Source organism: Nocardioides carbamazepini, assembly GCF_024614185.1.
Taxonomy (GTDB): Bacteria; Actinomycetota; Actinomycetes; order Propionibacteriales; family Nocardioidaceae; genus Nocardioides; species Nocardioides carbamazepini.
In genome coordinates, this window is sequence record NZ_JAHTLF010000016.1 from 1200411 (window position 1) to 1256730 (window position 56320).

Below are 56320 nucleotides of genomic sequence, written 5' to 3' on the forward strand. Positions count from 1 at the left end.
GCGGCGGGGAGCGCCTGCGACTCGTTGACCTGCGTCATGCGGCCCAACCTACCCAGCGGGCGTAGGTGTCACCCCTCGGCGCAGGCTCAGGCCAGCAGCCGGCCGCGGAGCGCGTCGTCGCGGCGGAGCCGGGCCAGGTCGCGCTCGCGGCGCTCGGCGACCACGGCCATGAGCACCAGCTCCGGTGGGGCGCCGGCCGGCGGGGGCGGCGCGACGTGGGGGAGCACGTCGGCGAGCAGCGCGCGGCCCACCCGGTCCCGGGACGCGGGATCGAGGGTGGCGAGCCGGCCGAGGAACTGGCGGACGGCCAGCGCTGTGCCGGTCGGCAGCGTGCCGAGGTCGGTACGCCGCGCCCACGAGGCGAGCTCGGGCGGCATGGGCGGCGGCTGGGGGAGCCGCAACGGCACCCGCTCACGGACCACATAGGTCCCGGCGGCGTAGTCGCCCAGCCGCTTGCCGCGGGTGCTCAACATGATCGAGAAGAAGGCGGGCGCGCCGGAGAACGCGTAGATCTCCACGAACCCGATCAGCGCCCGGACCAACGCGTGCTGGAAGCTGATCGGCCCGCCGTCGTCGCGGACGGCACGCAGGCCCAGGGCGAGCTTGCCCAGCGACCGGCCGCGGGTCAGCGTCTCCAGCGCCGTCGGCAGGACCAGGAAGGTCAGCACCATGGTCAGCACCGTCGCGGCGCCGAAGAGCGCGGCATCGGCGAACGGCGAGGCCGCCACGGTGAGCAGGATGAACAGCGCCACGAAGGTGAACAGCGTGACCAGCACGTCGATCAGGCCGCTCGCCATCCGCAGGCCCAGCGAGGCGGCCGGGAGGTCGAGCGCGACACCCTCGCCGGTGACGAGGTCGTCGGCGGTGACGGTGGCGAAGTCGGACGGGGGCATCGGCCGCAGCCTACGTCGTACCCTGTGCCCGTGCCGCGCATCGACCTCGACGCCTACGTGGCGGCCCACTCCCATGCCTGGGTCCGGCTGGACCAGCTGGTGCGCCAGCGGCGGCGTACGGGAGCCGAGGCCGACGAGCTGGTCGACCGCTACCAGCAGGTCGCGACGCACCTGTCCGTCGTACGGACCTCGGCGCCGGACGGCGAGCTCGTCGCCCACCTCTCGTCGCTGCTCGGCCGGGCCCGGATCGCGATGCTGGCGGCGCGGGTCCCGGGCTGGCGCGGACTGGCGGGCTTCTTCACCGAGCGGTTCCCGGCCGCGCTCTACGAGCTGCGCTGGTGGTGGCTCGGGTGCGTGGCCGGCAATGTCGTGGTGGTCGCGGTGATGATGATCTGGCTCGGTCAGCACCCGCAGGTGGAGCAGAGCCTGCTCTCCCCGCAGGAGGTCGACCAGCTGGTCAGCAACGACTTCGAGAGCTACTACAGCGAGAACGCGGCGGGTGCCTTCGCCACGCACGTGTGGATCAACAACGCGTGGGTGAGCGCGCTGTGCATCGCGCTCGGGATCCTCGGCCTGCCGGTGCTCTACCTGCTGTTCCAGAACGTCGCCAACCTCGCGATCGTCGGCTCGATCATGATGCGCCACGACCGCGGCGACCTGTTCTGGGGCCTGATCATCCCGCACGGCCTGCTCGAGCTCACCTGCGTCTTCGTCGCCGGCGGCGTGGGTCTGCGGCTGTTCTGGTCGTGGATCGAGCCCGGCCAGCTCTCCCGCGCCGGGTCGCTCGCGCGGGCCGGGCGGACGGCGGTCACGGTCGCCCTCGGCCTCGCGGTGTGTCTGTTCGTCAGCGGCATCATCGAGGCGTTCGTGACCCCGTCGCCGTTGCCCACCTGGGCGCGGATCGCGATCGGCATCCTCGCGGAGGTGGTGTTCCTGGCCTACGTCTTCGTGGTCGGGCGGGCCGCGGTCTCGCGTGGTGTGACCGGGGACGTGTCGGCCGCGCTGCTCGAGGACCGGGTCGCCACCCAGGCCTGACCCGACCGGCGCGCTCACTACGCTGGGACCATGGGCCGGGCGATCGTGGTGGGAGCGGGGATCGCCGGCCTGACCGCCGCCCGCGCGCTGGCCGACGCCGGCCGTGACGTCCTCCTCCTCGAGGCGACCGATCGCCCCGGTGGCAAGCTCCGGTCCGGTGAGGTCGCCGGGATCACGGTCGACGTCGGCGCCGAGGCGATGCTCCACCGACGCCCCGAGGGCACGGCTCTGGCGACCGACCTCGGCCTGCCGCTCACCCACCCCACCCCCGCGAGCTCGCGGGTCTGGACCCGTGATGCGCTGCGCCGCCTGCCGCGCACGGTGATGGGCGCGCCCGTCGACCTCGACGACCTCGCGGACTCCGGGATCCTCTCCGCCGAGGGCCTCGAACGGGCTCGCCACCAGGCGGTCGCGCACCTCGACGGCGACGTCTCCGTCGGCGACCTCGTCGGCGCCCGGTACGGCGACGAGGTGGTGGACCGGCTCGTCGAGCCCCTCCTCGGCGGGGTGTACGCCGGCCAGGCCCGGCGCATCTCCGCGCGCTCCGCGGCTCCCCAGCTGCTCGACCTGCTCGCCCGCCCGGAGGTCACCCTCCCGGCACCGGTGACCGGCGCCCCGCCGGTCTTCGCCGCCGTCGCGGGCGGCATGTGGCGGCTGCCCCTGGCACTCGAGGCGGACCTGCGCGACCGGGACTCCGCCGAGGTCCGGTACGACGCCCCGGTGACCGCGCTCCGTCGTACCCCCTCGGGGTTCGTGGTGACCACCCCGGCCGGTGCCGAGGCCGCGGAGCTCGTCGTCCTGGCGACCCCCGCCGCCCCGTCGGCGCGGCTGCTGGCCGATCCCGCGCCGGACGCGGCGGCCGAGCTGGAGGCGATCGCCTACGCGTCGGTCGCCCTCGTGACCTTCGCGTTCCGTCGTGCCGACCCCGGTGTCGCCGAGGCGCTGGACACCGGAGCGTCCGGCTTCCTCGTCCCGCCGGTCGACGGTCGCCGGGTGAAGGCCTCGACCTTCTCCTTCGCCAAGTGGGACTGGGTGCGGACCGCGGGGGAGGGTCTGCTGGTGCTGCGCACCTCGCTCGGCCGGTTCGGCGAGGAGGCGAGCCTGCAGGTCCCCGACGAGGCGCTGGTCCGGGCCTCGCTGGCCGACCTCGCCACCGCGACCGGGCTCACCGCGCCCCCCGTCGACGCGGTCGTCCAGCGCTGGGGCGGCGGGCTGCCGCAGTACTGGGTCGGCCACGCCGACCGCATCGCCCGCCTCCGTGCCGCCGTCGCGCGGGTGCCGGGGCTCGCGGTCTGCGGGGCGGCGTACGACGGCGTCGGCATCCCCGCCACCATCGGCTCGGCCCAGCGGGCGGTGGCCGGCCTCCTCGCCTGACCCGCCAGGTGTGCCCACTTGTCCCTGTCCCGCGGGACACCGGGCCCGGGATGGTCCGGCCATGACAGCACAGACCCACCTCCCCCCGACCGCCCTCGACCAGACCGCGCCGCACGAGGCGCCGGTCGTCTACCCGCCGACCCGTTGGGCGCTGGCCGGTCTCGGGGCCGGCCTCGCCGGCCTCGCGATGATGGTCTCGTCGTCGATGGTGGATGCCGTCTACGACGAGAAGATCCAGGGCGACGCCGTCGCCATCTCCGAGCGCCTGGGCGACCAGGTGCCGCAGATGCTCGCGTTCCACCTGAGCGCGATGATCGGCGCCGTCCTCATGGTGGTCTTCGCCGCCGGCCTGTTCCGCCGGCTGCGGGCGACCACCCCGGCCGACAGCGTGCTCCCGCTGGTGGCGTTCTCCGGCGTCCTCATCACCGCGATCATGCTGGTCGTCGGCTCCGGCCTCGACACCGAGTTCATCTTCGCCGCCGGCACGGACATGGTCGTCCCCGAGGACGCCGCGATGTTCAACCACTGGATCGGCACCGTGCCGTGGTGCTGGGGCCTGCTCGGCCTGTCCGGCGTCGCCCTCTTCGGCGCGGCTCGCCATGGCTCCGTCCCGAAGTGGCTCGGGCTCGTCGGGCTTCTCGGCGGTGGCCTCACCCTCCTGCTCGGCATCTCGCCGCTGCAGTACATGGCCGGCATGACCGGTCCGGTCGGCCTGGTCGTCATCGCGATCGGCTTCCTCGCCGGCGACAAGGCGTTCCGCGGCCGCTCGTGAGGGTCCTGCCCAATTCGGCCGGTCCGCACCATGGGGGTGCGGACCGGCTGCACAATGTGCCGGTGCAGGAGCAGGCCGCCACCCGCCCGCGCGGCCTGAGGGCCGTCGCGCTCCTCGTCGTCCCCGCCGGGTGCGTCGCGCTGGTTCCGGTCGCCCTCTGGCTCGACCTGGACGCGCCGACCTCCGGCCTGGGCTACGACGTCTCGCTGGGCCCGGGCTGGCCGTGGACGTTGATCGGCGCACTGCTCGGCGTGCTCGCCGCGATCATCCTGATGAAGGAGCCGCGGCAGCGGGTCGGCTGGGTGCTCGCCGGCTCCGGCCTCTTCTGGGCGCTCGACGGCTTCGCGCAGAGCTACATCCTGTCCGGCCTGCGCGAGACCGGCTCGTGGCCGGGGATGACCTTCGCGCTGTGGTTCCTCAACCGCTTCGGGTCCTACCTGACGGCGGTGACCGCGGTGCTGGTGATGATCTTCCCGACCGGCCGCTTCCTGCCCGGTCGCTGGGGGGCGGCGTCCTGGGTCGCCACGATCGCGATGACGATCAGTGGCCTGTGCTTCCTCGTGATCCCGGCCGAGGGCGATCGCGCGATCCCCGGTCTGCCGGGCGGCGTCAACGCGGACCCGACCTCGATCAGCGCCCTCTCCGGGCACAGCGACCAGGTCGCGACGCTCGGGCTCACGCTCGGCATCGCCGGCTTCTTCTTCGCGCTGCTCTCCGTGATCGTGCGCTACCGCCGCTCCGAGGGCCTCGACCGCGACCGGATGCGCTGGCTGCTGTGGAGCGTCATCGTCATCCTCGTCGTGAGCGTGGCGACCCTGGCCTTCTCGGTGCCCGAGGGCGACTTCGTCGGTGCCCTGGTGGCCTCGGTCGTGCCGCCGATGGCGATGACGATCGCGATCGTCCGCCCGACGCTGGTGTCGATCCAGGACCTGCTTCCTCGCACCGCGGTGCTGGCCGCCGTCTTCGCCGTGCTCGTCGCCGCGGACGCGCTGGTGCTGTGGCTGTTCACCCTGGTCCTCGACGACGAGCTCACCCAGGCCCAGGTCGTCGGCGTGGTGCTCATCGTCTCCGTCATCCTCTACGGACCGTTGCGTCAGCGGCTCTCGGCCGCCGTGCGCCGGCTGATGCTCGGCGAGCGCGGCAACCGGTACGACGCCGTGGCGGGCCTCGCCTCCACGTTGGAGAACACCGACGACACCGCCGAGCAGCTCGCCGCCGTCGCACGCGCGGTGGCCTCGGCCTTCGCGGTGTCCTTCGTCAGCGTCGAGGTCGACCGTGAGCACGGCGAGCGGCTGGTCACGACCTTCGGCGACCGCCCGGCCGACGTGCGGACCCTCCCGATCACCTGGCGCGACACCACGATCGGCCGGTTGGTGCTGCCCGCGCGCGGCCTGCGTAGCCGGCTCACCGTCCGCGACGAGGAGCTGCTCGGCGACCTGGTCCGCCAGGCCGCGACCGCCGCCCGCACCAGCCGGCTCGCCGAGGAGGTCCAGCACAGCCGCGAGCGACTGGTCACGGCCCGCGAGGAGGAGCGCCGCCGGATCCGACGCGACCTGCACGACGGCTTCGGCCCCGCGCTGAGCGGCATCGTCTTCCAGCTCGAGGCGGCGCGGATGACCGTCGAGCGCGATCCGGCCCGGGCCCGGGACCAGCTGGAGACGGTCAGCGCCCAGGTGCAGGAGGTCGTCGCCGACGTACGGCGGCTGGTTCACGACCTGCGCCCGCCGGCTCTCGACGACCGGGGCCTCGTGGGCGCGCTGCGCCAGCAGGCCGAGCACCTCGCGGTACCTCTCGACGTGGCCGCGCCGGCCGACCTGCGGCTGCCGGCGGCGGTGGAGGTGGCGGCGTACCGGATCGCGGGGGAGGCCCTGACCAACGTCGCCCGGCACGCGGACGCCGGGCGGGTCCGCCTGCTGCTGGAGACCACCGACGACGCGCTGGTGCTCGAGGTCGTCGACGACGGGTGCGGCATCCCCGCCGACCGGGCCGCCGGCGTCGGTCTCGCCAGTCTGCGCGAGCGTGCCGCCGAGCTCGGCGGCACGACCACGATCACCAGCCCACCGGACGGCGGCACCGTCGTCCGGGCCCGCCTGCCGCTGAGGAGTCCCGGATGAGCAGCACGACCGCACCGATCCGCGTCGTCGTGGTCGACGACCACCAGATCGTCCGCGACGGCCTGACCTCGCTGCTGGGCGCGCTCGACGGGATCGAGGTCGTCGGGTCCGCGGCCGACGGCCGGGAGGCGCTGCATGTCGTCGAGGAGACAGCGCCCGACCTGGTCGTGATGGACATCCAGATGCCGCAGCTCGACGGCATCGAGGCGACGCGCTTCCTCACCGGTCGCGACCCGGCGCTGCGGGTGGTGATGCTGACGATGAACGAGGACGACGACACGGTGCTCAGCGCGATCCGCGCCGGTGCCTGCGGATATCTGCTCAAGGGGGCGGGCGCCGAGGAGGTGCAGCACGCGATCCGCTCGGCCGCCGCGGGTGGGATGGTGTTCGGCGCCGGCCTGGCCGCCAAGGTCGCGGGCTTCTTCGCCGGCGCGACCCCCGTCGCCCGCAGCGCCGACGAGCCGTTCCCGGAGCTGACCGATCGCGAGCGCGACGTACTGCAGCGGATCGCCGCCGGGCGGACCAACGACGAGATCGCGGCGGCTCTCCACGTATCCAACAAGACCGTGCGCAACGCGGTCTCGGCGATCTACGCCAAGCTCCACGCCACGGGTCGCGCGGACGCCATCGTCAAGGCGCGGGAGGCGGGCTACGGCCGCGACTGAGGTCCCGGCACAATGGCAGGCATGTCGGACCAGGACCCCCAGACTCAGGACCCGCAGGCGCACGTCAAGTCCAACGCCGCGAAGATCAACGAGCTCAACGACACCGTCCGCTTCACCATGTGGTCGGTCTTCCGGCTCGAGCAGCCGCTCGGCGCCGACGACGTCGTCCGCAAGAACGAGACCGCCGAGCTCGAGGCGTTTCTCGCCGACCTGGCCGCGGAGGACGTCGTCGTCCGGGGCCTGTACGACGTCGCGGGACTGCGCGCCGACGCGGACCTGATGATCTGGTGGCATGCCGCCACCAGCGACCAGCTCCAGGACGCCTACCACCGGCTGCGGCGCACGGCCTTCGGCGCGCGGCTCGCTCCGGTCTGGTCGCAGATGGCGCTGCACCGTCCGGCGGAGTTCAACCGGAGCCACCTGCCGGCCTTCCTCGCCGACGAGCGCGCCCACGCCTATGCGGCCGTCTATCCCTTCGTCCGCTCCTACGAGTGGTACCTCCTCGACGACGCCGAGCGCCGCCGCCTGCTCGCCGAGCACGGCCAGATGGCGCGCGGCTATCCCGACGTCCGGGCCAACACGGTCCCGAGCTTCGCGCTCGGCGACTACGAGTGGATCCTCGCCTTCGAGGCCGACGACCTGACCCGGATCGTCGACCTGATGCGCCACCTGCGCGGCTCGGAGACCCGCCGCCACGTGCGCGAGGAGGTGCCGTTCTACACCGGTCGCCGGGTGGAGTTCGCGGAGCTGCTCGCCCGGCTGCCCTGATCCGCCACGCCGGCCGGGCGCCTGGCTTGCAAAGTCTATCGACTTACTCCACTATGGAGGCATGACCAGCCCCCTCCCTGTCCTGCGTGGTGCCCGCCGGCTCCCCGGGTTGCTCGAGGTCGTGCGCAACCACGCGGCCGACCCCGACCTGCGCCACCTGCTCGACCACGACCCGTACGAGCGCTCGTGGATCCGCCTGCTCACCACCGAGGACTACGAGCTCTGGCTCATCTCGTGGCCCGCCGGTGCCGCCACCGACTGGCACGACCACGGACCGTCGTCCGGCGCCTTCACCGTCCTCGACGGCCGGCTCACCGAGCACACCTTCGACGGCGGCCTCCGGCTGGTCGAGGTGGGGCCCGGTGAGGGCAGGGCGTTCGGGGCCGGCTACGCGCACGACGTCCGCAACGCGACCGACCGGCCCGCGCTCTCGCTGCACGCGTACTCGCCGCGCTTGCACGCCATGACCCGGTTCAAGTTCCACGGCGACCGCCTCGAGGTGCTCGGCGTCGAGCGCGCGGGGGAGGAGTGGTGAGCACCCTCGCCCCCGTCGTGCCGGTCGCGCCGGTCGCGCCCGCCCGGTACGACGGGGTGGACGCGCTGCTCGCCGACGCCCGGTCCCGGCTCGACCGGATCAGTCCCCGGGCCGCCTTCCAGGAGATGGTGGCCCTCGGTGCCCTGCTGGTCGACATCCGCCCGGCCGCGCAGCGCGCCCGCGAGGGCGAGCCGGCCCGCTGGCTCCCGGCCCTCGTCGTCGAGCGCAACGTGCTCGAGTGGCGCTTCGACCCGCGCAGCGACGCCCGGCTGCCGGAGGCGTCGTACGACCGCCGGGTGATCGTCCTGTGCCAGGAGGGCTACACCTCCTCCCTCGCCGCGGACGCGCTGCGCAGCATCGGGGTGTACCGGGCGACCGACGTCGTCGGCGGCTTCGCGGCCTGGCGGGCCGCCGGGATGCCCGTCTCGGGCGTCGCGGCCTGACCCGGCCGAGGGACCCTGAGTACGCTCGGAGACATGGCATACGAGGTCGAGAAGACGGACGAGGAGTGGCGCGCCGAGCTCACTCCCGAGGAGTACCAGGTGCTCCGCCGGGCCGGCACCGAGCGGGCCTTCACCGGTGAGTACACCGACACCGAGACCACCGGCGTCTACCGCTGCAAGGCCTGCCAGGCCAAGCTGTTCGAGTCCGACACGAAGTTCCACTCCGGCTGCGGCTGGCCGAGCTTCTACCAGCCGATCAGTGACACCATCGAGTACATCGAGGACACCTCGCACGGCATGAAGCGGGTCGAGGTGCGCTGCGCCAACTGCGGCTCGCACCTCGGCCACGTCTTCCCCGACGGGTACGGCACACCCACCGGCGACCGGTACTGCATCAACTCGGTCAGCCTCAGCCTGGAGCCTGCGGACCAGGCCTGACTCCGCATAGGGTCGTCGCATGGCGAAGACCGCTGCGGCGATGGTCCAGGCAGGCGACCGCGAGGTCCGGGTGTCCAGCCCGGACCGGGTGATCTACGAGGCGACCGAGCGGACACCCGAGGTCACCAAGCTGATGGTCGCCGAGTACGTCGTCGCGGTCGGTCCCGGCCTGATGCAGGCCCTCGGCGAGCGGCCCACGGCGCTGGAGCGGTGGCCGTCGGGGGTCCGTGAGGGATTCCGGCTGGCCACCGGACCGCGCGACAACGACGCCGAGGGCTTCTACCAGAAGCGGGTCCCGAAGGGTGCTCCCGACTACCTGGAGGCCGTCGAGATCACGTTCCCCTCGGGCCGCACGGCCGAGGAGATCTGCCCGACCGAGATCGCCGTCCCGGTCTGGTGCGCGCAGATGGGCACCCTCACGTTCCATCCTTGGCCGGTCCGCCGCACGGGCAGCGCCGACTCGCTGGACCACCCCGACGAGCTGCGCATCGACTTCGACCCGCAGCCCGGCACGACCTTCGGCGACGCCGTGCGCGTCGCCGGCGTGGCACGGGAGCTCCTCGAGGAGCTCGGCCTCGAGGGCTACCCCAAGACCTCCGGCAACCGCGGCGTCCACGTCTACGTCCGGATCGAGCCGCGCTGGGAGTTCACCGACGTGCGGCACGCCGCGATCGCCTTCGGCCGCGAGCTGGCCCGCCGCGACGACCAGGTCACCACCGCCTGGTGGAAGGAGGAGCGCGGGGAGCGGATCTTCATCGACTACAACCAGAACAACCGCGACCGCACCATCGCCTCGGCGTACTCCCTACGCCCCCAGCCGGGCGCTCCCGTGTCGACGCCGATGACGTGGGCCGAGCTCGCCGGCGTGAGCGACCCGCGGGAGTTCAACCTGTTCACCGTGCCCGACCGGATGGCCGACGGCGACCCGTGGGCCGGGATCGACGAGACGGCGTACTCCCTCCAGCCCCTGCTCGACCTGTGGGACCGGCAGGTCGCCGACGGCGAGGGCGAGCTCAACTACCCGCCGGACTACCCGAAGATGCCGGGTGAGCCGCCGCGGGTGCAGCCGAGCAAGAAGGTCGCCGAGCACTGGGACGCCGACGGCAACCGGGTCGAGGGGACCTAGCCCCGAGGCTAGTCCGCCTCGTGCTCCAGCAGGTGCAGCACGGGGACCCCGAGCTTGCGGCGGGCGCGCGAGGTCCAGTCGACGTGGAAGAACTCGGCGACCAGGTGCGGACGGGTGAGGATGATCGCCTCCCGGCCGTCGACCTCCTTGACCTTCGCGATGAGCGCGTCGATGGGTGGCTCCGTCACGATCGACACGCCGCCGAGGATCGCGCCGGCGGCGACGAGCGCCTCGCGGGTGATGGCCAGGTCGCGCTCGGCCTGGTCGCGGTACTCGTTGCGGAGCCGCTCGATCTCGTCGGGCGAGGGCGTGATCGGCGGGGCGATCAGGTCGGCGCCGCCGATGGCGCCGAGGGACGCCTCGACGGCGGCCGCGGCGTCGGCCATCGGAAGCAGCACGTGGTACTGCACCTCGATCGTCGGGTCGTCGTCGAGCTCCTGGTGCAGCCCCCGGACCTGGGCGGCGTCGGCGGCGGTCAGCGCCTGCTCGATCAGCAGGACGACGGCGTACGGTTCCTCGCTGGGCGCGGTGCTCATGGTCCCATCCTGCCCGGCCGATGGGCGCGCGTCAGCCCCCGAGCACGTCCGCGAGGTCGTAGCGCACCGGCTGCTCGAGCTGCTCGTAGCCGCACGACTCCGGGTCGCGATCGTCGCGCCACCGCTTGAAGTGGGCCGTGTGCCGGAAGCGGCGACCCTCCATGGCGTCGTACTTGACCTCGATGACGCGCTCGGGCCGCAGTGGGGTGAAGGACAGGTCCTTGCCCTGGCTCCACCGGCTCTGCGTGCCGGGCTGGCGGCCCGGGTTGGCGACGAGGAACTCCTGCCACCGGCCCCAGGGGTGCTCCTCGATCGGTACGACGAGCGGCTGCAGCTCGTGCCACAGCTCGGCCCGGCGCGCCGCGGTGAAGCTGGCGCTGACACCGATGTGCTGCAGCTCGCCGTCCTGGTAGAGCCCCAGCAGCAGGCTGCCGATCAGCGGGCTCTCCGGCGTGCTCGTCTTGTGCTCGCGGTAGCCGGCGAGCACCACGTCCGCCGTCCGCTCGTGCTTGATCTTCAGCATGGTCCGGGCGTTCGGGGCGTACGGCGCGCCCAGCGGCTTCGCCACGACGCCGTCCAGCCCGGCCCCCTCGAACTGGTGGAACCACTCCTCGGCGACCGCCGGGTCGGTGCTGGTCCGGGTCAGGTGGCAGCGGCCCTGGCGCTCGAGCGGGTCGGCCGAGAGATGCCCGAGCGCCTGCTCCAGCGCTGCCCGCCGCTCGGCGAACGGGCGATCGAGGTAGGACTCGTCGCCCAGCGCCAGCAGGTCGAAGGCGACGAAGTCGGCCGGTGTCTGCTCCGCGAGCAGGTTGATCCGCGACGCCGCCGGGTGGATCCGCTCCTGCAGCACCTCGAACTGCAGCCGTCCCTTCCCGTCCTGGCCCTCGAGCGCCACGAAGATCTCCCCGTCGAGCACGCAGCGCTCCGGCAGCTCCGCCTTCATCGCCTCGACCAGCTCGGGGAAGTAGCGCGTCAGCGGCTTGGTGTTGCGGCTCGCCAGCTCCACCTCGTCACCGTCCCGGAACACGATGCACCGGAAGCCGTCCCACTTGGGCTCGAAGCTGAGCCCCTGCTCGTCGTACTTGGCCGGGTCGGGCACGCCCGACACGGCCTTCGCGAGCATCGGCAGGACGGGCGGCATCACAGGCAGGTCCACGATGGTGAGACTAGTCAGGATCCCGACACTCATCGGTGATGCTGTGGGCGTCGTACCGGACAAAACGGTTGCGAGAACGGCCTATTCGCTACCGGAATGTCCGGTACGACGGTCTGGAGCCGGTGACAGGATTTGAACCCGCGACCCTCTTATTACAAGTAAGACGCTCTACCAACTGAGCTACACCGGCGTGCGCCCGTGGGCGCCCGGCAATCCTAGTCAGCCCGCGCTCAGCGCAGTCGGGTGACCTCGAACCGCTCGTCCGGTACGGCGATGGCGTCCTGCGCCGCGATCAGCCGCAGCTCCCGCTCGCCCGACTCCAAGGTGGCGGCCAGGACGTCGTAGACGGACGCGACGGTCCGTCCGAGTGCGACGGCGGCGGAGCCGGTGGTGTGCAGGTGGGCGGTGAAGAGGGCGGCGGTGATGTCGCCGGAGCCGTTGGCCTTCATGGGCAGGCGGGGGGTCTGCACGATCCAGGCGCCGTCGCCGGTGACGGCGACCATCTCGATGACGTCGGCCGGAGCGCCGGCGCGCTCGACGGAGGTGACCAGGACCGTCGACGGACCCATCGCCCGGACCTCGTCGGCGGCACTGAGCACATCCTCGATCGGCGACGGCCCGCCGAGGGCGTCGTGGCCGGTGATGAAGCCGAGCTCGAACTGGTTGGGCGTGAGGATGTCGGCGACCGGGACCACCTGGGAGCGGATGATCGGTGGGATCTCGGGGTTCACAAAGCAGCCCGACTTCGCGTTGCCCATCACCGGGTCGCAGGTGTAGGTCGCCGCGGGGTTGGCCGCCTTGACCCGAGCGACGGCGTCGACGATGACGGCGGCGACGGCGGGGGAGCCCTGGTACCCGGAGAGCACCGCGTCGCACGACGGCAGCACGCCGCGCTCCTCGATGCCGGTGATCACCTCGCGGACGTCGGCCGGGTCGAGCAGCGGACCGCGCCAGGCGCCGTACCCGGTGTGGTTGGAGAAGTGGACGGTGAACACCGGCCACACCTCGTGCCCGAGACGCTGCAGCGGGAAGACCGCCGCGGAGTTGCCGACATGGCCGTAGGCGACCGAGGACTGGATGGACAGGATCCGCACCGCGCCATCCTCCCGCGCCGCCGCCCGGATTGAGAAAGTGAAACCCTTTCGTGTCGAAACTAGAACGCGTTACAGTGGCCTGGCCGGGAGCCCGATGACCCCGGTCACACGAGCGAAGGATGGGACAACCGCATGGCCAAGCGCGCGCCGTACTCCAACGAGGCCGACTACGTGGTGGTCGGGTCGGGCAGCTCCGGGTCGATCGTCGCCGGGCGGCTCGCCCAGTCCGGCGCCAGCGTGATCCTGATCGAGGCCGGCAAGTCCGACGACAAGGGCATGCACGGCTACTTCACCAAGAAGCCCGGCATGATCGGGCCGATGCACTCCGAGCCCAAGCTCGAGAAGCTCTTCGACTGGGGCTACCGCTCGGTCCCGCAGCCGGGCCTCGACGGCCGCCGGATGCCCGCCCCGCGCGGCAAGGTGGTCGGCGGCTCGAGCTCGGTCAACGGCATGGTCTACGTGCGTGGCAACCGCGCCAACTACGACTCCTGGGCGGCCGAGGGCAACACCGGCTGGGACGCCGACAGCGTCAACGAGGCGTTCAAGCGCTACGAGGACTTCGAGGACGGCGAGAACGCCTTCCGCGGCGCCGGGGGCCCGATCAAGGTCACCCGCAACAAGACGCCGCAGGAGGGCACCCTCCAGTTCATCCAGGCCACGGCCGACACGCTCGGCGTGAAGGTGCTCGACGACTACAACGCCGCCGAGCAGGAGGGCATCGCCCGGATGCAGCAGAACACTGCTGACGGGCTGCGCTACTCGTCCTCGCGCGGGTACGTCCACCACCTCAACCCGCGCACGCTCAAGCTGCAGACCGAGGTCCACGTCGCCAAGGTCGTCGTCGAGAACGGCCGCGCCACCGGCGTCGAGGTCATCGACCAGGGCAAGGGTGGGGGCACTCGCCGGTTCATCCGGGCGGGCAAGGAGGTCATCCTCTCCGCCGGCTTCGCCAACACCCCGCAGCTGCTCATGCTCTCGGGCATCGGTCACGCCGACCACCTCGCCTCCGTCGGCGTCGACTGCGTCGCGGACCTCCCGGTGGGCGACAACCTGCACGACCACCTGTTCCACCCGATGTCGTTCCACGTGCCGAGCGTCCAGTACCGCGGCAATGCCTGGACCTTCTTCAAGGGGATGGCCAAGGACCTCACCCGGGGCGGCTCGTTCCTCGACAACTCGGTGTTCGAGTCCGTCGGGTTCGTGCGCACGTCGGCCGCCACCGAGATCCCCGACCTGCAGCTGCACATGCTGCCGTGGGCCTACCCGAGCCCCAACCAGGACGAGCCGATCCGCCACATCCCCGACGGCCGTCCCTCGCTGACGGTGTTCTCGACGCTGATCTACCCCAAGAGCCGCGGCACGCTGCGCCTCGCGTCGGCCGACCCGACGGCCGCCCCGCTCATCGACTACGGCTTCTTCACCGACCCCGCGGACGTCGAGGTGCTCGCCGAGGGCACCGAGATGATCCGCGAGATCATGGCGTCGGCCGCGTTCGGCGGCGGCGTCAAGGAGGAGATCCACCCCGGCCCGTCGATCCCCAACGGCAGCGAGCTGCGGGTCGCGCTCAAGAACCGCTCCACCTCGGTCTACCACGGTGTCGGTACCTGCCGGATGGGCGTCGACGAGCGAGCGGTCGTCGGCCCGGACCTCAAGGTCCGCGGCATCGAGGGCCTGCGCGTAGCGGACGCCTCGATCATGCCGAGCATCACCGGCGGCAACACCAACGCGCCGTGCTACATGATCGGCGAGAAGGCGGCCGAGATCATCCTGGGCGGCGTCAAGTGGTGAGTACGACGCGTCCCGCCTCGATCACCGACGAGCTCCTCGAGCGCCTCGTCGCGCGCGTGCCCGGCCGGTCCGGTGCGACCTGGAAGCTGACCGAGGTCTACACCGGCGAGGTCCTCGTCGAGCTGCCGCAGTCGACGCCCGAGGACATCGAGGACGCGTTCGCCCGGGCCCGCGCCGCCCAGGCGCTGTGGGCACAGTGGCCGGTCGCCAAGCGGCTCGAGGTCTTCGACCGCGCGCACACGCTGCTCATCGACAACGCCCACCGCACCGCCGACCTGATCCAGGTCGAGAGCGGCAAGAACCGGCGGATGGCGATCGAGGAGACCTGCGACCCGCCGATGGTGATGTCCTACTACCTCAAGCGCGCCAAGAGGCTGCTCGCCCCCAAGCGGCACGGCGGCCCGGTCCCGGTCGTGTCCGGCTCGACCGAGGTACGGGTGCCCAAGGGCGTCGTCGGCATCATCGCGCCGTGGAACTTCCCCTTCGCGACGGGACTCTCCGACGCGATCCCCGCGCTCATCGCCGGCAACGCCGTCGTCGTGAAGCCGGACAACAAGACCGCGCTGTCGCCGCTCTTCGGCATCTCGCTGCTCGAAGAGGCGGGGCTGCCGAAGGGGCTCTTCCAGGTCGTCTGTGGCGAGGGCCCCGACGTGGGCCCGACCTTGATCGACAACGCCGACTACGTCATGTTCACCGGCTCCACCGCGACCGGTCGCGTCATCGGCGAGCGCGCCGGTCGCAACCTGATCGGCTGCTGCCTGGAGCTCGGCGGCAAGAACCCGATGATCGTCCTCGACGACGTCAACGTCGAGGAGTGGGTCGAGGGCACCACCTTCGGCGTCTTCGGCAACACCGGCCAGATCTGCATGCACATCGAGCGGATCTACCTCCCCGAGAGCCGGTACGACGAGCTCAGGTCCGCCTTCGTGGAGCGGGCCGCCAACCTGGCCATCGGCGCGGCGTACGACTTCGGACCGGAGATCGGCTCCCTGGTCAGCCCCGAGCACCGCGACCGGGTGGCCTCGCACGTCGAGGACGCCGTCGCCAAGGGCGCGACCGTGCTCACCGGCGGCCGGGCGCGACCCGACATCGGGCCGGCGTTCTTCGAGCCGACCGTGCTCGAGGGGGTCACCAAGGACATGCTCGCCGGTCACACCGAGACCTTCGGCCCGGTCGTCGCGCTCTACCCGTACCGCACCGTCGACGAGGCGATCCATCTCGCCAACGACACCGACTACGGGCTCAACGCCTCGGTCTGGAGCGGCGATCTCGCCCGCGCGGAGGCGGTCGCGGAGCGGATCGAGTCCGGCAACGTCAACATCAACGACGCGCTCGCGACGGCGTACGCCTCGAAGGGGTCGCCGTCGGGCGGCGTCAAGAAGTCCGGCGTCGGCGCCCGCCACGGCGACCAGGGCCTGCTGAAGTACACCGACGCCAAGAACGTCGCCGTGCTCAAGAAGCAGGTCATGGGGCCGCGCCCCGGCCAGGGCTACGACGCATACGTCAAGCAGATGCTGTCGTCGCTGAAGCTGATGCGGAGGCTCCGCGTCCGCTGAGCGTGTCCGCGGACGCGGAGCCCCCGTGGTCAGGCCTCGATGGCCTCGCGGTCACCCGCGGGGGAGGCGCCGGCGATCTCGATCTTGCGCGGCTTCGCCTTCTCGGCCACGGGGATGACCAGTCGCAGCACGCCGTTCTCGTAGGCGGCCTCGATCCGCTCGAGGTCGAGATTGTCGCCCAGGACCAGCTGGCGCGAGAACTGACCGTGGGTCCGCTCGGACGCCAGTCGCTGCCAGTCGCCGTTGCCGGCGACGCGCTCGGCCTTGATCGTCAGGACGTTCCGCTCGACGTCGATGTCGATGCTGTCCCTGCTGATGCCGGGGAGGTCGAACTCGAGCACGAACTGCTCGCCCTGGCGCCAGGCGTCCATCGGCATCACGGCCGGGCGGTTCGTGGTGCCCAGACCGGAGCCCAGGAGCTGGCCGGCGAGCCGGTCGAAGTCACGGAACGGATCGGTGGTGCGCAGCAACATGACATGTCCTCCTTCGGGATGGGCCGGCACCGGGCGTGCCGGACAGTTCGTTGATCTGCAACGACAGTTATAGATAATGTGTTCCCGTGAATCAAGTGCCTGGACGAGGTCGCGGGGAGCGCACCCGCGGCGTCTACGCGATCTCCGTCGCGGCCGAGATGACCTCGCTCCAGATCCAGAACCTCCGTGTCTACGAGCGCCGCGGTCTGCTCGCGCCCGCGCGCAGCGACGGTGGGACGCGGCTCTACAGTCGCGCCGACATCGAGACACTGCACCGCATCCGAGACCTGCTCGCCGAGGGGCTCAACCTCGCCGGCATCGCCCGGGTCCTGGAGCTCGAGGCCGAGGTGGCACGTCTGCGGGCCCGGCTCGCGCGGTGAGTCGGTGGGAGGAAAGTCGGTGGGCGCCGCCGGAGCCGCCCGGTAGGGTGCGACCCATGTCGAGCCCTGAGGCATCCACTCAGGGGGCTTTCGGTCGCACCGTCAGCCCCCTGCCTCACTGAGTCCTGCCCGAGACCCGGGCGTTCGCCGGGGTGCTGTCGGTCGTGACGAGACGCCGTCCGTCCGTCCGCTCGTCCCTCGGAGTCCTCGATGCCTCTCGCCCTCTATCTGCTCGCCCTGACGACCTTCGCCATGGGCACCTCGGAGTTCATGCTGGCCGGCCTGGTGCCGGACATCGCCGACGGTCTCGGTGTCCCGGTCGGGACCGCCGGCCTGCTCACGTCCGCGTTCGCGGTCGGGATGATGGCCGGCGCGCCCGTCATGGCCGCCTTCGCCCGGCGCTGGCCGGAGCGGAGCACGCTCCTGGGCTGCGTCGCCGTCTTCGCCCTCGCCCATGCCCTTGCCGCCGTCACCCCGAGCTTCGCCCCGCTGTTCGTCGCCCGGGTCGTGGCGGCGCTGGCCAATGCCGGCTTCCTGGCGGTCGCGATCGGTACCGCGACCCGGCTCGTCGCGCCGGACCGGAAGGGGCGTGCGCTGGCGGTCCTGCTCGCGGGTACGACGCTCGCCACCGTCGCCGGAGTCCCGGCGGGAGCGCTCCTCGGCGCCGCGCTGGGCTGGCGCGCCACCTTCTGGGCGATCGCGCTGCTGTGCGTGCTCGCGGCACTCGGCATCGTCCGAGGGGTCCCCGCCCGGACCGACCCCACCGGCGAGGACGCGGAGGCAGGGCCGTCGCTGCGTGTCGAGCTCGCCCAGCTGCGCAGGCCGAGCCTCATGGTCGCGATGCTGCTCGGTGCGCTGGTCAACGGCGGCACCTTCGCCGCGTTCACCTTCCTCGCTCCCGTGGTGACGGGTGTCGCCGGGCTCGACGAGCTGTGGGTGCCGGTGGTGCTGGTGCTGTTCGGCGCCGGGTCCTTCGTCGGGGTCGCCCTCGCGGGGCGGCTGTCCGACCGGCGCCCCGGCCTGGTCACCGGCGCGGGCACACCCCTTCTGCTCCTCGGCTGGGTGGCGCTGGCGGTGCTCGCGGCTCATCCGGTCGCCCTGCTCGTCGCGGTGTTCGTCCAGGGGATGCTCGCCTTCGCGGTCGGCAGCACGTGGATCGCGCGGGTGCTCTACGCGGCGTCCGGTGCGCCGACGATGGCGGGCTCCTACGCGACGGCCGCACTCAACGCCGGAGCCACCGCCGGGCCCGTCCTGGGCGCGATGGCGATCTCCGGTGCCGGTGAGCGGGGACCGGTCTGGGTGGCGGCCGCGCTGAGCGGGATCGCTCTGGTCGTGACGGTGGCGGTCAGGCGACCTGGAGCGACCGCTTCGAGAGCCCCATCCAGAACCCGTCGATGACCTGGTCGCCGGGCTCGGTGGGGTCGGTGGCGGCGCCGAGGGTGACGAACAGCGGCGTGTAGTGCTCGACCGTCGGGTGCGCGAAGGGCATGCCCGGCGCCGAGGACCGGTACGACGCCAGCTCGTCGACGTCCCCGCGGGCCATCGCCTCGCCGGCCCAGGCGTCGAAGTCGCTCGACCAGCCGGGGGCGTCGGCGTCGAGCTGCCAGGAGGTCAGGAACGGCAGGCCGTGGGTGAGGAAGCCGGAGCCGATGACGAGGACGCCCTCGTCGCGCAGCGGCCGGAGCCGGCGACCGATCTCCATCAGCCGACCCGGGTCGTGGGTGGGCAGGGACATCTGCAGCACCGGGATGTCCGCGGCGGGGTACATGATCCTCAGCGGCACCCAGGCGCCGTGGTCGAGGCCGCGCGACGCGTGCTGGTGGACAGGCTCGGTGCGCGGCATCATCGCGGCCACCCGAGCGGCCAGCGCCGTGGCGTCGGGCGTCTCGTAGGTCATCCGGTAGTACTTCGGCGCGAAGCCGCCGAAGTCGTAGACCAGGGGCGCCCCGCTCGCGGTGAGCGACAGCGGAGCCGACTCCCAGTGCGCGCTGACGATCAGGATCGCCTTGGGGCGCGGCAGGTCCCGCGCCCAGGCGGCCAGCTGCCCGGACCACACCGGGTCGTCGAGGAGCGGGGGAGCGCCGTGGCCGATGTAGAGGGCCGGCATCCGGGTGCTGGTGTCCGTCATGGTCATGCCCACCTCAATAGTTGAGACTTCAACTATATTCCTCGCCGTCGCGGAACGGAAGGCTCAGGCAGGCAGGGTCCAGTCGACGGGCTGCCCGCCGCGCTCGGCGAGCAGCGCGTTGACCCGGCTGAACGGCCGCGACCCGAAGAACCCGCGCGAGGCCGAGAGCGGCGAGGGGTGCGGGGACTCGACCGACGGGATCGGGCCGAGATGCGGCTTGAGCGTCTGCGCGTCGCGACCCCACAGGATGGCCGCGATCGGCGCACCCGCCTCGGCCCGTCGTACGACGGCCCGGATCGCGCACGCCGTGACGTGCTCCCAGCCCTGGCCGCGGTGCGAGCCGGGCTCGCCGGGCCGCACGGTCAGCACCCGGTTGAGCAGCATCACGCCCTGCTCGGTCCACGCGGTGAGGTCGCCGTGGCCGGGGGACACGAAGCCGACGTCGTTGGCCAGCTCCTGGTAGATGTTCCCGAGGCTGCGCGGGATCGGCCGCACGCCGCGGTCGACGGCGAAGCTCAGGCCGATCGGGTGCCCGGGCGTGGGATAGGGGTCCTGGCCCACGACGAGGACGCGGACCTCGGCGAGCGGGCGCCGGAACGCGCGGAAGACGTGGTCGCCGGCGGGCAGGTACGCCCGGCCCGCGGCGATCTCGGAGCGGAGGAACTGTCCGAGGGCGGCGACCCGGTCCTCGACCGGCTCCAGCGCCTCGGCCCAGTCGGCGGCCATGAGGCCCTGGTCGACGAGTCCGGTGAGTGCACCCACGGCCGAACCATATCCGTGGGCCGCGAGGCCGGGTGGCGTCCCTCTCCCTCCCAGGGGCGCCACCCGGTGGCGACATAGCTCCGACGCGGATCCCGAGCCTCCTGGTCCTCCGGGGGCACTCAGCGAGGAGTGCCGGACCCGGTGGGGCTCCCTCCAGCGGGTTTCGAGGTCCGCGTCGGTGATGAGGAATCTACGCAGCGCGCCGCGGGTCGCGAATCGGGAACGCGGCCGGGCCCGGTTAGTCCTTTGGGACTATGTCCCGGGAGCGAACGGCCGGGCCAGCCGGTCGAGGAAGGCCACCAGGACCGCCTCCCGCAGCGGCGGGGGAGCCACGTCGAGCAGGGCGTTGACCGGTGCCATCCGCTCCGGGAGGCCGAGGTCCCCGTCCCCGTCCGCCAGCCCTCCCGCCGCCAGCAGCAGGTCGAACTCGGCGTCGCCGAGGGTGGCCGGGTCGAGGGTGCGCAGCAGGTCCGCCACGCCCGGGTCCACCGGCACCGGTCCGGCCGACCGCGCGGCCGCGACCGCATCGCCCAGGGCGCCGAGGAAGGCCGTGGGATCGGTCGCGGCGCTGATCGCGACGTGCAGCGACGGCGCCCGGCCGCCGTAGGAGAGCTGGGGCTGGACGAACCAGCCACGCACCGCCATCTCGTCGCAGACCGTGAAGACGTCGAGCGGACCGTCGGCGATCGCGGCGACCAGCGTCGAGTCGGGGGCGGCGACCAGCGCGAGCCCGTCGAGGGCGGCGATCCCCGCGGCGATCGCCTCCGTGGCCGCCAGCGCCCGCGCGGCCAGCTCCAGGTAGCCGGAGTCGCCGATCGCCTGCACCGTCGCCCACGCACCGGCGGTCGGGCCGCCCGAGCGCGTCGACTGCATCGTCGCGTTGAGCATCGTGTAGCCCGGCCAGCCGGCGTGGGCGAAGTACTGCGGCCGCCGCAGCGCCGGGTCGCGGTGCAGCAGGAGGGAGGCGCCCTTCGGCGCGTAGGCGTACTTGTGCAGGTCGGTGGAGATCGACGTGACGCCCTCGACCGCGAACGTCCACGGCGTCACCTCGCGACCCAGCCGGGCGGCGTAGGGCAGCACCCAGCCGCCGATGCAGGCGTCGACGTGGCAGCGCACGCCCCGGGCCGCGGCGGCAGCGGCGATCTCGGGGACCGGGTCCACCACCCCGTCCGCGTACGACGGCGCGCTGGTCACGACCAGCACCGTGGTGTCGTCGATCGCGGCCGCCATCGCGTCGGCGTCGGCACGGTGGTCGGGCCCGGTGGGCACGACCACGACCCGCACGCCGAAGTAGTGGCCGGCCTTGTGGAAGGCCGCGTGCACGGTGTCGGGCACGACGATCGAGGGCGAGATGACGTCGGGATGGGCGTCCCGGGCACCCTGCACGGCCAGCAGGCAGGACTCGGTGCCGCCCGACGTCAGCGTCCCGACCATCGTGTCGGGCCCGTCGACCAGGTCGCGGGCGAAGGCGACGAGTTCGTTCTCCATCGCCAGGAGGCTCGGGAACGCCGTCGGGTCCAGGCCGTTGCTGCCGGCGAAGGCAGCGACCGCCTCGCGGGCCAGGGCGTCGACCTCGGCCAGCCCGGCGTCGTACACGTAGGCGAGGGTGCGGCCGCCGTGGACCGGCAGGTCGCCCTCCTGCAGCGCGGCGAGCCGCGCGCGGATCTGCTCAGGCGTCGACGGTCCCGTCAATCCGGTCCACCTCCCTCTCGTCGAGAGCGTAGCCACGCAGCCACCACAGGCTCGCGAGCACGAGCAGGGCCGGCAGCAGTGAGAAGCCGAGCGTGATCGCGGTGACCGCGGAGTCCGGCTGGAGCACGTCGCCGCTGTCGCTGGACCGGTAGGAGCCGAGCGCGAGCACCACCGCGAACAGGCCGGGTCCGAGCGCCAGGCCGAGGGTCTCGCCGGCGGTCCACACGCCCGTGTAGACGCCGACCCGGGAGGAGCCGGTGCGGCGGGCGTCGACGGCCGCGGCGTCGGGCAGCATCGCCATCGGGAAGACCTGAACGCCGGCGTACCCGAGCCCGACGACCCCGACCGCCGCGAACACCACCCACGCCGGCGCGCTGCCCGCGAGCACCGCCAGCCCAGCCCCCACGGCGAGCACCACGGACGAGGCGACATACCCCCGCTTCTTGCCGATCCGCCGCCCCAGCGCCGCCCAGGCGGGCGTCAGCAGCAGGGCCGGGCCGACGAAGCAGACGAACAGGATCGTCGCGGCGCCGTCGCGCTCGAGGACGTCGCCGGCGAGGTAGTCGACGCCGGCCAGCATGCAGCCGGTCGCCAGCGCCTGCATCACGAAGGTCGTCAGCAGCAGCCGGAAGTCCCGGGCGGCCGCCACGAGACGCAGCTGGTCGCGCAGCGACCCCGGGCCCGGCGCCGCCGCGCCGATCCGCGCGTCGCGGGTGCCGCGGTAGGCGAGCAGCGCGCCGGTGACGATGACCGCCGCCATCGCGACGCCCATGACGCGGTATCCGTCGCGGCCGCCGATCGCGTCTCGGATCGCCGGCGCGCTCGCGCCCGCGAGCAGGATCGTGAACGCCAGGATCGCCACCCGCCACGTCATCAGCCGGGTGCGCTCGGCGTAGGAGTCGGTGATCTCGGCCGGCATCGCGACATAGGGCACCTGGAAGAAGGCGTACGCCGTCGCGCAGGCCAGGAACGCGACCAGGACCCAGGCGGCGTCGAACGCCTGCGAGCCGAGGTCCGGTGCGGCGAAGAGCAGCGCGAAGCACACGCCCAGCACCAGCCCCGCGCGCAGCAGCCAGGGCCGCCGCGGCCCGCGCGGGTCGACGGTACGGTCGCTGATCCGCCCGGCCACCGGGTTGAGGATCACGTCCCACGCCTTCGGCAGGAAGACGATCGCGCCCGCCAGCAGGGCGGGTACGGCGAGCGTGTCGGTCAGGTAGGGCAGCAGCATCAGCCCCGGCACGGTCCCGAACGCGCCGGTCGCGACCGAGCCGGCGCCGTAGCCGATCCGGCTCAACCCGCCGGCCTGCTGTCTGCCGACCACTGGGTGATCCACTCGTCCATCGCCAGCCAGGTGGTGGTCCGCGCGGCGCGGCCGGTCAGCATGCCGAGGTGGCCGCCGGGCACGATCTCGAAGCGCACCTCGGGCGACTTGGTGAGCATCGGGACGACGGCACGCACCGCCGGCACCGGCGCGATCCCGTCGGTGGCGCCGCCGAACACCAGCACGGGCACGGTGATCTCGCCGAGGTCGATGGTCCGGTCGTCCAGCTCGAAGGTGCCGCCGGCGAGCTGGTTGCCCTTCGCGAAGCGGTGGTAGAGCTGACCGAAGGTGCGGCCCGGGTAGGCGATCATGTTCGCGGTGAAGTGGTCGACCGCCTCGACCTGGGCCAGGAACTCGCGGTCGTCGACGTGGGTCGCGAGCGCGATCGGCTTGGTCACCAGCTTCTGGAAGGCCGTGAGCTGGAAGGCCCATTTCACCAGGGGCTTCGGTGCCCCGCCGAGCAGCTGGTAGCCCCGGGTGATCGGGCCGGGGCCGTTGAACAGGTTGAGCAGAGGCCGGAACGGCGCCAGCAGCGGCACCTGTGAGATGTCGATCGGCGAGCCGACGACGGTCAGGGACGCGACGGGCAGGTCTCCCGAGCGCTCGTCGGCGAGGGTGAGCAGCGAGAAGATGCCGCCCAGCGACCACCCGATCACGTGCACCGGCCGTCCGCCGGCGTGCTCCGACACCTCGCGGATCGCGGTCGGCACGACCTCGTCGACCCAGTGCTCCATGCCGAGGTTGCGGTCGCGGAACGAGACCTCGCCGTACTCCACGAGGTAGGTCGGGCGGCCCTCCGTCACGAAGTGCTCCACCAGCGAGCACCCGCGCCGCAGGTCGTAGCAGCTCGAGGGCGCCGCGAGCGGCGTCACCAGCAGCACGGGGTCGCCCTGCTCCTGGACGTGGCCCGCCGGCCGGTAGTGGTAGACCTCGCGCAGCGTCCCGTCGTCGATGAGCGTGCGCGGCATCGGGCGCAGGTCGGCCACGCCGCCGTAGAGCAGCTTGTGGGCGACGTTGCTCGCGGCCGCGACGACCTGGTCCGGGGCGGGGAGCAGGCCGGCGCCCGGCACGGAGCGCAGGGGCACCAGGTCCATGGCCGAACGCTACCGCGCGGTAGCGGGGTTCAGGAGCGTGTCGCCGGTCGCACCGTCTTGGTGTGGCTGTGGCCCTCGTCCTCCAGCTCCGTCATGAAGCTGTCGGCCCACGCCTTCACGTCGTGCTGCGCGATCTGGCGGCGCATCGCCCGCATCCGCCGGGTCAGCTCCTTGGGCTCGGCCTGGTACGCCTCGAGCAGCGCCGCCTTCATGCCGTTCATGTCGTAGGGGTTGACCAGCCACGCCTGCCGCAGCTCGTCGGCGGCGCCCGCGAACTCGGACAGCACGAGAGCACCGTCGTCGTCGACCCGGCAGGCGACGTACTCCTTGGCGACGAGGTTCATCCCGTCGCGGTAGGGGGTCACGACCATCACGTCGGCGGCGCGGTAGAGCGCCGCCATCTCCTCGCGCGGGTACGACGTGTGCAGGTAGCTCACCGCGGGCCGGCCGATCCGGCCGAGGTCGCCGTTCAGCCGGCCGACGAGGCGCTCGATGTCGTCGCGCAGGTTGCGGTAGTGCTCCACCCGCTCGCGCGAGGGCACGGCGACCTGGACGAACACCGCGTCCTCGACGGTCAGCGCGCCGTCCCGGATCAGCTCGCCGAACGCGCGGAGCCGGGCGTAGATGCCCTTGGTGTAGTCGAGTCGGTCGATGCCGAGGAAGATCCGGCGCGGGTTGCCCAGCGCCTCGCGGATCGCGGCGGCGCGCTCGGCGACCGACTCGGACCGGGCCAGCTCCTCGAAGCCGGCGGCGTCGATCGAGATGGGGAACGCCGCGGCGCGGACCGTGCGGCCGTCGGGCAGGTAGACGAGGTCGCGGTGCGTCTTGTGGCCGACCCGCTGCCGGACCAGCCGGATGAAGTTCTGCGCGGCACCGGGCAGCTGGAAGCCCACCAGGTCGGCGCCGAGCAGCCCCTCGAGGATCTGCCGGCGCCAGGGCAGCTGCTGGAACAGCTCGCCCGGCGGGAACGGGATGTGCAGGTAGAACCCGATCCGCAGGTCCGGGCGCAGCTCGCGCAGCATCTGCGGCACCAGCTGCAGCTGGTAGTCGTGGACCCACACGGTCGCGCCGTCGTTGGCGAGCTCCGCGGCGCGCTCGGCGAAGCGCCGGTTGACCCGGACGTAGGTGTCCCACCACTCGCGGTGGAACTCGGGCTTGGCGACCACGTCGTGGTAGAGCGGCCAGAGCGTGCCGTTCGAGAAGCCCTCGTAGTGCTCCTCGATCTCCTCGGCCGACATCGCCAACGGCACCAGGTCCAGCCCGTCGACCTTGAACGGCTTGAACTTCTGGGTCCCGCCCGGCCAGCCGACCCAGACCCCGTCATGGGCCCGCATCACCGGCTCGATCGCCGACACCAGGCCGCCGGGGGACCGGCGCCAGCGCGCCTTGCCGTTGCGGTCGGTGACGCGGTCGACGGGGAGGCGGTTGGCGACGATCACGAGGTCATGGCCCACGACCCCACCCTAGTCAGGCGGCCGGTCGGCGGTGGTCGGGCTGGCCCGACATCGAGTGTCCTGCTGGCAGGATTCCTTCGACGACGTCCCCGGACCACGCTGGACCCATGACCGAGAACCTGGTGCTGAAACCGCCCGCGCGACCGCCTACCCGGCGGTGGCTGCGCGACACCGGTTACGCCCTCGCCGCCCTGCCCGTGGCGCTGGTGGCGCTGGTCGTCGTGGTCGTCCTCGTCGCCGCCGGGCTGGGACTGTCGGTGGTCATCGGCGGTGTCTTCGTGCTCGCCGTCGGCGTCTACGCCGCCCGCGGGTTCGCGCACGTCGAGCGGCGGCGCCTGGCCGCGCTCACGGGGCGGGCGGTGCCGGAGCCGGCGTACCTCCGGGCCCAGGACGGCGACGGGTTCTGGCGGCGGAGCCTGACACCGCTGCGCGACCCGCAGTCGTGGCTGGACGTGGTGTGGTCGCTCGTCGGGTGGATCACGGCGACGGTGGCCTTCGTCGTCGCGCTGGCCTGGTGGGGGACCGTGCTGTGCGGGGCGACCTACTGGTTCTGGGAGCGGTTCATCCCGCGCGACGCCAGCGACGCCCAGAGCCTGGCCGACCTGATCGGGCTCGGCGACAGCCACGCTGCCGACGTCGGCCTGATCACCGGGATCGGCCTCGTCGCGCTGGTGACCCTCCCGTTCGTGCTGCGCTTCGCGGCGGTGGTGCACGCGAGCCTCGCGTCGGTGCTGCTGACCAGCCGCGCCGAGCTGCAGGGCCGGGTGGCCCGGGTCGAGGAGAGCCGCGACTCGGCGCACCGGGCCGAGGCGGAGTCGCTGCGCAAGCTGGAGCGCGACATCCACGACGGCCCGCAGCAGCGGCTGATCCGGCTCGGCATGGACCTCGGCCGGGCCCGGGTGCAGCTCGCCGCCGACCCCGACACCGCGGCCCGCACGCTCGACGCCGCGGTGGCCCAGACCCGCGAGGCGGTCGAGGAGCTGCGGGCACTGTCGCGGGGGATCGCCCCGCCGCTCCTGGTCGACCGCGGGCTCGCCGCCGCCGTCGCCGAGATGGCCGACGGCCAGCCGATCCCCGTGCGGGTCGTCGCCGACGTCCCCCGGAAGCTGCCGCTGGCCGTCGAGACGGCCGCGTACTTCGTGGCCGCCGAGGCCCTGACCAATGTCGTCAAGCACAGCGGCGCCGACCGCGCCGACGTCACGCTCGAGGTCGTCGACGGCCGGCTGCAGGTCACCGTCGACGACAACGGCCGCGGCGGCGCGACGGCTGCTCCCGGTCACGGCCTGTCCGGTCTGCGCGAGCGACTGGCCGGCGTCGACGGGCAGCTCTTCCTCGCCTCCCCGGCGGGCGGCCCGACCCGGCTGCGCGCGGAGGTGCCCCTGGCGTGAGGATGGTCGGGTGAGGATGGAGTCGTGAGGATCGCTGTCGCCGACGACTCCGTGCTGCTGCGGGAGGGGTTGCAGCTCCTCCTCGCGGAGGCCGGCCACGAGGTCGTGGCCGCCGTCGGCGACGGCCCGTCGCTGGTGGACGCGGTCCTGACGCTGCGCCCCGACCTCGCGATCGTCGACGTCCGGATGCCGCCCAGCCACACCGACGAGGGGCTGCGCGCGGCGGTCGCGTGCCGGCAGGCATGGCCCGAGGCGCGGGTGCTGGTCCTGTCGCAGTACGTCGTGGCGTCGTACGCCGACGAGCTGCTGGCGACGGGGGAGGGCGGCGTCGGCTACCTGCTCAAGGACCGGGTGAGCGAGGTCCGGGAGTTCCTCGACACGCTCGCGACCGTGGCGGCGGGCGGCACCGTGCTCGACCCGGTGGTGGTCAAGCACCTGATGGGCCGGCAGCGCGATCCGCTGGTCGCGCTCACCCCGCGCGAGCGGGAGGTGCTCGCGCTGATGGCCGAGGGGCGGTCCAACGCCGCCGTCGCCGACGCGCTCGTCGTGTCCCTGGCCGCCGTCGAGAAGCACACCCAGCGGATCTTCGCCAAGCTCGGCCTGTCGCCCGACGACGACCAGTCGCACCGGCGGGTGCTGGCGGTCGTGCGCTTCCTCCGCGCGGCCGAATGACATCGTTGTGATTCGCGGGTTAGAGTACGAGTCAGAACACCTGTCGGCCTTCCCCACCTGATGTGTCGAGGAGACCTCATGACCGCCGAGCGCAGCACCCAGGAGAACGCCGCCGCCGCGGCTGCTCCCGGCAGCCTCAGCGACCGCGACCGCGCGATCCTCGAGTTCGAGCGGCAGTGGTGGAAGTACGCCGGTGCCAAGGAGAGCGCCGTGCGCGAGCAGTTCGACATGAGCGCCACCCGCTACTACCAGGTCCTCAACGCCCTCATCGACCGTCCCGAGGCCCTCGAGGCCGACCCGCTGCTCGTGCGCCGCCTCCGCCGGCTGCGCTCGCAGCGCCAGCGGCAGCGCTCGGCGCGCCGCCTCGGCTTCGAGGTCTGACCATGTCCCGGCCCACTCGCACCCCGACCCAGCGCGGCGCCGTCCTGACCTCGCCCGTGGTGCTGCTCAGCATCGTCGCCGTCGTGCTCGCGGCCGTCGCGTTCGTCGCGACGCGCGGCGACGGGCCGGCCGAGCGGGACGTCTCCGCCACCAAGGCCTCGGCGACCTCCACCGACGGGGCCACCGACGACCCGGCCGACGAGCCCAGCGCGCCGCCGACCGAGGAGCAGAAGCCGGCGCCGCCGCCCGTCGTCCGCGGCGACCACTCGGTCGTGGTCTTCAACAACACCGCGATCCGCGGCCTCGCCGCCCGGGTGTCGGACAAGGTGCGGGACGCCGGCTGGACGGTCGCCGCCGCCGACAACTGGTACGGCACCGTCCCCGGCACCACGGTCTACTTCCCGAAGGGCAAGAAGGCCGTCGCCCGCCAGCTCGCGCTCGACCTCGGCGTCGCCCGGGTCCTGCCCGCCGACACCGACAGCGACATGAGCTCCACCAGCCTGACCCTCATCCTCACCGGCGAGCTGTGACGCCGACATGATGGGATGGGGACGTGAGGTTCTCGTCCCCCGAGGGTGAACAGCGCTACGACGCCCTGGTGCGCGTCGCGTCGCGGACCGTCGTCGGCCTGGACTTCGACGGCACGCTGTCGCCGATCGTCGACGATCCCGCCCAGGCCCACATCCATCCGGACGCGCCCGCGGTGCTGACGGCGCTGGCCGCGGAGGTCGCCGCGATCGCGGTGATCACCGGCCGCCCGGCCCGGCAGGCCCTCGACCTCGGCGGGCTCGAGGAGGTCGGCGACGCGCTCGCCGCGGCCGGCAAGGAGCTCTTCGTCTTCGGGCAGTACGGCAATGAGCGCTGGACCTCGAGCAACCGCCGGATCACCGGTGCGCGGCCCCCGCGCGGCCTGGCGACGTTCGAGCGTGACCTGCCCCGTGCCCTGCGCACGGCCGGCGCGAGTGACGCCTACGTCGAGGACAAGGGCCTTGCGGTCGCCGTCCACACCCGGCGCCTGCCCGACCCGGAGGGCGCCTTCGCCCGGCTGCTGCCGCCGCTGCGCGAGCTGGCCAGCCGGCACGGACTGGTGCTGGAGCCGGGGCGCTCGGTGATCGAGGTGCGCTCGGCGGGCTCCCACAAGGGGATGGTCGTGCACCGGCTCGCGGCGGTGCTCGACGCCGAGGGCTTCCTGTTCGCGGGCGACGACCTCGGCGACGTCGAGGCCTTCGAGGCCGTCGAGGAGCTCGGCACGCGGGGCCTGGCCGCACTGCGGGTCTGCTCGGCCTCCGACGAGCAGAGCGCGCTGATCGCGCTGTCCGACGTGGTCGTACGCGGCCCCGCCGGAGTCCTCGACCTGCTCGGCCGGTTCGCGGACGACGCCCACGCCCGCCGCTGAGGCGATCTCAGATATTGGACGCCAGTCTCGACATCCGAGAAGACGATTGGGTCCCGGTGGGGCATCGCCCCTAGGCTGAGCGTGCTCATCCAGAGGGACTGAGGGAACGGCCCTGAGAAGTCCCGGCAACCGCCGCGAACTCCCGTCAGCGCCTGCGTCATGCAGGAGCCCGGCGTCGCGGAAACGGTGCCAAATCCGACCCGCGCGAGAGTCGCCGGGACAGATGAGAAGGAGGACCCATGAGCGCCGTTGTGACCAAGGCACCTGAGACCACGACCCAGCCGGGACTGCGCGAGGGCGCCTTCGGCAACGCCACCTCGCTGTCGTGCCGCGAGTGCGGCCACCTGGTCGCGCTGGGCCCGTTCTACGCCTGTCCTGAGTGCTTCGGACCGCTGGAGATCACCTACGACTTCCCGCAGGTCACCCGCGAGGAGATCGAGGCCGGCCCGCGCAACATCTGGCGCTACAAGGCGCTGCTGCCGGTCCCGACCGACATCGAGACCAGCCCCAACACCGAGCCGGGCTTCACCCGCCTGCTCGAGGCGAAGAACCTCGCCGCCGAGCTCGGCATCGCCAAGCTCTGGGTCAAGGACGACTCGACCAACCCGACCAACTCCTTCAAGGACCGGGTCGTCGCCTGCGCGCTCAGCGCGGCCCGTGAGCTGGGCGCGACGACGTTCGCCTGCCCCTCGACCGGCAACCTCGCCAACGCGGTCGCCGCGGCCGGCGCGCGGGCCGGGATCAAGACCGTCGTCTTCATCCCGAGCAACCTGGAGCAGCCCAAGCAGGTCAACTCGGCGATCTTCACCGAGAACCTCGTCGCCGTCGACGGCAACTACGACGACGTCAACAAGCTCGCCTCCGAGATCGCCGGTGAGGAGGAGGGCTGGGCGTTCGTCAACGTCAACGTGCGGCCCTACTACGCCGAGGGGTCCAAGACCCTGGGCTACGAGATCGCCGAGCAGCTCGGCTGGCGGCTGCCCGACCAGGTCGTCATCCCGGTCGCCTCCGGCTCCCAGCTGACCAAGGTCGACAAGGCCTTCCAGGAGCTCATCAAGCTCGGCCTCGTCGAGGCCAAGCCCTACCGGATCTTCGGCGCGCAGGCCGAGGGCTGTGGCCCGGTCGCGACCGCCTACAAGGCCGGGGTCGACGCGATCCGCCCGGTCAAGCCCGACACCATCGCCAAGAGCCTGGCCATCGGCAACCCCGCCGACGGCATCTACGTCCTCGACATCGCCCGCCGCACGGGCGGCGCGGTCGAGGAGGTCACCGACGACGAGATCCGCGAGGGCATCGTGCTCCTCGCCCGCACCGAGGGCATCTTCACCGAGACCGCCGGCGGTACGACGACCGCGGTCACCAAGAAGCTCGTCGAGACGGGCCAGCTCGACCCGAGCCTCGAGACGGTCATCATCAACACCGGCCACGGCCTCAAGACCCTCGACTCGATCTCCGGCCAGGTCGGCCCGGCCGCGACCATTGCTCCGAGCTACGACGCCTTCAAGGCGACCGGCCTCTGATGAGCGCCGTCCGGTGGAGCGTCCGCTGCGTTGTCGCCGCTTGACGACCGCTCCGCTCCCAAGGTCGCCTGCGCGGCTCCGCCTTGCGGCCGCACGCACCGGACGACGCTCACCACAACTCACCATCACCACAGCAAAGGAAGTCTCATGAGCGTCCGCGTCCGGATCCCCACCATCCTCCGCACCTACACCGGTGGCGACTCCGAGGTCAGCGCCGAGGGTGCCACCCTCGCCGAGGTCCTCGACAACCTGGACGCGAGCTTCGCGGGGATCAAGGGCCGGATCCTCGACGAGGACGGCAAGCTGCGCCGCTTCGTCAATGTCTACGTCAACAACGACGACGTGCGCTTCGAGCAGGACCTGGCCACCCCGACGCCGGACGGCGCCGAGGTGTCGGTGATCCCGGCCGTCGCCGGCGGCTGCTGACCCGCACGAGCGCGCCCGGGCGGTTCGCCGTACTCGCGGGTGAACGCCGCGACATAGGACGACGCGGTCGCGTAGCCCACGCGGTGCGCGGTCTCGGTCACCGACCAGCGGCTGAGCATCGCGCGTGAGGCCTGCAGCCGGGTCCGCGTGCGCCAGGCGGAGAACGACGTCCCGAAGACCCGCTCGAACTCCCGCTGCAGCGTCTTGGGGCTGACGTGCAGCCGCTCGGCCCAGCCGGGCAGGCCGGTCGGGTCCGCGGGGTCGAGGGTCAGCGCCCGGGCGACCGCCTGGGCCGGGCCGAGGGCCGCCGACCCGTAGCCGATCGGGTCGGCCGGCGCGGCGGCGAGCTCGGTGAGGAGGACGCCGCGCGCGGCCAGGCCGGCGCGCTCGTCGGTGCCGGGACGGACCAGCCGGGAGACGGCGTCGACCGCGGCGGGCGACATCGCGAGCACCGTCGCCTCGTGGCGGAGCAGCTCGTCGGGCGCGCGTCGTACGCACAGCCGCACGACGGTCTGCACCTCCAGCGCGGTCACCTCCGCGATCACGCCCTGGCGCACCCAGGCGGCATGGGTCGGCCCGGCGAAGGCGGCCGAGCCGCCTCGGCCGACGGCGAGCACGCCGTCGGGCGAGAAGTAGATCTGGTGCACGAAGTCGTTGCGCGACTCGGGGAAGTCGGTGACCACGCCGCCCGCGGGCGGGTACCTCAGCGCGAGGATGCCGTCCGGCGGCCCGAGGCCGTAGGGGAACTCCTCGACCACCGCGCCGCCGGCCTGCGTCGCCGTGACGGCGGGGGCGGGGCGCGCGGCGGCGGGTTCCTGTCCTCTGCGCGTCATCATCTGACTCCTTCACGACACCGGCACCTGCGTTGGTAAGGCTAGCCTCACTTGGTCGAGCGTGCGGTCTCGGGTGACCACGCGCGCCGAATCCCCGACGAGAAGGACCATCATGCAGCTCAACCTCCGGCCGGCCCGCGCCCTCGCCGCCCTCTCCGCCACCGCCCTGCTCGGGGCGACGTTCGCGGCCTGCGGCAGCGAGGACGACGCCAAGGCGGGTGAGGACAAGCCCGCGGCCGCCTCCTGCGTCGTGGACACGCCGCCGCTGCCTGCCGCGGCGCCGATCGCCGCCTTCGACCCGGCGTCGAAGACCCGCAGCTTCGAGGCGGACAACGGCACCGTCGAGATCCCGACCGACCCGCAGCGCATCGTCGCGACCGGGTACGCCGTCCCGGTGCTCCTCGAGGCCGACGCCGACGTCGTGGGCATCTCCGAGTGGGGCCGCGGCACCGCGCTGATGACCGAGGACGACCTGGCCGACTACCAGGCGCTCAAGAAGGTCGCCGGCGAGACCGCCGCGAGCACCGACTACGAGGCGATCGCCAACCTGAAGCCGGACCTGATCATGCTCGGCGTCCCGCTGCCGGTGCTGGGTGACGTCGACCTGAAGCGGCTCGAGTCGATCGCACCGGTCGTCGTGCTCGGCCCGGACCGGCCCGACGGCTGGAAGAACCTCTCGCAGCGCCAGGCCGACGCGGCCGGCGTCGTCGACTACTTCGAGGCCGCGAAGGCGTCGTACGACGCGAAGGCGGCGGAGCTCACCGAGAAGTACGCCGACGTCCTCGAGGGGCACTGCTTCGGCCACGTCGGTGCGTACGGCGACGTGAGCGCGGGCAACTTCAACCGCGAGTACGCCGGCGCCTGGGGGACCAATATCGCCACCGACGTGGGCGCCACCTACTACGGCGGCCCGGCCGAGCCGGGCAAGGGCTCCGCGGCGTTCTCGGAGTACCCCTCGATCGAGGAGCTGCCGCAGAGCCTCGTGGACGCGGACGTGATCACCTACACGGTCGACGACGAGGGCGAGCCGTCGGAGTCGGTGCAGTACGTGCTCGACCACGACCTGTGGCAGACCCTGCCGGCGGTCCGCGAGGGCAACGTGATCCCGCTGCGCTACACCGAGGCGGCCACCTACCCGACCGCCGAGCGGGCCCTGGACGAGATCGACCGGGTCTTCGCCGAGGCCTTCGCGGACGAGCTGAAGTGATCGGCGATCGCGACCGGCCGGCAGAGCGCGTCGCCGAGCACCACGACACCGGCCGTGGGATGCAGCGGATCGGCTACCCGATCGGCATCTGCCGCACGACGGTGGCCCGGCGCGAGCTGGTCACGCCGCGGATGCTGCGGCTCACCCTCACCGGCGACGAGCTCGCGGGCTTCCACAGCTACGTCGCCGACGACCACGTCAAGATCGTCTTCCCGAACGCGGACGGGACCCGCAGCGACCCGGTCCCCAACGACCGGCAGCTGCTCGACTGGCCCAAGCCGCTCCCGCCCACGCGGACCTACACGATCCGCCGCGCCGACGTCGCGGCGCGCGAGGTCGACCTCGACGTCGTGCTCCACGCCGGAGGCCTCGCGGGCGACTGGGCGGAGGCCGCCGCGGTCGGCGACCCGGCCGTGATCGCGGGCCCGCCGGGTGCCAAGGCGTTCGCGCACACCCACCGGCACTACGTGTTCGCCGTCGACGTCACCGGTCTGCCCGCCGTCGCGCGCTGGCTCGACGAGGCGGACTGGCTGGCTGGGGCCGGCGCCACCGCGCACGTGCTCGTCGAGCACGACCACGCCGACGAGACCGGCTATCCGCTCACGGCACGCGACGGGGTCGAGGTGCGCTGGCTGTCCCGGTCGGGAGGCTCGCAGCTCGGCGCGCAGGTGCGCTCGCTCGACGTACCGGACGACACCTTCGTGTTCGGCGCGGGCGAGGCCGAGGACCTCAAGGAGGTCCGCCGCTGGGTGGCCGAGCGGGAGCTGCCGGCGAGCATCACCGGCTACTGGAAGCGCGGGGTCGCGGGGTTGGACGATTGACCCTGCGCCACCCCGGTCCCCTGGTCGCGCTCGTCGCGCTGGGTGCGGCCCTCTTCGGTGCGGTCGTGTGGAGCCTCTCGATCGGCAAGGGCGACCTGCCGTCCGGATCGGTGCTCCCCGCGCTCTTCCGGTACGACGACCACGATGCAGCGCACATCATCGTCCGGCAGGTCCGGCTGCCCCGGACCCTGCTCGCGATCCTGGTCGGCGCCGCGTTGGCGCTGGCCGGCGCCCTCGTGCAGGCGCTGACCCGCAACCCGCTGGCCGAGCCGGGCGTGCTGGGTGTGACCTTCGGTGCGTCGTTCGCGATCGTGGTGGCGACGGCGCTCGGCATCGCCGGAGGGCAGAGCGCGCAGCTCGTGGTCGCGACGCTGGGCGCCGCGGTCGCCACGGCCGTCGTGTACGCCGTGGGCCGGGCCGACCCGCTGCGCCTGCTGCTGGCGGGGACGGCGTTCAGCGCCCTCGTCGCCAGCCTCTCGCTCGGCATCCGGCTGCTCGACCCCGACGCCTTCGACGACCACCGCTTCTGGGCGGTCGGCTCGCTCGCGGGCCGCGACCAGCAGCCGCTGACGCTGCCGACGGTCGTGGTCGTCGTCGCGATCGTGCTCGCGCTGGTCCTGGTCCGGCCGCTGTCCGCGCTGGAGATGGGTGACGACGTCGCGCACGGGCTCGGTGTCCGCGTGGGCGTGACCCGGACCGCGGTGCTGGTCGTCGCGACCGTGCTGGCCGGCGTCGCGACCGCGGTCGCCGGCCCCATCGCCTTCGCCGGCCTGATCGTGCCGCACCTCGTCCGCCGGTTCGCCCGCGGGTCGGTGGGCTGGCTGATCGTCCTCTCCCTCGTCGGCGGGCCGGTGCTGCTGGTCGCCGCCGACACCGTCGGCCGTCTGGTGCTGTCCGTCGGGGACGCCCCGGTCGCGATCGTGACCGGGCTGCTCGGCGGTCCGCTGCTGGCGTGGGTCGTGCGCCGCCAGGGTGCGGAGGCCACGTCGTGATCGGGGGCTTCCCGCGGCCGGAGCGGCGTACCGTGCTCGCCCTCGTCCTGGTCGCCGTCGCGACGGTCGTGGTGTCCCTCGTCGCCCTCTGCTACGGCGACGGGTGGTCGACGCCGGGCCGGGTCGTGGCGGGCCTGTCCGGCGAGGGTCCGCTCGCCGGACGGGTGCTGGAGTGGCGGATGCCGCGCGTGACGGCAGCCGTCGTCTTCGGGCTCGCGCTCGGGCTGGCCGGCGCGCTCTTCCAGAACCTCACCCGCAACCCGCTCGGCGCGCCCGACGTGATCGGCCTCGACCAGGGTGCGTACACCGGTGTCCTGCTGGTGCTGACCGTCGCCGGCGGCGCCCACTTCGCGGCGGCCGCCGACAACGGCGGCGGCTTCGCGCTCGGTCTGGCCGGCGCGGCGCTGGCCGGCGGGCTGCTGGCGGCGGGGGTCGTCGCGGTGCTCGCGATGGGCAGCGGCTACACCGGCTACCGCCTGATCGTCATCGGCATCGCGGTCAACGCGGTCCTCACCGCGCTCAACTCGTGGCTGATCCTGCGCGCGGACCTCGAGGTGGCGATGGCCGCGGCCAGCTGGTCGGCCGGCAACCTCAACGGCACGGACTGGTCGGACCTGGTCGTGCCGCTGGCCGGCATCGCGGTCCTGGGCGTCGGCGCCGCCCTCCTCGCGCGTCCGGTGCACCAGCTCGCCCTCGGTGACGACGTGGCCGCGACGACCGGGATCCGGCTCGGCCAGCTCCGGCTGCTGATCGCCACCGTGGGCGTCGGCTGCACGGCGATCGTCGCCGCGACCGCCGGCCCGATCGTCTTCGTCGCGCTGATGGCGCCGCAGATCGGCCGCCGTCTGGCCGGCACGGCCGGCATCGCGCTGCTGCCCTCGGCGCTCACCGGCGCGCTGCTGCTCGCCACGGCCGACCTGCTCGCCCAGGTGGTCGCGCCGGTGCAGCTCCCGGTCGGTGTGGTCACCGGTGCCATCGGGGGCGTCTACCTGTTGTGGTTGCTGTTCAAGGAGGTCGGACGATGAGCCGGTTGCGGACCGAGGGCCTGCGCCTCGGGTACGGCGAGCGCACGGTGGTCGAGCACCTCGACCTGACTGTGCCCGACGGCGTCTTCACGGCGATCGTCGGCCCCAACGCCTGCGGCAAGTCGACGCTGCTGCGCTCACTGGTGCGGCTGCTGCGGCCCGAGGCGGGCAGCGTCGTCCTGGACGGCCGGGCGATCGCGGGCTGGCGGCCCAAGGCGGTCGCCCGGGAGCTGGGCTTCCTGCCCCAGGGCACCACGACGCCCGACGGCATCCGCGTCGTGGGCCTGGTCCGGCGCGGGCGCTACGCCCGCCAGCCGGCGATCGGCACCTGGACCCGTGCCGACGACGCGGCCGTCGCGGCCGCCCTGGACGCAGCGGGGGTCGCGGACCTGGCCGACCGGCGGGTCTCGGCGCTCTCCGGCGGGCAGCGGCAGCGGGTCTGGATCGCGATGGTGCTCGCCCAGGAGACGCCATACCTGCTGCTCGACGAGCCGACCACCTTCCTCGACATCGCCCACCAGTACGAGCTCCTGCGGCTGCTGCGCCGGCTCGTGGACGACGGCCGCACCGTGGTCGCCGTGCTCCACGACCTCAACCAGGCCTGCCGGTTCGCCGATCACGTCGTCGCGATGCGCGACGGCGCGGTGGTGGCGAGCGGGGCACCGGGCGAGGTCGTCGACGCGGCGCTCGTCGAACGGGTCTTCGGGCTCGCCTGCGAGGTGCTGCCCGACCCGATCACGGGGACCCCGATGATCGTCCCGCACGCGTGAGGGCGCGCCGGGCCCGCAGGTGCGCGGACTCGGCGTCGTTGCGGCAGAGCGCGAGCGCCGTGTCGTACGCGACGCAGGCCTCGTCGGGCCGGTCCAGCCGGGCCAGCAGCTCCGCCCGGACGGCGGGCAGTCGATGCCCGGGCAGGGCGACGCCCTCGAGGGCGGCCAGCCCGGCCGCCGGGCCGCTCCGCTCCGCGAGTGCCACCGCCCGGTTGAGGCGGACGACCGGCGAGTCGCGCAGGGCCAGCAGCTCGTCGTACCGCTCGACGATGCGGTCCCAGCGGGTCGCGCCGGCGGTGAGGGCGATCGCGTGCTCCGCCGCGATCAGCGCCTGGAGCAGGTACGGCGCCGGCGGGCCGGTCACCAGCGGCCGCAGCAGGTCGAGCGCCTCGGACGCCTCGTCGTGGTGCCAGCGCGTGCGGTCCTGGTCGGGCAGCAGCACCAGCCGTCCGTCGACGGCGCGGGCGTCGCGACGGGCGTGCTGCAGGACCATCAGGGCGAGGAGCGCGTCGAGCTCGTCGTACCTGGTCGGGAGGACGGAGCGCAGCACCCGGACCAGCCGGAGCGCCTCGCCGGCCACGTCGGCGCGCAGCACGTCGGCACCGGAGCCGGGCGCGTAGCCACTGGTGAAGGCGAGATAGGCGATGTCGGCGACCGTCCCGACCCGGGTGTCCAGCTCGTCCGGGGGCGGGACGGCGAAGCGGGCGCCGGCGAGCTTCTTGCGGGCGCGGGTCAGGCGGGCGGCCATGGTCGCGGTCGGTACGAGGAGCAGCCGCGCGACGTCCTCGGTCGCGACACCCAGGACCAGCCGCAGCGTCAGCGCCGCCGACGCCTCGCGGGACAGCGACGGATGGGCGCACAGCAGGACCAGGCGCAGACGCTCGTCCATCACGACCTCCGTCTCCGGTGGAGCGGCCAGCACCCGCTGGGCCTCCCGCTGCAGTGACGCCTCGACCTCCAGCAGCGGCTCCTTGCGGGCCGCGACCGCCTCGGTGCGCAGAGCGTCGGTGATCCGGCGCCGGGCCGTCGTCAGCAGCCAGCCGGCCGGGTTCGCCGGCGGACCGGTCTCCGGCCAGGACCGGGCCGCGGCCTCGAAGGCGTCCGCCAGGCCGTCCTCGGCGAGGTCGACCCGCCGGCACCACGCGGCGAGCAGGGCCAGCAGCCGGCCCCACTCGTCGCGCAGCGCGCGTTCGAGCTGCTCCACCGCCGGCGGGTCAGTCCGGGGGCGGCGGCAGGCAGGCGCGCACCTCCACGCCGTCCTCGGTGTCGGCGAGCACCGCGCACACCTGCAGCAGGTCGTCGAGGTCGTCGCTCTCGACGACGTAGAAGCCGCCGAGCTGCTCGACGGACTCGACGTAGGGGCCGTCGGTGACGACCACGTCGTCCGTCGAGCGCCGCACGACCTTGGCCGTGCGGGAGTGGGCGAGCTCGGCGCCGCCCGTGATGCGGTGGCCGCGCTCCTCCAGCAGCCGGCTGAACTCGCCGTGCCGGGCGTACATCTCGGCGCGTTCCTCGGGGCTCGCGGCCTCCCAGGTCGCCTCGTCACCGGTCAGCAGTACGACGTACTCGGTCATCGGGTCATCTCCTCATGAGGTGTGCTGAGTCTGTCACCCCGATGACGGGCGAGCCGACGACGAATCGACAGTCCGCGCGAAAGTCGTGTGCGCGTCAGCCCAGGAGCTGTGCCGCGAGCGCCGCGCTGGCCGGGTAGTCGACCTTGCTGACCGGCGTCCGCGGGACCTCGTCGACGAAGAGCACGGTCTTGGGCACCTTGTAGTTGGAGATGAGCGAGCGGCAGTGCTCCCGCACGTCGTCCGCGGTGAGGACGGTGCCGTCGCGGCGCTGCACGAGAGCGGTGACCTGCTGACCCCACCGCTCGTGGGGAGTGCCGACGACGACCGCGTCGAAGACGTCGTCGTGGCGCAGCAGCACCGCCTCGACCTCCTCGGGGTGCACCTTCTCGCCGCCGGTGTTGATGCAGACCGAGCCACGCCCCAGGACGGTGACCGAGCCGTCCTCCTCGCGGCGCGCGAAGTCGCCCGGGATCGCCCAGCGCACGCCGTCGATCTCCTTGAAGGTGGCCGCCGTCTTGACCGGGTCCTTGTAGTAGCCGAGGGGGACGGGGCCACAGCGGCCGAGCATGCCGTCGACGCCCACCGGGCACGGCTTGAGGTCGGGGTCGAAGACCTCGACCTGGTCGGTGACGGTGAACCGTGGCGCGCTCTGGCCGCCGTCGGTGCCGTCGTCGATCCGGGAGCCGGTCGCGCCGGACTCCGAGGCGCCGTAGGAGTCGAGGATGAAGCGGCCCGGCAGCGCCTGGCGGATCTCCTCGCGCACCCCGTCGGACAGGGGCGCGGCGCCGTTGGAGACCGCGGCGAGGCTGGAGAGGTCCCAGCGGTCTGGCTCGGCCAGGATCGCCTCGGCGACCGGGCGACCCATCGCGTCGCCGAGGAAGGTCATCGAGACGACCTTGGCCTTCTCGACCAGGTCGAGGATCTTGGCCGGGTCGAAGTGCGGCTCGGTGAAGAGGGCGATCGTCTGGCCGGCGACGTGGCCGTTGCCGAGGATCCACTGGCTGCCGCCGTGCATCATCGGGCCGCAGGCCAGCAGCACCATCGGGTTCTCGACGGCGACCGCCTCCTCGGCCAGCTGCTCGACGGAGTCCAGGGGCGCGCCGTAGCGGGCGGCGTTGAGCGCGGCCCGGATCAGGTCCTCGTTGCGCCACACGACGCCCTTCGGGGAGCCGGTCGTGCCCCCCGTGTAGAGGACGTAGTGGTCGTCGGCGCTGCGGCCCGTGATCCGGCGCTCCGGCGACGCGGCGGCCAGCGCGGCGTCGTACTCCTCGCCGAGCACGATCGTGTGCCGCAGGGACGGCGTGTCGAGCTCGGCCACCGCGTCGACGTGCTCCGGAGCCACGATGGCCGCGACGCAGTCGGCGTTGTCGTAGAGGTAGGCCAGCTCGTCGCGGAGGTACTTGTAGTTGATGTTGATCGGGACGGCCCGCGCCTTGAGGCAGCCATAGAGCGCGTCGACCCACTCGATCCGGTTCGTGGAGTGCACCGCAACGTGCTCGCCCGGCCGGATGCCGATGCCCACCAGGTGGTTGGCCAGTCGGGTGGACCGTTCGTCGATCTCGGCGAAGGTCCAGATCCGGTCGCCGGTGTGCACCGCGGCCCGGTCGGGCACGGCATCGGCCATCGCCTCGAGGACGTCGGCGAGGTTGAGCGGGCGAGCGGCGGTCGCGTCGGGCGCGGCGGCAGGTGTGGTCGAGGTCACAGGAGAAGAGTGCCAAACTAGAACAAGTTCTCGCCAGGGGTTCGGCCCAGTCCGTTTCGGCATGATGGTGGGGTGAGCGACCACCACTACGCCCTCGACCTGGTCTGGCAGGGCAACCGCGGCACCGGCACCAGCGGCTACCGCGACTACGACCGCAGCGTCCTGCTGAGCGCCGCAGGCAAGCCCGAGCTGCTCGGGTCCGCCGATCCCACCTTCCGCGGCGACGCCGCGCGCTGGAACCCCGAGGAGCTGCTCCTGGCCGCGCTCGCCCAGTGCCACCTGCTGTCCTACCTGCACTCCGCGGTCAACCACGGGGTCGTCGTCACGGCGTACGACGACAGCCCCACCGGCACCATGGAGCAGGTCGGGCAGGGCGGCCGGTTCACGTCGGTCACCCTGCGGCCGCGGGTCACCGTCGCCGAGGCGGGGATGGTCGAGACTGCGCGGGAGCTCCACGGCGAGGCGAGCCGCAACTGCTTCATCGCCGCGTCGGTGAGCTTCCCGGTCGGCCACGAGCCCACGGTCCTCGTCGCCGGCTGACACCCGGGCGCCACCGGCGCGCCATGAGCCGTTCAGCCCCGTCTGGTTCAAAGCAGCCATGACCACCCCGCCGCGTCGTACCCGCACCGTCCTCGTCGCCGCCGGAGTCGCCCTCGCGGGCATCGGCGTGACGACCGGCGGCGGGCGCGAGCTGCTGCGCCGCCAGGCGGCGATCGCCCGGACCCGGATCGGGAAGCCCCTCGGCGAGGACGCGATCCCGGCCGACAAGGTCTGGAAGAAGAAGTCGTACGACGGCCCGCCCCTCCACCTCCTCGTCCTCGGCGACTCGATCGCCGCCGGGCTGGGGGCCGAGCGGGCCAAGGACACCCTCGGTGCCCGGATCGCCCGCGGCCTCGCCGGCGAGGTCCGCCGTCCGGTCGCGCTCCGCACCGCCGCCGTCGTCGGCTCCGAGACGTCCGCGCTGGCGGGCCAGCTGGACGGGCTGTCGTCGGCCTATCGCGCGGACGTCGCCGTGATCGTGGTCGGCGGCAACGACGTGACCCACCGGGTCCCGGTCGCGACCTCCGCCGCACAGCTCGAGGAGGCCGTCGTCCGGCTGCGGGAGCGGGGGAGCGAGGTCGTGGTCGGCACCTGCCCCGATCTCGGGGCGCTGCGACCGGTCCCGCAGCCGCTGCGCTCGCTGGGGTCGCGGATGTCGCGCCAGTTGGCGGCGGCGCAGGCCGAGGTCGCCGTACGGAACGGGGCGCACGCCGTCTCGCTCGCCCACGTCGTGGGCCCGTTCTTCATCACCAACCCCGACGAGATGTTCAGCCTGGACCGGTTCCACCCGAGCGCGCTGGGCTACAAGCGCACGGCCAAGGCGCTGCTGCCGTCGGTGCTGATGGCGCTCGGGCACGCCGAGCGGGTGCCGTTCGGTCACCGGGCGCCTGACGCCTAGCCTCGAGGCCATGACGACCGTCCTGCTCGCGACCTTCGACCTCATGCCCGATGGAGAGCCCGGCGGTGCCGCCCTGTCGGAGGCGATCGCCTCGCATGGGATCGACGCGCGCTGGGTCCGCTGGGACGACCCGGCGGTCGACTGGGCCGCGGCCGACCTGGTCGTCGTCCGCTCGACCTGGGACTACCACCGCCGGCTGCCCGCCTTCCTCGACTGGGCGCGGCGGGTCGAGGCGGCGACCACGCTGCTCAACGGCGCCGACGTGATCGCCTGGAATGCCGACAAGGCGTACCTGGCTGAGCTCGCGGACGTCGTACCGGTGGTGCCGACGATGCTCCTCGACGACACTGACCTGGCCGCCGGGCTGGCCAGGGCGCTGGACCGCTGGGGGAGCGTCATCGTCAAGCCGCGCACCGGCGCCGGCGGGGTCGGCGTGGTCGTCGTCGAGCGGCTCGACGACCTGCGCCTCGAAGGGCTCGTGGCCGGGCCGTGGGTCGCGCAGCCCCTCGTGGAGTCCGTGCGGACGACGGGGGAGACGTCGGTCTTCGTGTTCGACGGGGTCGCGGTGGCGCAGGTCGACAAGATCGCCGCGGCGGGGGAGGTGCGGGTGAACGAGGTTCACGGAGGCCAGGTCCGGCCGGTGCCGCTCGACCCCGAGCGTGCGGCGGTCGCGGTCGAGGCCGTCAGGGCGGCTGCGCGGCGTTGGGATGCTGATCTCGCCTACGCCCGCGTCGACCTGATGTCCTGGGACGGCCGGTGGGCGGTCAGCGAGCTCGAGCTGATCGAGCCCGGGCTCTACCTCGACGTCGACCCGGCCAACGCCGAACGGTTCGCCGCCCTGCTCGCGGGCCGGCTGGGGCGGTCCTGAACCCGTCTCGAACCCGACTTCTCCTTGCACTCGCCATGGTCGAGTGCTAAACATGATGCTGGCACTCTCGCCTTGAGAGTGACAACGGACATCGCGAAGGAATCGCAGGAGTTATGTCGAAGCTGATTGCTTTCAACGAGGAGGCCCGCCGGGGTCTCGAGCGTGGCATGAACACGCTCGCGGACGCCGTCAAGGTCACCCTGGGCCCCAAGGGCCGCAACGTCGTGCTGGAGAAGAAGTGGGGCGCTCCCACGATCACCAACGACGGTGTCTCCATCGCCAAGGAGATCGAGCTCGAGGACCCCTACGAGAAGATCGGCGCCGAGCTGGTCAAGGAGGTCGCGAAGAAGACGGACGACGTCGCCGGTGACGGCACGACGACCGCGACCGTCCTCGCCCAGGCGCTCGTCAAGGAGGGTCTGCGCAACGTGGCCGCCGGGGCGAACCCGATGGGCCTCAAGCGCGGCATCGAGGCGGCCGTGACCGCTGTCTCCGAGCAGCTCCTCGGCATGGCCAAGGACGTCGAGACGCGCGAGCAGATCGCCGCCACCGCGACCATCTCCGCGGGCGGCGACGCCACCGTCGGCGACGCCATCGCCGAGGCGATGGACAAGGTCGGCAAGGAGGGCGTGATCACGGTCGAGGAGTCGAACACGTTCGGCATCGACCTCGAGCTCACCGAGGGCATGCGGTTCGACAAGGGCTACATCTCGGCCTACTTCGTGACCGACCCCGAGCGCATGGAGACCGTCCTCGAGGACGCCTACGTCCTCATCGCCAACAGCAAGGTCAGCAACGTCAAGGACCTGCTGCCGCTGCTCGAGAAGGTCATGCAGTCGGGCAAGCCGCTCGTCATCATCGCCGAGGACGTCGACGGCGAGGCGCTGTCGACCCTGGTCGTCAACAAGATCCGCGGCACCTTCAAGTCCGTCGCCGTCAAGGCGCCGGGCTTCGGCGACCGCCGCAAGGCCATGCTGCAGGACATCGCGATCCTCACCGGCGGCCAGGTCATCTCCGAGGAGGTCGGCCTCAAGCTGGAGACCGCCGGCGTCGAGCTGCTCGGCCAGGCCCGCAAGGTCGTCATCACCAAGGACGAGACCACCATCGTCGAGGGTGCCGGCGACCAGGCCCAGATCGAGGGCCGGGTCAACCAGATCCGCGCCGAGATCGAGAACAGCGACTCCGACTACGACCGCGAGAAGCTCCAGGAGCGCCTCGCCAAGCTGGCCGGCGGCGTGGCCGTCATCAAGGTCGGCGCGGCCACCGAGGTCGAGCTCAAGGAGCGCAAGCACCGCATCGAGGACGCCGTCCGCAACGCGAAGGCGGCCGTCGAGGAGGGCATCCTCCCCGGTGGTGGCGTCGCGCTGGTCCAGGCAGGTGCCAACGCGTTCGACAAGCTCGAGCTCGAGGGCGACGAGGCCACCGGCGCCAACATCGTCAGGGTCGCGCTCTCCGCCCCGCTCAAGCAGATCGCGATCAACGCCGGCCTCGAGGGCGGCGTCGTCGCGGAGAAGGTCGCCAACCTTCCCGCCGGTCAGGGCCTCAACGCCGCGACCGGTGAGTACGTCGACCTGCTCGCCGAGGGCATCATCGACCCGGCCAAGGTGACCCGCTCCGCCCTGCAGAACGCCGCGTCGATCGCCGCGCTGTTCCTCACCACCGAGGCCGTCGTGGCCGACAAGCCGGAGAAGGCCGCCCCCATGGGTGGCGACCCGACCGGCGGCATGGGTGGCATGGACTTCTGATCGACTGATCAGGAGCCCCGCTCCCGCAGAACCACTGCACGACCCCCGCCTTCGGGCGGGGGTCGTGTGCTTTTTCGCGGCCCGCGAGCGCCGCGCCCGGGTAGCATCGTGTGCTCGGCGAACGGATGCAGATGGAAGGGAGTGTGGGTTGATGCAGGACGCGCAGTGCGCCGTTCTCGGCGCGCCTGAAACCGACCCACATCCTCCGGTCTCCATCCGACTCCGACCTCTCCGCTGACGCTGCTCCGACGCGGCTGACCCGGCGATCTCGCTGTGGGACGAGGCCTCCTGCTTCAAAGGGAGCAATCCGTTGTCACCAACACCTGATGCGAACCGATCCACCCCGGCTGCCACCTGGACGACCCGTCCGGAACAGGCCGACACCGACCAGGCGGGCATCCGCGAGGTCCTGCTGGCCGCTTTCCCGACGAGTCTCGAAGCCGACCTCGTCGACGCCCTGCGCACCGACCCGGAGGCATGGCTGCCCGGCCTGTCTCTCGTCTCCGCCGCCGACGACGGGACGGTCGTCGGGTACTCGCTGCTGACCCGGTGTCACGTGGGCGGTGCCCCCGCCCTCGCGCTCGGCCCCTGCGCTGTGCGACCTGAGCACCAGTCCCAGGGAGCCGGGGCGGCGGCGATCCGCGCCGGTCTCGACGCAGCGCGGACGAGCGGCGAGAACCTCGTCGTGGTGCTCGGACATGCCGACTACTACCCGCGGTTCGGCTTCGACCGAGCATCTCTGTTCGGCATCTCGGCGACCTTCGAGGTGCCTGACGAGAACCTGATGGCGCTCGCGCTCGACCCATCGCGGCCCGTGCCTGACGGTCAGATCCGGTACGCGCCCGCCTTCGGGGTCTGAGATCCGGTGAACGCCGCACGACCCCCGCCCTCCGGCGGGGGTCGTGTGGCATCTGGCTCTCGTTGAGCTGCTTCGCGTCGTGCCGTCTGCGACTCCAGCTGGAAGACCGACCTCGGCTGCACCGGTCCCTTGGGTGTCTGCTTCAGGTGCGGTGGTGGACGACAGCGACCTGGTGGGCAGTGCAGGCCATGACGAGGGCGGCCACCCATCCGATGAACGTCCAGCCCAGGAGGAAGTTGACCAGTCCTACCGCCCAGCTGTTCGACTTGCCGCGCGTGGCGGCGATCGCCCAGGGGAGCATGTAGCCGAGCGACAGGACAGTGAGAATCCAGGCGATCGCCACCTCGGCGCCGTTGGTCCGTGCATCGGTCATAACCACTGGCGTTTGGAACGCCGGCGGGTAGGCGGTGAGGGCGGCGGGTGCTCGGTGCTCAGTCCACCTGAGGCCATCCCAGTACCGCTGCTCGCCATCGAGCGGATACCAGCCGGCGGGTGTCGTCACCGGAGGTCCTGCTGGCTGCACGACCTCCGGAAGCGGAGGTGCTGACGCCGGCGCGAATGATGACGTAGAACTGCCTCCGGTCGGCGCGACAACCTGGGCGGGGGATGGTTTCCCTGGAGATGTCGCCGCGATAGGAGCTGTCTCGTCGGGCTGGAATTCACTCTGGTTGGTCACGGGCAGATCCTCGCCCAATCTCTCGTTCCTTCGACGCCGAATTCACAAATGGCGGCTGGCCGTCAGCCAGGATCTGGGTCTCAACGCGTCGGAAGGACTGATCACAGTGGACTCTAGCTGAACCGCCGTCCTGAGACTGTGTAGAGCGGAGGAGCAAGGACGCAAACCCCACGATGCGCCTCGAATCGTTGGACGGTGTGCGTCCCGCGGATCCGGACAGCGTCTGCGTTGCCCATGGCCGCTGGCTTCACGGCTTCGTGCATGAGGTTGGGTACGCGGTCGTTGCGTCGTTCATTGATGTTTTCTACGCCGCAGCCCTATTCCCGAAGGTGCTGGGCGACGTTCACCCAGGTTTCGGCCACCAGATTGGCGGTCAGTTGGACATCGTCACAGTGCCCGGCGGCCCGGGTGATGAGCGACTCGGTCAGGGACTTGGAGTTCTTGCTGCTGGCGGGAAGGGCAGCGGAGCGGCTGCTTCTTGGTCAAGAGCTGCCGGAGGCGCGCGTGCGTCGGCGAGATGACGGGGTGGGGACGGATCTGCGTGTCCACCCGGACATCTTGGCCGGAGTGACCACAAGCAGCTCGCCAAGGACGCACTCGCCGGCTCTTTTGGACATTGCCCTGGACTGACCCATTGACCTTGCTCGTGAGCTTCTCGACAAGCTGACCCGGTCGCGAGAGCCATGCACGACCTGAGGATTGGCGCTGACGAATGCTGAGGTCGTCGCCGTCCTCTGAGCGTGTTCGGGGCGATGCCCGTCAGTCTCGCATCTAGTTGGCTGCGTGGGAGAGAGTCTTGGACTCGCTCATTGGGATGGTTGTGCTGGGCAACCCTAAAGGCCGATGCTGGTGAGAATCTGGCAAGCCGGTTGAAGCGATCAACGATCAACGACCGACAGAACGACTATGGTGCTGATCGCTCCGCACCTCCAACTGGGATAGGGCAACGATGTGACAGAGATGGCGTCCCGCAGTCTTCGTCGGCTCGCTGACGACGAGCCCTACCGGCACGACATCTTCATAGCGTTGGTCGCGCCCATCGGATCCAGCCGGCCCGAGGTCCTACTGGCCCTTGAGGAGGCCTTGGGCGGATACGGCTACACCACCGACCACATCCATCTCGCGGACCTCCTTGGTAAGGTTTCGAACCTCACGACCGCAGAGTTGCCGCGTCGCACCGATCGTGACTACTACAGGATGCGGATGGACGCCGGCAATCGTCTGCGCGACCACGCTGGGGATTGGAGCGCGCTAGCAGGTGTCGGCGTCATGCGTATGGCTGCGGCTCGGTCCGCGCGACGTCCATCGTCCGAAGAGGCGCCGCCAGCAGATCCCGTCGCCTACATCGTTGACAGCCTGAAGAATCCGCGCGAGGCCGAGTTGCTGAGAAGCGTCTACGGTTCTGCGGTCTGGATTGTCGCGGTCGTACAAGATATCTCAGAGCGGAAGGCGAACCTCACAGAAGAACTAGCCCGCGCCGAAAGTAGATTTGAAGGCGTGCCTGAGGCTAGAGCTGTAGAGTTGATCACCAGGGACCAGGAAGAAGACGAGAAGCATGGTCAGCATGTACGCGACGTATTCGGCGTCGCCGACTACTTTTTGCCAGTCCGCCGTGGTGTCGACTGGAAGCAGGGGGTTGGCCGGCTCCTTGACGGGATATTCGGAGCGCCATTTCTGAGCCCAAGCACAGACGAGGAAGCCATGCGCCACGCGCGTGCGGCGGCTCTGCGATCCGCGGCAGTGGGGAGGCAGGTCGGCGCAGTGATTGTTCCCCCCGAGGGAGCTCCGCACATCCTGGGAACAAACGAAGTTCCGAAGCCCGGCGGTGGGCAGTTCCGGGAGGGAGACCATCCAGACTACCGGGACTTTCGAACCGGCGTTGACCCAAATCCTGCATACACGGAACGGGTGCTCCGCGAGGTCTTTGACAGGCTGGCCCGGGCCGAGTTTTTCACAAAAGATCGCAATGACGCCGGAGGAGATGCCGTTCTTCTGGAGGCGGCGACGGCGAATTCAGACGGAGCTTCCGTGCTGGATGGCACGCGAGCAAAGTCGCTCATCGAATTCACGCGCTGCCTCCATGCAGAACAAGCCGCAATCGTGGATGCAGCTCGAACGGGGACGGCGATCAACGGCGCAAAACTGTATACAACCACGTTTCCGTGTCACGAGTGCACAAAGTTCATTGTCGGCGCGGGGATCGTCGAGGTGCAATACATCGAGCCTTACCCCAAGAGTCTGGCTGGCGACATGTACCGCGATCTGATTGACACAGTTCCACCTATGGAGATGGCCCCTAGTGCCACGGTCGAAAGGGTTCCGTTTCGGCCGTTCTTAGGATTCGGGCCAAGCCGCTATGATGAGGTCTTCGTTTCTCGAGGGCGTAAGGGGCCGACCGGTCTCAAGGCTCACGATCCTGCGTCTGCGTCACCCGTCGGACGCGGATGGGTTGAGACAGCTGTCGTGGAGCGTGAGGACGAGGTTTCCGTTGCCATCGCGGCGATTGTCGACGCGCTCAGTCTTGAGGCGATGGACGCAGAGTCCGACGGCGTCGTCGAGGTCGATGCTCGCGCGGAGACCGAGGGACTCTCTGGCTAGCACTCCGGCGTCGGCGGCGGGCGCTACTGTCAGCAGCAACCGGTTCTGAAGGGGAAGACGATGGCCAGCAACGACAACGATTGGTTCAAGTCTCAGGCGGCGGCGTCTGCCCGTCGGCTAGCCGAGACCCCGGCAAGCTTGCTTGGGCCTGCGGGTAGGGACCTTAGGGAGATCGCGGCACATTGGCCAGTTCCAGGCGTTGGGGTGCCCGCTCTCGTCGCCGCGCCCACGAAGAGTCGGCGTGAGATAGAGAAAGAGACCTCCGTTCAACTGCCGCTCCTGGGATCGGTCGACTGACGGACCGTCTGACTACCCGGGCCGTTGGGAGCAAGTCCATGCTGGAGCACTGTCATAGGGACATCCTTGTTGGCGGCGTGCCTCAGCGAATGAGGGCTGATGTACCGAGGGATCTGCGCGGCCTTCGCGATGCGTTGTGCCAGCTGGTGCATATCGCGCGGGGGTCAATCGGCTTGCACGAAGCCGGGCGCGGCACGAGAGGGCCGGTGGAGCGTTCGCCGCGGCAAGCCTTCAGATCCGCAGCACCGGGACGGTCAGCGCATAGCGCCGGGCTCGCTCTGGCCTTTCCGATGGGACGCAGCACTCGATGGCCGCGCAGCAGGTCGGTGTAGTCCTCGAACCGCACTGCACCTGCTGCCGAGTCGCACAGCGGTTGATTCCAAGTAGGTCGGCAAGCGCGCCGTGGTGGATCGTGATGGTCCGTGCGACCTGCATGGAGCCTGATCAGTTCCAGGCGGTTCAAGCCTTGGGTCCCTGGACTCGTCGCTGTCCACCTCCCGCGGCCGCGCGCACACGGCGGGATCTCTCGGGATGGTGCCGTCGATAGCGGCGAACCGGAAGTAGCCTTGGGCAGCGCGCATCATCGTCGTGCTCACTTGGAGTCCATCAGACCGACCTCACGGGGCTGGCGGATGTGGAAGCTCAACGAGGCTCGTGGATTCCGATCAGCGAGTCGAGCCCGTTCGCCTCGCATCATTCGAACCGCTGCCCGAGCTGCGACGCGTACGAGGCGTGGGTTGAGTTCATGAAGGACGGTGGGAATGGCAGCGAGGCGCCGACCTGGGTGTCGTGGACATGGTCCGCCTCACACGGCGATTTCGAGGCGCCTGGTCGCGCTCGCCGCCAACCCCGTCGGGCCTCCGGACCTCGTGACGGTACGCAGCGGCCGGCGTGATCGTGTCCGGTCGTGGCTACCGTTGACGCAGGCTGTGAGTACGCCGCGGGGCGTCGAAGTCCACTAAAACGCGAAGGCGTGCATGAGGTCAGATCGTGTCGTAGAGGTCGACGTTGAGCGACATGCCGGGCGGCTGGGGGTAGCACTCGCCGATGACGGTGCCGTCGCGGGCGCGCAGTAGCTCGACACGGGTGGTGCCGCGGGGAGTGACGACGCGAGCCAGGCCGTGGGGCGTGATCCAGCGGTAGGCGGTGAGGGCGAGCTGGCGCACCTGGTAGCCGCCGCCTCCGTCGGGAAGGTGGCCGTGGGTCTTGAATCGATGGTGTTGTCGGGTGAGGGGCGCGGCGTTGTGGTCGCCGGTCTGTCTCGGTGGGCCGCCGCGGGCGGGTGGGACGTAGGGGGTGGGATGGTCCAGGTCGAAGCGACCGCCGACCCCCGCTCCGTTGGAGGAGTGGGGGAACACGTCGCCGCACATGCGCTGGATGGCGCGCTCGCGGACGGCGGTGGGGTGCTCGTAGGCGTTCACGCTGGTGACGCCGGCCAGGTCGAGGACGGGCTGGAGGGTGATGTCGCGACGGCCGAGCAGGTCGGTCAGCTGCTGGAGGAGGAACGGGCCCAGGCCCTCGACCCGTGCCACGCCGGGCAGGCCGGTCAGCGTGAGGGCCGAGACGTGGACGTGCACGACCGCCTTGCGGCTGCGGGAGGGAGTCCTGGGCTCGGCGGGCGGGGTCTCGTCGGCCGGATCCGGGGACGGCTCGCGCAGGCCGTCGAGGAACGCGGCCGCGGCGTGCGGGTCGGCCAGCAGGGCGAGGGCTTCGGCCCGGAGCTGCGCGCGGGTGGCGGGCTCCTCGTCCTCGGCGCGCTCCTGGTGGGTCTCGAGCGCGTCGGCGAGGTCGTCGATGACCGCGTCCAGCTCGACGGCCGCACCGGCGGGCAGCTTCGCGGAGATCCGCCGGGTGGCGGCCTCGCCGCCGCCGACGGCGCACGGATCGAGGACGTCGCCGGGCCGGGGCCGGGAGAGCCAGCACCCGGTCTTCTTGGCGTCGGCGTCGACCCGTGCCTGGTGGGCGGCCAGGTCGGCCTCGATCACCTTGGCCTCGGCGATCCGCAGGATCCGGCCGGGGGACTCGTCGACCGCGGCGGCGACGGCGGCGTCGACCAACCGCACCGCGTCGCGGTCCAGCTCGCGGGCCATCACCGCGACCTTGCGTGCCAGCCAGACCGGCATCGCCAGCTCGAGCACCTGCCGCCACAGCAACGGGAGCCGGTGGCGCAGGTCGAGGGCACCGGCAGCGAGGTGCTGGGTGCTGATGTGCCCGGACCGGAGAGCGATCGCGAGCTCGGCCAGGCACAGCTCGGCGACCTCGGGAGTGCCGTCGCCGCCGAGCCGGACCAGGCGGTCGCCGCCCTTCGTCACCGGCATGGCGCCGGGCTTGGTCTGGGGGTCGTCGCTGTTGCGGTCGCACCACTCGAGGACCAGGAGCAGCTGGTCGACCTCGGCCCGTCGTCGCTCGGTCAGGTTGGACTCGGCGGCAGACAGCAGCTCCGCTGCTGACAGATCGTCGAGGTCCTGGTGCATGAGGACAGCACAGCACCTACCCCCGACACAAAGGGGGCGCTTGGGCCACGCGCTACGGAACCATCTCCTCGCCGGGCAGCCGGGCGGCGATCCGCTGCCGGATCGTGGCAGCAGCCAGGTTGGCCCGCTCCGTGGCGATGGTGGTGTCGTCACCGTGGCCGGTGTGGACCACGGTGTCGGCGGGCAGGTCGAACAGCCGGGCCCGGATCGATGCCTCGAGGGTGGGGCGGTCGCTGTAGGAGCGCCCGGTCGCTCCCGGACCGCCGTGGAAGAGGGTGTCGCCGGTGAACACGCACCCCAGGTCGGGGGCGTACAGACACACTGCTCCCGGGGCGTGGCCCGGGGTGTGGATCACCCGCAGTGAGGTGCCGGCGACCTCGATGACCTGCCCGTCGGACAGGTCGACGTCCCACAGGTAACCGCCCTGTCCGGACGGGTCACCCCCGTGGGTGAGCTCCCACAGCGGCTTGTCGTGGGGGTGCAGCAGGATCGGCGCCCCCGCCCCGTCGTTGAGGGCCTCCCGCAACGCGGGCGCCACGCGGACGTGGTCGTCGTGGGCGTGGGTGCAGATGATCGCCTTCACCCGTCGCCCGGCGACCACCGCGAGGATGTCCTCGACCGAGTGGGGCGCATCGATGACCACGCACTCGGTGTCGTCACCGACAACCCACACGTTGTTGTCGACCTCGAACGTCTCCCCGTCCAACGAGAACGTGCCCGACGTGACCGCGTGATCGACCCGCACCGACGACCCAGCCGGTGACCCAGCCGACGATCCAGCCGACGATCCAGCCGGTGAGCCAGCCGGTGATCCAGCCGGTGAGCCAGCGGTCACAGGATCACGACCGAGCGGAGCACGTCACCGTGGTGCATCTTCGCGAACGCGGCCTCGATGTCGTCGATGCCGATCTCCTCGGTCACGAACGCGTCCAGGTCCAGACGGCCCTGCTGGTAGAGGTCGACCAGCATCGGGAAGTCCCGGCTGGGCAGGCAGTCGCCGTACCAGCTGGACTTCAACGCACCACCACGTCCGAACACGTCGATCAACGGCAGGTCCGGGACCTTCATGTCCGGGGTCGGGACACCGACCAGGACCACGGTGCCGGCCAGGTCACGGGCGTAGAACGCCTGCTTCCACGTCTCGGGACGACCCACCGCCTCGACCACCACATCGGCACCCTCAGCACCCTCGTAGACCTCGCCACAGATCCGCTTGATCTCCGCTACCGGATCGCACTGGCTGGAGTCGACGGTGTGGGTCGCGCCCATCTCACGCGCCTTGGCGAGCTTCTTCGCGTCGATGTCGACCGCGATGATCGGGCTGGCGCCTGCCAACGCGGCACCCGCGATCGCGGCCACCCCCACCCCACCGCAGCCGATCACCGCGATCGACTTCCCCCGGGTGATGCCACCGGTGTTGATCGCGGCCCCGATGCCGGCCATCACCCCACACCCCAACAGACCCACCGCGGCCGGACGGGCCGAGGCGTCGACCTTGGTGCACTGACCGGCCGCGACCAGGGTCTTCTCCGCGAACGCGCCGATCCCCAACGCGGGCGAGAGCTCGGTCCCCGCATCCGGCCCCTCGGCCAGGGTCATCCTCTGCTTCGCGTTGTGGGTGTTGAAGCAGTACTGCAGATCACCACGCCGGCAGGCCCGGCACTCACCACACACCGCCCGCCAGTTCAACACCACGAAGTCACCCACCGCGACCGAGGTGACATCCGCACCGACCGCCTCCACGATGCCCGAGGCCTCGTGGCCCAACAAGAACGGGAACTCGTCGTTGATCCCACCCTCGCGGTAGTGCAGATCGGTGTGGCACACCCCGCACGAGAGGACCTTCACCACCGCCTCACCCGGCCCCGGGTCCGGCACATTGATCGTCACGACCTCCACCGGCGCACCCTTGACCCGCGCCACCACGGCCTTGACCTGCTGACTCATCTACTTCTCCTGTTCGGTGGATTCGAGGATCGAGGTGGCCCAGAGGCCGTGGACGGTGGCGTCCGCGCACTCGCCCGAGCGTCGTACGGCGTCCGCCGCGTCGGCGGCACGACCGCGGTCCAGTGCGACCTCGGCCGTGAGCAGCCAGTACCGCGCCGTGCCGTCCTGGCCGGCCTGCGCCATGCGCTCCAGCACCTGGTGGGCATCGATCGTGCGGCGGGCGGCGATGAGCGCCCCGATCGCCTCCACACCGAGCTCGACCTCGCTCGGCTGTGTGCGGTGCGCGCGCAGGTAGCGAACGGCTGCGGCGTCGCGGTCGCCGCGGGCGAGCGCGACGAGGGCGAGGTTGCGGTCCGACCAGGCGGTGGGGCGCAGGGAGTACGACCACGACCACCGGGCCGCCGCCTCGTCGAGGTCGCCCTGGAGGAAGGCGATCTCGCCGGAGCGGAGGTGGACGCGCCAGTCGCCGAGCGCCTCCTGGCGACGGGCGCGCCGGAGCTGTGACTGCCAGGGGAAGCCGGCGGGCTCGCCCACGTCACCGGGGTGCACCCGGTCGGCGGCGCCGAGGCCTTCGTCGCGCAGCAGGTGCAGCCACTGGGAGCCCACTTCGTCGCGCTGCCGTGTGGCGACCTCCTGATGCTCCAACGCGGGCACCGGGGTGACGGCCGTCGAGAAGGGCGCCTCGGCGCCCTCGGCATCGAGGCGGGCGAGCTCCAGCGCCACCCACGCGCTGCCCTGGGCGATCAGGCCGCCTCGCCAGCTCGGCACCGGGTCGTCGAGGGCGGCGACCACACAGCGCTCCTCGGCGCTGTCCAGCCGATCGTCGTCCGCCCCCGGCGCGAGCACGAACCAGCTCACCATGCCGTCGGTCCCCGCCGGGCGGGTCACCCGGTCCCGGATGCCGGGCAGCAGGCCGCCGGCCACACCGTCGACGAGCAGCCGCGGTGCCGGCACGGCAAGGTCGGGGGCCAGGGGCGTCTGCCGTACGACCACGACCAGACGTGCCGGTGCCCCGACCAGGTGGAGGTCGACCTGCGTCAGGTGGTGCGAGGCACGTTCCAGCTGCCACCACCGGAGTCGGTCGCCGCCAAGCCGGCTGGTCAGGCCGAGGGCGGCGGGCACCGGCTCGAGCGCCCACGGCGAGCGGGGGAACGGGCTGGTGTTGAGCTCGATCCCACCTCGCAGTCCGATGCCACGGACGTCGTCGCGACTCGAGACGCACTGCGGCACGGCCCGCCAGGACACTCCTCCCGGGCCCTCCAGCTCGACGATCCGGCCACCGTGGCCGAGATCCACGCTGACGCGGAGGTCCGCCGAGCGGAGATCGACCCGGTGGGGCGGGCGCCCGGGCGGCTCGGGGAGCACGCCGCCGGACCAGTGGCTGTACGGGTACGACGAGAACGGCTGGTCGCGCAGCGGGTGGTGCGGGGGCAGCGCGGAGCCCCGGTCCAGCGGCGAGAGCCGGCTCGGCGTCAGCACCGCTGCCTCGGGGCCGGGGGCGGCGCGGGAGTCTCGGGCGAGCGCCGGGGCGATCTCGCGCAGGGTGCTCATGGCGCCCCGAAGGGCGGGGAGAACAACGCCGGGATGAGCAGCCGCATCCGACGCTGCACGATGAGGTGGCCGAACTCCGCGGCGAAGGTCGTCCACGCCTCGTCGGCGTCCAGCGCCCGGCGACGCCGGGCCCGGTCGTCGTGGTCGGCGAATCCCCACACCTGGACCATCGTGTCCATGTCGCCGCCGGCCTCGCTGGTCCAGCACCCGACGAGCGTGCCGAGGTGGCGGCGCAGCACTGCCAGCCCCCGCTCGTCGTACGCCGCCAGGAGGGCCGGGACCTTGCCGACCTGGATCCGGTAGCTCTGCTCCTCGAGGATCATCGCGGGCCCGTGCCGGCCGCGACCTGCTCCCGGGTGGACTCGAGCTCGACCTTCTCGAGGACCTTCCACACCTCGTCGACGCCCTTGGCCGCGGCCGCGTCGAGCTCGCGGATCCAGCGCCGCCACAGGATCATCGCCTTGTCGGGCATGATCGACAGCTCCTCGGCGGCGTCGCCGATCCGGGCCGGCTGGTGGCTGGAGACGACGGGGAGGTCCTCGCCCAGCACCATGTCCTGGAGCTGGAGGTGCACCTCGTCGGCCGAGTCGTCGACGGTGTGGCAGGTGAACCAGTAGCTGCGGCTGGTGACCTCGTCGATCGGTGTCGCGTGCATGAAGATCTGGGTCGAGAAGGTGTCGGACCACTGGAACTTCAAGGTGATCGTGAACGGCATCTCGATGACGTACTCCGCCGGCGGCAGCATCCGGGAGTTCTCGTCGGCGGGCGGGCCGTAGGTGTCGGTGCCGGGGTTGTGGGCCAGGAAGGTCTCGGTCTTCCAGCGCAGCCGGCGGTCGTGCAGGTCCATCGGGAACACCGGGAAGACCGTGTTGGGCGGCGCGCCCAGCGTGCCCTGGTGGGTGAACGGGAAGTGGGTGACGTCCATGAAGTTCTCCATGCGTCGCCCCGACGAGCACGGCCAGGTGTAGGGCTCGCCCAGGATGCAGTGCATGGCCTCGTCGGACCAGCCCTCGAACTCGGGCAGCACGGTGTCGGCAGAGCCGTCCAGCCGCACCCAGACCAGGTCGTAGCGGACCTCGCAGTCGTACTTCGTGAGCGCCGCGCGGGCCGGCTTGGTCTGGTCGGCGGGCATCGAGGGGATCTCGGTGCACGTCCCCGCCGCGTCGAAGCACCAGCCGTGGTAGCGGCACCGCAGGCCGTCGTCCTCGGCCCAGCCGAGGGTGAGCGCCACGCCGCGGTGCGGGCAACGGTCCTCGAAGGCGATCACCTGGCCGCCGATCTCGGCGATGCCGATCTGCTCGCCCAGCAGGGTCGTGCGCAGCGGCCCGCGGCCACCGGGCTTGGCCTCGCGCAGCTCGTGCAGCGTGGCGACCGGGTGCCAGAACAGGCGCCAGGTCTCCGCGTTGGTGTTGAGGTCGTAGCCGGCCTGGCCGGCCTCGGGGCGGGTGGTGGAAACGGACACGGTGATCTCCTTCGGGTTGGCTCGGTCAGGCGAATCAGTCAGGCGAACAGGTCGATCTCGGCGCCCGAGCGGGCCACCGCGATGCAGAGGGTCGGGCAGTT

Annotated in this window: 56 protein-coding genes, 1 tRNA gene and 1 riboswitch (2 of these 58 only partly in view); of the genes, 32 read left to right on the plus strand and 25 right to left on the minus strand. The window is 71.9% G+C overall.

Annotated elements, in window-relative coordinates:
• Together KVF89_RS18165 and KVF89_RS18170 are read right to left on the minus strand one after the other, a co-directional pair.
• Nucleotides 1–38, minus strand: the beginning of a protein-coding gene (locus KVF89_RS18165; RefSeq protein WP_257427497.1) for an AAA family ATPase. It extends 1021 nt beyond the left edge of the window; the window shows 38 of its 1059 coding nt (coding positions 1–38); the start codon lies at nucleotides 36–38; its stop codon lies off the left edge, out of view.
• 48 nt (nucleotides 39–86) lie between these two features.
• Nucleotides 87–893, minus strand: coding sequence for an RDD family protein (locus KVF89_RS18170; RefSeq protein WP_257427498.1), 807 nt, complete (start codon nucleotides 891–893; stop codon nucleotides 87–89).
• Between the two features lie 30 nt (nucleotides 894–923).
• On the opposite strand from KVF89_RS18170, the gene KVF89_RS18175 reads away from it, so the two are divergent.
• From KVF89_RS18175 to KVF89_RS18220, 10 genes are all read left to right on the plus strand, one after another.
• Nucleotides 924–1928, plus strand: a complete 1005-nt coding sequence (locus KVF89_RS18175) for a stage II sporulation protein M (protein WP_257427499.1) — start codon at nucleotides 924–926, stop codon at nucleotides 1926–1928.
• A 30-nt stretch (nucleotides 1929–1958) separates the two neighbouring features.
• A complete protein-coding gene (locus tag KVF89_RS18180) occupies nucleotides 1959–3302 on the plus strand; it encodes a protoporphyrinogen/coproporphyrinogen oxidase (protein WP_257427500.1) in 1344 nt (447 codons plus the stop codon).
• A gap of 61 nt (nucleotides 3303–3363) precedes the next feature.
• Nucleotides 3364–4074, plus strand: coding sequence for a hypothetical protein (locus KVF89_RS18185; RefSeq protein ID WP_257427501.1), 711 nt, complete (start codon nucleotides 3364–3366; stop codon nucleotides 4072–4074).
• Between the two features lie 62 nt (nucleotides 4075–4136).
• The gene (locus tag KVF89_RS30460; protein WP_257427502.1) at nucleotides 4137–6188 is read left to right on the plus strand and encodes a sensor histidine kinase; all 2052 of its coding nucleotides are present in this window, start codon (nucleotides 4137–4139) and stop codon (nucleotides 6186–6188) included.
• Complete coding sequence (locus KVF89_RS18195) at nucleotides 6185–6853, plus strand: response regulator transcription factor (protein ID WP_257427503.1); 669 nt, start codon at nucleotides 6185–6187, stop codon at nucleotides 6851–6853. The genes KVF89_RS30460 and KVF89_RS18195 overlap by 4 nt, the downstream gene beginning before the upstream one ends.
• Before the next feature lie 21 nt (nucleotides 6854–6874).
• The gene (hemQ, locus tag KVF89_RS18200) at nucleotides 6875–7621 is read left to right on the plus strand and encodes a hydrogen peroxide-dependent heme synthase (RefSeq protein ID WP_257427504.1); all 747 of its coding nucleotides are present in this window, start codon (nucleotides 6875–6877) and stop codon (nucleotides 7619–7621) included.
• A 61-nt stretch (nucleotides 7622–7682) separates the two neighbouring features.
• Nucleotides 7683–8156: a cysteine dioxygenase gene (locus KVF89_RS18205; protein ID WP_257427505.1), complete on the plus strand. Its 474-nt coding sequence runs from the start codon at nucleotides 7683–7685 to the stop codon at nucleotides 8154–8156.
• Nucleotides 8153–8599, plus strand: a complete 447-nt coding sequence (locus KVF89_RS18210; protein WP_257427506.1) for a rhodanese-like domain-containing protein — start codon at nucleotides 8153–8155, stop codon at nucleotides 8597–8599. The genes KVF89_RS18205 and KVF89_RS18210 overlap by 4 nt, the downstream gene beginning before the upstream one ends.
• Before the next feature lie 33 nt (nucleotides 8600–8632).
• Complete coding sequence (msrB, locus tag KVF89_RS18215; protein WP_257427507.1) at nucleotides 8633–9037, plus strand: peptide-methionine (R)-S-oxide reductase MsrB; 405 nt, start codon at nucleotides 8633–8635, stop codon at nucleotides 9035–9037.
• Nucleotides 9038–9056: 19 nt separating this feature from the next.
• Complete coding sequence (locus KVF89_RS18220) at nucleotides 9057–10163, plus strand: DNA polymerase domain-containing protein (protein ID WP_257427508.1); 1107 nt, start codon at nucleotides 9057–9059, stop codon at nucleotides 10161–10163.
• Nucleotides 10164–10171: 8 nt separating this feature from the next.
• Here KVF89_RS18220 and KVF89_RS18225 read toward each other — a convergent pair whose 3' ends face one another.
• The 4 genes from KVF89_RS18225 to pdxY form a co-directional block, all read right to left on the minus strand.
• A complete protein-coding gene (locus tag KVF89_RS18225) occupies nucleotides 10172–10699 on the minus strand; it encodes a hypothetical protein (RefSeq protein ID WP_257427509.1) in 528 nt (175 codons plus the stop codon).
• Between the two features lie 31 nt (nucleotides 10700–10730).
• The gene (locus tag KVF89_RS18230) at nucleotides 10731–11855 is read right to left on the minus strand and encodes an ATP-dependent DNA ligase (protein ID WP_257427510.1); all 1125 of its coding nucleotides are present in this window, start codon (nucleotides 11853–11855) and stop codon (nucleotides 10731–10733) included.
• 114 nt (nucleotides 11856–11969) lie between these two features.
• Nucleotides 11970–12045, minus strand: a tRNA-Thr gene (locus tag KVF89_RS18235).
• A gap of 40 nt (nucleotides 12046–12085) precedes the next feature.
• A complete protein-coding gene (gene pdxY, locus KVF89_RS18240; protein WP_257427511.1) occupies nucleotides 12086–12949 on the minus strand; it encodes a pyridoxal kinase PdxY in 864 nt (287 codons plus the stop codon).
• A gap of 132 nt (nucleotides 12950–13081) precedes the next feature.
• Here pdxY and KVF89_RS18245 point away from each other — a divergent pair, with 132 nt between their 5' ends.
• A complete protein-coding gene (locus KVF89_RS18245; protein ID WP_257427512.1) occupies nucleotides 13082–14737 on the plus strand; it encodes a GMC family oxidoreductase in 1656 nt (551 codons plus the stop codon).
• Nucleotides 14734–16293, plus strand: a complete 1560-nt coding sequence (locus KVF89_RS18250; RefSeq protein ID WP_257427513.1) for a succinic semialdehyde dehydrogenase — start codon at nucleotides 14734–14736, stop codon at nucleotides 16291–16293. The genes KVF89_RS18245 and KVF89_RS18250 overlap by 4 nt, the downstream gene beginning before the upstream one ends.
• Nucleotides 16294–16322: 29 nt before the next feature.
• Here the strand turns inward: KVF89_RS18250 and KVF89_RS18255 are convergent, their stop codons facing one another.
• Nucleotides 16323–16766 (minus strand): Hsp20/alpha crystallin family protein, encoded by a 444-nt coding sequence (locus KVF89_RS18255; RefSeq protein WP_257427514.1) that lies wholly within the window; start codon nucleotides 16764–16766, stop codon nucleotides 16323–16325.
• Nucleotides 16767–16852: 86 nt separating this feature from the next.
• On the opposite strand from KVF89_RS18255, the gene KVF89_RS18260 reads away from it, so the two are divergent.
• Nucleotides 16853–17146: a MerR family transcriptional regulator gene (locus KVF89_RS18260; RefSeq protein WP_257427515.1), complete on the plus strand. Its 294-nt coding sequence runs from the start codon at nucleotides 16853–16855 to the stop codon at nucleotides 17144–17146.
• Between the two features lie 210 nt (nucleotides 17147–17356).
• Complete coding sequence (locus KVF89_RS18265) at nucleotides 17357–18544, plus strand: Cmx/CmrA family chloramphenicol efflux MFS transporter (RefSeq protein ID WP_257427516.1); 1188 nt, start codon at nucleotides 17357–17359, stop codon at nucleotides 18542–18544.
• Here the strand turns inward: KVF89_RS18265 and KVF89_RS18270 are convergent.
• From KVF89_RS18270 to KVF89_RS18295, 6 genes are all read right to left on the minus strand, one after another.
• The gene (locus KVF89_RS18270; protein WP_257427517.1) at nucleotides 18492–19274 is read right to left on the minus strand and encodes a dioxygenase family protein; all 783 of its coding nucleotides are present in this window, start codon (nucleotides 19272–19274) and stop codon (nucleotides 18492–18494) included. The genes KVF89_RS18265 and KVF89_RS18270 overlap by 53 nt on opposite strands.
• 63 nt (nucleotides 19275–19337) lie before the next feature.
• Nucleotides 19338–20036 carry a uracil-DNA glycosylase gene (locus KVF89_RS18275; protein WP_257427518.1) on the minus strand — a complete coding sequence of 233 codons (699 nt, stop codon included), beginning with the start codon at nucleotides 20034–20036 and terminating at the stop codon, nucleotides 19338–19340.
• Between the two features lie 252 nt (nucleotides 20037–20288).
• Entirely contained in the window at nucleotides 20289–21728 is a 1440-nt protein-coding gene (locus KVF89_RS18280; RefSeq protein ID WP_257427519.1) for a pyridoxal phosphate-dependent decarboxylase family protein, read from the minus strand.
• On the minus strand, nucleotides 21706–23049 hold the full coding sequence (locus KVF89_RS18285) for an MFS transporter (protein WP_257427520.1): 1344 nt from the start codon (nucleotides 23047–23049) through the stop codon (nucleotides 21706–21708). Before KVF89_RS18285 ends, KVF89_RS18280 begins: the two co-directional genes overlap by 23 nt.
• On the minus strand, nucleotides 23019–24143 hold the full coding sequence (locus KVF89_RS18290; protein WP_257427521.1) for an alpha/beta fold hydrolase: 1125 nt from the start codon (nucleotides 24141–24143) through the stop codon (nucleotides 23019–23021). The genes KVF89_RS18285 and KVF89_RS18290 overlap by 31 nt, the downstream gene beginning before the upstream one ends.
• 29 nt (nucleotides 24144–24172) lie before the next feature.
• Nucleotides 24173–25597 carry an alpha,alpha-trehalose-phosphate synthase (UDP-forming) gene (locus KVF89_RS18295; RefSeq protein WP_257427522.1) on the minus strand — a complete coding sequence of 475 codons (1425 nt, stop codon included), beginning with the start codon at nucleotides 25595–25597 and terminating at the stop codon, nucleotides 24173–24175.
• A 107-nt stretch (nucleotides 25598–25704) separates the two neighbouring features.
• On the opposite strand from KVF89_RS18295, the gene KVF89_RS18300 reads away from it, so the two are divergent.
• The 7 genes from KVF89_RS18300 (at nucleotide 25705) to KVF89_RS18330 (ending at nucleotide 31380) form a co-directional block, all read left to right on the plus strand.
• On the plus strand, nucleotides 25705–26985 hold the full coding sequence (locus tag KVF89_RS18300) for a sensor histidine kinase (protein ID WP_257427523.1): 1281 nt from the start codon (nucleotides 25705–25707) through the stop codon (nucleotides 26983–26985).
• A gap of 24 nt (nucleotides 26986–27009) precedes the next feature.
• Entirely contained in the window at nucleotides 27010–27657 is a 648-nt protein-coding gene (locus tag KVF89_RS18305; RefSeq protein ID WP_257427524.1) for a response regulator, read from the plus strand.
• A 78-nt stretch (nucleotides 27658–27735) separates the two neighbouring features.
• The gene (locus KVF89_RS18310; RefSeq protein ID WP_257427525.1) at nucleotides 27736–28038 is read left to right on the plus strand and encodes a DUF3263 domain-containing protein; all 303 of its coding nucleotides are present in this window, start codon (nucleotides 27736–27738) and stop codon (nucleotides 28036–28038) included.
• Nucleotides 28039–28040: 2 nt separating this feature from the next.
• Complete coding sequence (locus tag KVF89_RS18315) at nucleotides 28041–28568, plus strand: LytR C-terminal domain-containing protein (protein WP_257427526.1); 528 nt, start codon at nucleotides 28041–28043, stop codon at nucleotides 28566–28568.
• Nucleotides 28569–28591: 23 nt separating this feature from the next.
• Nucleotides 28592–29434, plus strand: coding sequence for a trehalose-phosphatase (gene otsB, locus KVF89_RS18320; protein WP_257427527.1), 843 nt, complete (start codon nucleotides 28592–28594; stop codon nucleotides 29432–29434).
• A gap of 82 nt (nucleotides 29435–29516) precedes the next feature.
• Nucleotides 29517–29664: riboswitch (SAM riboswitch) on the plus strand.
• 9 nt (nucleotides 29665–29673) lie between these two features.
• Nucleotides 29674–30954, plus strand: coding sequence for a threonine synthase (thrC, locus tag KVF89_RS18325; RefSeq protein WP_257427528.1), 1281 nt, complete (start codon nucleotides 29674–29676; stop codon nucleotides 30952–30954).
• A gap of 147 nt (nucleotides 30955–31101) precedes the next feature.
• Nucleotides 31102–31380 (plus strand): MoaD/ThiS family protein, encoded by a 279-nt coding sequence (locus KVF89_RS18330; RefSeq protein ID WP_257427529.1) that lies wholly within the window; start codon nucleotides 31102–31104, stop codon nucleotides 31378–31380.
• On the opposite strand, the gene KVF89_RS18335 is transcribed toward KVF89_RS18330, so the two are convergent.
• Nucleotides 31278–32213, minus strand: coding sequence for a helix-turn-helix domain-containing protein (locus tag KVF89_RS18335; RefSeq protein ID WP_257427530.1), 936 nt, complete (start codon nucleotides 32211–32213; stop codon nucleotides 31278–31280). The genes KVF89_RS18330 and KVF89_RS18335 overlap by 103 nt on opposite strands.
• Nucleotides 32214–32325: 112 nt before the next feature.
• On the opposite strand from KVF89_RS18335, the gene KVF89_RS18340 reads away from it, so the two are divergent.
• Genes KVF89_RS18340 through KVF89_RS18360 form a run of 5 tightly spaced genes read left to right on the plus strand, consistent with a single transcriptional unit; the run spans nucleotide 32326 to nucleotide 37028 of the window.
• Nucleotides 32326–33420, plus strand: a complete 1095-nt coding sequence (locus tag KVF89_RS18340) for an ABC transporter substrate-binding protein (protein ID WP_257427531.1) — start codon at nucleotides 32326–32328, stop codon at nucleotides 33418–33420.
• A complete protein-coding gene (locus tag KVF89_RS18345; protein WP_257427532.1) occupies nucleotides 33417–34241 on the plus strand; it encodes a siderophore-interacting protein in 825 nt (274 codons plus the stop codon). The genes KVF89_RS18340 and KVF89_RS18345 overlap by 4 nt, the downstream gene beginning before the upstream one ends.
• Nucleotides 34238–35233 carry a FecCD family ABC transporter permease gene (locus tag KVF89_RS18350; protein WP_257427533.1) on the plus strand — a complete coding sequence of 332 codons (996 nt, stop codon included), beginning with the start codon at nucleotides 34238–34240 and terminating at the stop codon, nucleotides 35231–35233. The genes KVF89_RS18345 and KVF89_RS18350 overlap by 4 nt, the downstream gene beginning before the upstream one ends.
• A complete protein-coding gene (locus tag KVF89_RS18355; RefSeq protein ID WP_257427534.1) occupies nucleotides 35230–36258 on the plus strand; it encodes a FecCD family ABC transporter permease in 1029 nt (342 codons plus the stop codon). Before KVF89_RS18350 ends, KVF89_RS18355 begins: the two co-directional genes overlap by 4 nt.
• Nucleotides 36255–37028, plus strand: coding sequence for an ABC transporter ATP-binding protein (locus KVF89_RS18360; protein ID WP_257427535.1), 774 nt, complete (start codon nucleotides 36255–36257; stop codon nucleotides 37026–37028). Before KVF89_RS18355 ends, KVF89_RS18360 begins: the two co-directional genes overlap by 4 nt.
• On the opposite strand, the gene KVF89_RS18365 is transcribed toward KVF89_RS18360, so the two are convergent.
• The 3 genes from KVF89_RS18365 to KVF89_RS18375 form a co-directional block, all read right to left on the minus strand.
• Entirely contained in the window at nucleotides 36994–38232 is a 1239-nt protein-coding gene (locus tag KVF89_RS18365; RefSeq protein WP_257427536.1) for an RNA polymerase sigma factor, read from the minus strand. The genes KVF89_RS18360 and KVF89_RS18365 overlap by 35 nt on opposite strands.
• 10 nt (nucleotides 38233–38242) lie before the next feature.
• On the minus strand, nucleotides 38243–38602 hold the full coding sequence (locus KVF89_RS18370; protein WP_257427537.1) for a YciI family protein: 360 nt from the start codon (nucleotides 38600–38602) through the stop codon (nucleotides 38243–38245).
• A 94-nt stretch (nucleotides 38603–38696) separates the two neighbouring features.
• Entirely contained in the window at nucleotides 38697–40304 is a 1608-nt protein-coding gene (locus KVF89_RS18375; RefSeq protein WP_257427538.1) for an AMP-binding protein, read from the minus strand.
• A gap of 72 nt (nucleotides 40305–40376) precedes the next feature.
• Here KVF89_RS18375 and KVF89_RS18380 point away from each other — a divergent pair, with 72 nt between their 5' ends.
• The 5 genes from KVF89_RS18380 (at nucleotide 40377) to KVF89_RS18400 (ending at nucleotide 45214) form a co-directional block, all read left to right on the plus strand.
• Nucleotides 40377–40844, plus strand: coding sequence for an OsmC family protein (locus KVF89_RS18380; RefSeq protein ID WP_257427539.1), 468 nt, complete (start codon nucleotides 40377–40379; stop codon nucleotides 40842–40844).
• Between the two features lie 58 nt (nucleotides 40845–40902).
• Nucleotides 40903–41742 (plus strand): SGNH/GDSL hydrolase family protein, encoded by an 840-nt coding sequence (locus KVF89_RS18385; RefSeq protein WP_257427540.1) that lies wholly within the window; start codon nucleotides 40903–40905, stop codon nucleotides 41740–41742.
• 10 nt (nucleotides 41743–41752) lie between these two features.
• Nucleotides 41753–42610 carry an ATP-grasp domain-containing protein gene (locus KVF89_RS18390; protein ID WP_257427541.1) on the plus strand — a complete coding sequence of 286 codons (858 nt, stop codon included), beginning with the start codon at nucleotides 41753–41755 and terminating at the stop codon, nucleotides 42608–42610.
• 113 nt (nucleotides 42611–42723) lie between these two features.
• On the plus strand, nucleotides 42724–44355 hold the full coding sequence (groL, locus tag KVF89_RS18395) for a chaperonin GroEL (protein ID WP_257427542.1): 1632 nt from the start codon (nucleotides 42724–42726) through the stop codon (nucleotides 44353–44355).
• Between the two features lie 310 nt (nucleotides 44356–44665).
• Entirely contained in the window at nucleotides 44666–45214 is a 549-nt protein-coding gene (locus KVF89_RS18400; RefSeq protein WP_257427543.1) for a GNAT family N-acetyltransferase, read from the plus strand.
• Between the two features lie 142 nt (nucleotides 45215–45356).
• Here KVF89_RS18400 and KVF89_RS18405 read toward each other — a convergent pair whose 3' ends face one another.
• A complete protein-coding gene (locus tag KVF89_RS18405; protein WP_257427544.1) occupies nucleotides 45357–45716 on the minus strand; it encodes a superinfection immunity protein in 360 nt (119 codons plus the stop codon).
• A gap of 1134 nt (nucleotides 45717–46850) precedes the next feature.
• Here KVF89_RS18405 and KVF89_RS18410 point away from each other — a divergent pair.
• Nucleotides 46851–48488, plus strand: coding sequence for a cytidine/deoxycytidylate deaminase family protein (locus KVF89_RS18410; RefSeq protein ID WP_257427545.1), 1638 nt, complete (start codon nucleotides 46851–46853; stop codon nucleotides 48486–48488).
• A gap of 1280 nt (nucleotides 48489–49768) precedes the next feature.
• Here KVF89_RS18410 and KVF89_RS18415 read toward each other — a convergent pair.
• From KVF89_RS18415 to KVF89_RS18445, 7 genes are all read right to left on the minus strand, one after another.
• On the minus strand, nucleotides 49769–51259 hold the full coding sequence (locus KVF89_RS18415) for a hypothetical protein (RefSeq protein WP_257427546.1): 1491 nt from the start codon (nucleotides 51257–51259) through the stop codon (nucleotides 49769–49771).
• Between the two features lie 52 nt (nucleotides 51260–51311).
• The gene (locus tag KVF89_RS18420; RefSeq protein WP_257427547.1) at nucleotides 51312–52004 is read right to left on the minus strand and encodes an MBL fold metallo-hydrolase; all 693 of its coding nucleotides are present in this window, start codon (nucleotides 52002–52004) and stop codon (nucleotides 51312–51314) included.
• Nucleotides 52005–52090: 86 nt separating this feature from the next.
• The gene (locus tag KVF89_RS18425; RefSeq protein WP_257427548.1) at nucleotides 52091–53206 is read right to left on the minus strand and encodes an S-(hydroxymethyl)mycothiol dehydrogenase; all 1116 of its coding nucleotides are present in this window, start codon (nucleotides 53204–53206) and stop codon (nucleotides 52091–52093) included.
• The gene (locus tag KVF89_RS18430) at nucleotides 53207–54757 is read right to left on the minus strand and encodes a tetratricopeptide repeat protein (protein WP_257427549.1); all 1551 of its coding nucleotides are present in this window, start codon (nucleotides 54755–54757) and stop codon (nucleotides 53207–53209) included. It lies immediately after the preceding gene.
• Nucleotides 54754–55080 carry an NIPSNAP family protein gene (locus KVF89_RS18435; protein WP_257427550.1) on the minus strand — a complete coding sequence of 109 codons (327 nt, stop codon included), beginning with the start codon at nucleotides 55078–55080 and terminating at the stop codon, nucleotides 54754–54756. Before KVF89_RS18435 ends, KVF89_RS18430 begins: the two co-directional genes overlap by 4 nt.
• Nucleotides 55077–56219 carry a Rieske 2Fe-2S domain-containing protein gene (locus tag KVF89_RS18440; protein ID WP_257427551.1) on the minus strand — a complete coding sequence of 381 codons (1143 nt, stop codon included), beginning with the start codon at nucleotides 56217–56219 and terminating at the stop codon, nucleotides 55077–55079. Before KVF89_RS18440 ends, KVF89_RS18435 begins: the two co-directional genes overlap by 4 nt.
• 38 nt (nucleotides 56220–56257) lie before the next feature.
• Nucleotides 56258–56320 carry the 3' portion of a ferredoxin gene (locus KVF89_RS18445; RefSeq protein ID WP_257427552.1) on the minus strand. Its footprint extends 171 nt past the window's final position, so the window shows 63 of its 234 coding nt (coding positions 172–234); its start codon lies beyond the right edge, outside the window — the gene reads right to left on this strand; its stop codon occupies nucleotides 56258–56260.

Bases quoted from the DNA above. Each gene is read 5' to 3' on its own strand.
- KVF89_RS18315 (WP_257427526.1), top strand. From the start codon at position 28,041: ATGTCCCGGCCCACTCGCACCCCGACCCAGCGCGGCGCCGTCCTGACC.
- KVF89_RS18245 (WP_257427512.1), top strand. From the start codon at position 13,082: ATGGCCAAGCGCGCGCCGTACTCCAACGAGGCCGACTACGTGGTGGTC.
- KVF89_RS18370 (WP_257427537.1), bottom strand. From the start codon at position 38,602: ATGACCGAGTACGTCGTACTGCTGACCGGTGACGAGGCGACCTGGGAG.
- KVF89_RS18385 (WP_257427540.1), top strand. From the start codon at position 40,903: ATGACCACCCCGCCGCGTCGTACCCGCACCGTCCTCGTCGCCGCCGGA.
- KVF89_RS18425 (WP_257427548.1), bottom strand. From the start codon at position 53,206: ATGAGTCAGCAGGTCAAGGCCGTGGTGGCGCGGGTCAAGGGTGCGCCG.
- KVF89_RS18195 (WP_257427503.1), top strand. From the start codon at position 6,185: ATGAGCAGCACGACCGCACCGATCCGCGTCGTCGTGGTCGACGACCAC.
- KVF89_RS18415 (WP_257427546.1), bottom strand. From the start codon at position 51,259: ATGCACCAGGACCTCGACGATCTGTCAGCAGCGGAGCTGCTGTCTGCC.
- KVF89_RS18255 (WP_257427514.1), bottom strand. From the start codon at position 16,766: ATGTTGCTGCGCACCACCGATCCGTTCCGTGACTTCGACCGGCTCGCC.
- KVF89_RS18185 (WP_257427501.1), top strand. From the start codon at position 3,364: ATGACAGCACAGACCCACCTCCCCCCGACCGCCCTCGACCAGACCGCG.
- KVF89_RS18390 (WP_257427541.1), top strand. From the start codon at position 41,753: ATGACGACCGTCCTGCTCGCGACCTTCGACCTCATGCCCGATGGAGAG.
- KVF89_RS18340 (WP_257427531.1), top strand. From the start codon at position 32,326: ATGCAGCTCAACCTCCGGCCGGCCCGCGCCCTCGCCGCCCTCTCCGCC.
- KVF89_RS18170 (WP_257427498.1), bottom strand. From the start codon at position 893: ATGCCCCCGTCCGACTTCGCCACCGTCACCGCCGACGACCTCGTCACC.
- KVF89_RS18205 (WP_257427505.1), top strand. From the start codon at position 7,683: ATGACCAGCCCCCTCCCTGTCCTGCGTGGTGCCCGCCGGCTCCCCGGG.
- KVF89_RS18180 (WP_257427500.1), top strand. From the start codon at position 1,959: ATGGGCCGGGCGATCGTGGTGGGAGCGGGGATCGCCGGCCTGACCGCC.
- KVF89_RS18225 (WP_257427509.1), bottom strand. From the start codon at position 10,699: ATGAGCACCGCGCCCAGCGAGGAACCGTACGCCGTCGTCCTGCTGATC.
- KVF89_RS18335 (WP_257427530.1), bottom strand. From the start codon at position 32,213: ATGACGCGCAGAGGACAGGAACCCGCCGCCGCGCGCCCCGCCCCCGCC.
- thrC (WP_257427528.1), top strand. From the start codon at position 29,674: ATGAGCGCCGTTGTGACCAAGGCACCTGAGACCACGACCCAGCCGGGA.
- hemQ (WP_257427504.1), top strand. From the start codon at position 6,875: ATGTCGGACCAGGACCCCCAGACTCAGGACCCGCAGGCGCACGTCAAG.
- KVF89_RS18430 (WP_257427549.1), bottom strand. From the start codon at position 54,757: ATGAGCACCCTGCGCGAGATCGCCCCGGCGCTCGCCCGAGACTCCCGC.
- KVF89_RS18310 (WP_257427525.1), top strand. From the start codon at position 27,736: ATGACCGCCGAGCGCAGCACCCAGGAGAACGCCGCCGCCGCGGCTGCT.
- msrB (WP_257427507.1), top strand. From the start codon at position 8,633: ATGGCATACGAGGTCGAGAAGACGGACGAGGAGTGGCGCGCCGAGCTC.
- KVF89_RS18360 (WP_257427535.1), top strand. From the start codon at position 36,255: ATGAGCCGGTTGCGGACCGAGGGCCTGCGCCTCGGGTACGGCGAGCGC.
- KVF89_RS18220 (WP_257427508.1), top strand. From the start codon at position 9,057: ATGGCGAAGACCGCTGCGGCGATGGTCCAGGCAGGCGACCGCGAGGTC.
- KVF89_RS18300 (WP_257427523.1), top strand. From the start codon at position 25,705: ATGACCGAGAACCTGGTGCTGAAACCGCCCGCGCGACCGCCTACCCGG.
- KVF89_RS18410 (WP_257427545.1), top strand. From the start codon at position 46,851: ATGGCGTCCCGCAGTCTTCGTCGGCTCGCTGACGACGAGCCCTACCGG.
- KVF89_RS18435 (WP_257427550.1), bottom strand. From the start codon at position 55,080: ATGATCCTCGAGGAGCAGAGCTACCGGATCCAGGTCGGCAAGGTCCCG.
- KVF89_RS18290 (WP_257427521.1), bottom strand. From the start codon at position 24,143: ATGGACCTGGTGCCCCTGCGCTCCGTGCCGGGCGCCGGCCTGCTCCCC.
- KVF89_RS18270 (WP_257427517.1), bottom strand. From the start codon at position 19,274: ATGACGGACACCAGCACCCGGATGCCGGCCCTCTACATCGGCCACGGC.
- groL (WP_257427542.1), top strand. From the start codon at position 42,724: ATGTCGAAGCTGATTGCTTTCAACGAGGAGGCCCGCCGGGGTCTCGAG.
- KVF89_RS18265 (WP_257427516.1), top strand. From the start codon at position 17,357: ATGCCTCTCGCCCTCTATCTGCTCGCCCTGACGACCTTCGCCATGGGC.
- KVF89_RS18330 (WP_257427529.1), top strand. From the start codon at position 31,102: ATGAGCGTCCGCGTCCGGATCCCCACCATCCTCCGCACCTACACCGGT.